54 protein-coding genes and 1 riboswitch (2 of these 55 only partly in view) are annotated in these 55,743 nt (G+C 64.2%); of the genes, 25 read left to right on the top strand and 29 right to left on the bottom strand.

The genetic code is table 11. The features are described from left to right. Together HBH1_RS09085 and HBH1_RS09080 are read left to right on the top strand one after the other, a co-directional pair. Positions 1 to 448, top strand: partial view of a sensor histidine kinase gene (locus tag HBH1_RS09085; RefSeq protein WP_102662478.1) — the final stretch only. 944 nt of this gene lie to the left of the window's left edge; only the last 448 of its 1,392 coding nucleotides appear in the window; its start codon lies off the left edge, out of view; it ends in the stop codon at positions 446 to 448. Between the two features lie 68 nt (positions 449 to 516). Then, positions 517 to 1,077, top strand: coding sequence for a cytochrome b (locus HBH1_RS09080; RefSeq protein ID WP_102662477.1), 561 nt, complete (start codon positions 517 to 519; stop codon positions 1,075 to 1,077). A gap of 111 nt (positions 1,078 to 1,188) precedes the next feature. On the opposite strand, the gene HBH1_RS09075 is transcribed toward HBH1_RS09080, so the two are convergent. Continuing rightward, on the bottom strand, positions 1,189 to 2,115 hold the full coding sequence (locus HBH1_RS09075; protein ID WP_006462229.1) for a LysR family transcriptional regulator: 927 nt from the start codon (positions 2,113 to 2,115) through the stop codon (positions 1,189 to 1,191). Between the two features lie 447 nt (positions 2,116 to 2,562). Between HBH1_RS09075 and HBH1_RS09070 the strand changes: the two genes are divergently transcribed. The 7 genes from HBH1_RS09070 (at position 2,563) to HBH1_RS09040 (ending at position 9,699) form a co-directional block, all read left to right on the top strand. Beyond that, complete coding sequence (locus tag HBH1_RS09070) at positions 2,563 to 3,681, top strand: porin (protein WP_182991974.1); 1,119 nt, start codon at positions 2,563 to 2,565, stop codon at positions 3,679 to 3,681. A gap of 81 nt (positions 3,682 to 3,762) precedes the next feature. Next, positions 3,763 to 4,815: an ABC transporter substrate-binding protein gene (locus HBH1_RS09065; protein WP_102662475.1), complete on the top strand. Its 1,053-nt coding sequence runs from the start codon at positions 3,763 to 3,765 to the stop codon at positions 4,813 to 4,815. 95 nt (positions 4,816 to 4,910) lie between these two features. Further along, entirely contained in the window at positions 4,911 to 5,771 is an 861-nt protein-coding gene (locus HBH1_RS09060) for an ABC transporter permease (protein WP_102662600.1), read from the top strand. Then, positions 5,768 to 6,547 (top strand): ABC transporter permease, encoded by a 780-nt coding sequence (locus HBH1_RS09055; protein WP_102662474.1) that lies wholly within the window; start codon positions 5,768 to 5,770, stop codon positions 6,545 to 6,547. Before HBH1_RS09060 ends, HBH1_RS09055 begins: the two co-directional genes overlap by 4 nt. 12 nt (positions 6,548 to 6,559) lie before the next feature. Continuing rightward, entirely contained in the window at positions 6,560 to 7,573 is a 1,014-nt protein-coding gene (locus HBH1_RS09050; RefSeq protein WP_102662473.1) for an ABC transporter ATP-binding protein, read from the top strand. A gap of 32 nt (positions 7,574 to 7,605) precedes the next feature. Beyond that, the gene (locus tag HBH1_RS09045; RefSeq protein WP_102662472.1) at positions 7,606 to 8,574 is read left to right on the top strand and encodes a nucleoside hydrolase; all 969 of its coding nucleotides are present in this window, start codon (positions 7,606 to 7,608) and stop codon (positions 8,572 to 8,574) included. 51 nt (positions 8,575 to 8,625) lie between these two features. Beyond that, a complete protein-coding gene (locus HBH1_RS09040; protein ID WP_102662471.1) occupies positions 8,626 to 9,699 on the top strand; it encodes an adenosine deaminase family protein in 1,074 nt (357 codons plus the stop codon). Positions 9,700 to 9,714: 15 nt separating this feature from the next. Here the strand turns inward: HBH1_RS09040 and HBH1_RS09035 are convergent, their stop codons facing one another. After that, positions 9,715 to 11,418: a methyl-accepting chemotaxis protein gene (locus HBH1_RS09035; protein ID WP_102662470.1), complete on the bottom strand. Its 1,704-nt coding sequence runs from the start codon at positions 11,416 to 11,418 to the stop codon at positions 9,715 to 9,717. A 302-nt stretch (positions 11,419 to 11,720) separates the two neighbouring features. On the opposite strand from HBH1_RS09035, the gene HBH1_RS09030 reads away from it, so the two are divergent. Beyond that, positions 11,721 to 12,959 carry a multidrug effflux MFS transporter gene (locus HBH1_RS09030; protein WP_102662469.1) on the top strand — a complete coding sequence of 413 codons (1,239 nt, stop codon included), beginning with the start codon at positions 11,721 to 11,723 and terminating at the stop codon, positions 12,957 to 12,959. 152 nt (positions 12,960 to 13,111) lie between these two features. Beyond that, a complete protein-coding gene (locus tag HBH1_RS09025; protein ID WP_102662468.1) occupies positions 13,112 to 13,309 on the top strand; it encodes a hypothetical protein in 198 nt (65 codons plus the stop codon). A 66-nt stretch (positions 13,310 to 13,375) separates the two neighbouring features. Here the strand turns inward: HBH1_RS09025 and HBH1_RS09020 are convergent, their stop codons facing one another. Further along, complete coding sequence (locus HBH1_RS09020; RefSeq protein ID WP_102662467.1) at positions 13,376 to 15,814, bottom strand: DNA polymerase II; 2,439 nt, start codon at positions 15,812 to 15,814, stop codon at positions 13,376 to 13,378. A gap of 255 nt (positions 15,815 to 16,069) precedes the next feature. Here HBH1_RS09020 and HBH1_RS09015 point away from each other — a divergent pair, with 255 nt between their 5' ends. Then, the gene (locus HBH1_RS09015; protein WP_102662466.1) at positions 16,070 to 16,822 is read left to right on the top strand and encodes a lysozyme inhibitor LprI family protein; all 753 of its coding nucleotides are present in this window, start codon (positions 16,070 to 16,072) and stop codon (positions 16,820 to 16,822) included. 49 nt (positions 16,823 to 16,871) lie between these two features. Here the strand turns inward: HBH1_RS09015 and HBH1_RS09010 are convergent, their stop codons facing one another. From HBH1_RS09010 to HBH1_RS08995, 4 genes are all read right to left on the bottom strand, one after another. Next, positions 16,872 to 18,173: an MFS transporter gene (locus HBH1_RS09010; protein WP_102662465.1), complete on the bottom strand. Its 1,302-nt coding sequence runs from the start codon at positions 18,171 to 18,173 to the stop codon at positions 16,872 to 16,874. Between the two features lie 67 nt (positions 18,174 to 18,240). Then, positions 18,241 to 19,470 (bottom strand): tricarballylate utilization 4Fe-4S protein TcuB, encoded by a 1,230-nt coding sequence (tcuB, locus tag HBH1_RS09005; RefSeq protein WP_102662464.1) that lies wholly within the window; start codon positions 19,468 to 19,470, stop codon positions 18,241 to 18,243. Next, positions 19,457 to 20,866, bottom strand: a complete 1,410-nt coding sequence (gene tcuA / locus HBH1_RS09000) for an FAD-dependent tricarballylate dehydrogenase TcuA (protein WP_102662463.1) — start codon at positions 20,864 to 20,866, stop codon at positions 19,457 to 19,459. The genes tcuB and tcuA overlap by 14 nt, the downstream gene beginning before the upstream one ends. A gap of 86 nt (positions 20,867 to 20,952) precedes the next feature. Further along, entirely contained in the window at positions 20,953 to 21,894 is a 942-nt protein-coding gene (locus HBH1_RS08995) for a LysR family transcriptional regulator (RefSeq protein ID WP_006462245.1), read from the bottom strand. A gap of 237 nt (positions 21,895 to 22,131) precedes the next feature. Between HBH1_RS08995 and HBH1_RS08990 the strand changes: the two genes are divergently transcribed. Then, positions 22,132 to 22,353, top strand: a complete 222-nt coding sequence (locus HBH1_RS08990; protein WP_233207570.1) for a hypothetical protein — start codon at positions 22,132 to 22,134, stop codon at positions 22,351 to 22,353. A 27-nt stretch (positions 22,354 to 22,380) separates the two neighbouring features. On the opposite strand, the gene HBH1_RS08985 is transcribed toward HBH1_RS08990, so the two are convergent. Then, positions 22,381 to 23,787: an aminotransferase-like domain-containing protein gene (locus HBH1_RS08985; RefSeq protein WP_102662461.1), complete on the bottom strand. Its 1,407-nt coding sequence runs from the start codon at positions 23,785 to 23,787 to the stop codon at positions 22,381 to 22,383. Between the two features lie 235 nt (positions 23,788 to 24,022). Next, positions 24,023 to 24,769, bottom strand: a complete 747-nt coding sequence (locus HBH1_RS08980) for an SDR family oxidoreductase (RefSeq protein WP_102662460.1) — start codon at positions 24,767 to 24,769, stop codon at positions 24,023 to 24,025. A gap of 104 nt (positions 24,770 to 24,873) precedes the next feature. Here HBH1_RS08980 and HBH1_RS08975 point away from each other — a divergent pair, with 104 nt between their 5' ends. Continuing rightward, positions 24,874 to 25,800: an AraC family transcriptional regulator gene (locus HBH1_RS08975; protein WP_102662459.1), complete on the top strand. Its 927-nt coding sequence runs from the start codon at positions 24,874 to 24,876 to the stop codon at positions 25,798 to 25,800. A 32-nt stretch (positions 25,801 to 25,832) separates the two neighbouring features. Here HBH1_RS08975 and HBH1_RS08970 read toward each other — a convergent pair whose 3' ends face one another. After that, the gene (locus tag HBH1_RS08970) at positions 25,833 to 26,465 is read right to left on the bottom strand and encodes a GntR family transcriptional regulator (RefSeq protein WP_102662458.1); all 633 of its coding nucleotides are present in this window, start codon (positions 26,463 to 26,465) and stop codon (positions 25,833 to 25,835) included. A 115-nt stretch (positions 26,466 to 26,580) separates the two neighbouring features. Here HBH1_RS08970 and bioB point away from each other — a divergent pair, with 115 nt between their 5' ends. The 5 genes from bioB to bioD are packed head-to-tail and all read left to right on the top strand — an operon-like array spanning position 26,581 to position 31,990. Next, positions 26,581 to 27,597, top strand: a complete 1,017-nt coding sequence (bioB, locus tag HBH1_RS08965) for a biotin synthase BioB (protein WP_102662457.1) — start codon at positions 26,581 to 26,583, stop codon at positions 27,595 to 27,597. Next, on the top strand, positions 27,597 to 28,775 hold the full coding sequence (locus HBH1_RS08960; protein ID WP_102662456.1) for a cytochrome P450: 1,179 nt from the start codon (positions 27,597 to 27,599) through the stop codon (positions 28,773 to 28,775). The genes bioB and HBH1_RS08960 overlap by 1 nt, the downstream gene beginning before the upstream one ends. 10 nt (positions 28,776 to 28,785) lie before the next feature. After that, positions 28,786 to 29,949 (top strand): 8-amino-7-oxononanoate synthase, encoded by a 1,164-nt coding sequence (bioF, locus tag HBH1_RS08955; protein ID WP_102662455.1) that lies wholly within the window; start codon positions 28,786 to 28,788, stop codon positions 29,947 to 29,949. Then, positions 29,946 to 31,313, top strand: coding sequence for an adenosylmethionine--8-amino-7-oxononanoate transaminase (bioA, locus tag HBH1_RS08950; RefSeq protein WP_102662454.1), 1,368 nt, complete (start codon positions 29,946 to 29,948; stop codon positions 31,311 to 31,313). Before bioF ends, bioA begins: the two co-directional genes overlap by 4 nt. Next, positions 31,310 to 31,990, top strand: coding sequence for a dethiobiotin synthase (gene bioD / locus HBH1_RS08945; RefSeq protein WP_102662453.1), 681 nt, complete (start codon positions 31,310 to 31,312; stop codon positions 31,988 to 31,990). The genes bioA and bioD overlap by 4 nt, the downstream gene beginning before the upstream one ends. Here the strand turns inward: bioD and HBH1_RS08940 are convergent. The 13 genes from HBH1_RS08940 to cyoA form a co-directional block, all read right to left on the bottom strand. Then, a complete protein-coding gene (locus HBH1_RS08940) occupies positions 31,968 to 32,576 on the bottom strand; it encodes a DUF6988 family protein (RefSeq protein ID WP_102662452.1) in 609 nt (202 codons plus the stop codon). The two genes, bioD and HBH1_RS08940, sit on opposite strands and share 23 nt — an antisense overlap. Positions 32,577 to 32,635: 59 nt before the next feature. Next, positions 32,636 to 34,276, bottom strand: a complete 1,641-nt coding sequence (locus HBH1_RS08935; RefSeq protein ID WP_102662451.1) for a histidine kinase famiy protein — start codon at positions 34,274 to 34,276, stop codon at positions 32,636 to 32,638. A 159-nt stretch (positions 34,277 to 34,435) separates the two neighbouring features. Next, positions 34,436 to 35,137, bottom strand: coding sequence for an ABC transporter ATP-binding protein (locus HBH1_RS08930; protein WP_102662450.1), 702 nt, complete (start codon positions 35,135 to 35,137; stop codon positions 34,436 to 34,438). Further along, positions 35,134 to 35,910, bottom strand: a complete 777-nt coding sequence (locus tag HBH1_RS08925; protein WP_102662449.1) for an ABC transporter ATP-binding protein — start codon at positions 35,908 to 35,910, stop codon at positions 35,134 to 35,136. The genes HBH1_RS08930 and HBH1_RS08925 overlap by 4 nt, the downstream gene beginning before the upstream one ends. Then, the gene (locus HBH1_RS08920; RefSeq protein WP_102662448.1) at positions 35,907 to 37,793 is read right to left on the bottom strand and encodes an ABC transporter permease; all 1,887 of its coding nucleotides are present in this window, start codon (positions 37,791 to 37,793) and stop codon (positions 35,907 to 35,909) included. The genes HBH1_RS08925 and HBH1_RS08920 overlap by 4 nt, the downstream gene beginning before the upstream one ends. 43 nt (positions 37,794 to 37,836) lie before the next feature. Then, on the bottom strand, positions 37,837 to 39,036 hold the full coding sequence (locus tag HBH1_RS08915) for an ABC transporter substrate-binding protein (protein ID WP_369878606.1): 1,200 nt from the start codon (positions 39,034 to 39,036) through the stop codon (positions 37,837 to 37,839). A gap of 130 nt (positions 39,037 to 39,166) precedes the next feature. After that, positions 39,167 to 39,703 carry a response regulator transcription factor gene (locus HBH1_RS08910; RefSeq protein ID WP_102662599.1) on the bottom strand — a complete coding sequence of 179 codons (537 nt, stop codon included), beginning with the start codon at positions 39,701 to 39,703 and terminating at the stop codon, positions 39,167 to 39,169. Between the two features lie 142 nt (positions 39,704 to 39,845). Beyond that, positions 39,846 to 41,228, bottom strand: a complete 1,383-nt coding sequence (locus HBH1_RS08905; protein ID WP_102662446.1) for an ATP-binding protein — start codon at positions 41,226 to 41,228, stop codon at positions 39,846 to 39,848. A gap of 5 nt (positions 41,229 to 41,233) precedes the next feature. Next, positions 41,234 to 42,079 carry an SURF1 family protein gene (locus HBH1_RS08900; RefSeq protein WP_102662445.1) on the bottom strand — a complete coding sequence of 282 codons (846 nt, stop codon included), beginning with the start codon at positions 42,077 to 42,079 and terminating at the stop codon, positions 41,234 to 41,236. Continuing rightward, entirely contained in the window at positions 42,076 to 42,552 is a 477-nt protein-coding gene (gene cyoD / locus HBH1_RS08895; protein ID WP_102662444.1) for a cytochrome o ubiquinol oxidase subunit IV, read from the bottom strand. Before cyoD ends, HBH1_RS08900 begins: the two co-directional genes overlap by 4 nt. Next, on the bottom strand, positions 42,549 to 43,175 hold the full coding sequence (gene cyoC / locus HBH1_RS08890; RefSeq protein WP_006462266.1) for a cytochrome o ubiquinol oxidase subunit III: 627 nt from the start codon (positions 43,173 to 43,175) through the stop codon (positions 42,549 to 42,551). The genes cyoD and cyoC overlap by 4 nt, the downstream gene beginning before the upstream one ends. After that, positions 43,168 to 45,171 carry a cytochrome o ubiquinol oxidase subunit I gene (gene cyoB, locus HBH1_RS08885; protein WP_006462267.1) on the bottom strand — a complete coding sequence of 668 codons (2,004 nt, stop codon included), beginning with the start codon at positions 45,169 to 45,171 and terminating at the stop codon, positions 43,168 to 43,170. Before cyoB ends, cyoC begins: the two co-directional genes overlap by 8 nt. A gap of 76 nt (positions 45,172 to 45,247) precedes the next feature. Beyond that, a complete protein-coding gene (cyoA, locus tag HBH1_RS08880; protein ID WP_102662443.1) occupies positions 45,248 to 46,180 on the bottom strand; it encodes a ubiquinol oxidase subunit II in 933 nt (310 codons plus the stop codon). Between the two features lie 161 nt (positions 46,181 to 46,341). Here cyoA and HBH1_RS08875 point away from each other — a divergent pair, with 161 nt between their 5' ends. Next, complete coding sequence (locus HBH1_RS08875) at positions 46,342 to 47,685, top strand: MFS transporter (protein WP_102662442.1); 1,344 nt, start codon at positions 46,342 to 46,344, stop codon at positions 47,683 to 47,685. Positions 47,686 to 47,787: 102 nt separating this feature from the next. Here HBH1_RS08875 and HBH1_RS08870 read toward each other — a convergent pair whose 3' ends face one another. Then, on the bottom strand, positions 47,788 to 48,945 hold the full coding sequence (locus HBH1_RS08870; RefSeq protein ID WP_102662598.1) for a zinc-binding metallopeptidase family protein: 1,158 nt from the start codon (positions 48,943 to 48,945) through the stop codon (positions 47,788 to 47,790). 162 nt (positions 48,946 to 49,107) lie between these two features. Here HBH1_RS08870 and HBH1_RS08865 point away from each other — a divergent pair, with 162 nt between their 5' ends. Beyond that, a complete protein-coding gene (locus HBH1_RS08865; protein WP_102662441.1) occupies positions 49,108 to 49,404 on the top strand; it encodes a YciI-like protein in 297 nt (98 codons plus the stop codon). Positions 49,405 to 49,488: 84 nt separating this feature from the next. Next, positions 49,489 to 49,562: riboswitch (Fluoride riboswitch) on the top strand. Positions 49,563 to 49,654: 92 nt separating this feature from the next. Continuing rightward, positions 49,655 to 50,959: a voltage-gated chloride channel family protein gene (locus HBH1_RS08860; RefSeq protein ID WP_102662440.1), complete on the top strand. Its 1,305-nt coding sequence runs from the start codon at positions 49,655 to 49,657 to the stop codon at positions 50,957 to 50,959. 65 nt (positions 50,960 to 51,024) lie between these two features. Here HBH1_RS08860 and HBH1_RS08855 read toward each other — a convergent pair whose 3' ends face one another. The 4 genes from HBH1_RS08855 to HBH1_RS08840 form a co-directional block, all read right to left on the bottom strand. Then, positions 51,025 to 51,330 (bottom strand): hypothetical protein, encoded by a 306-nt coding sequence (locus HBH1_RS08855; protein ID WP_102662439.1) that lies wholly within the window; start codon positions 51,328 to 51,330, stop codon positions 51,025 to 51,027. Positions 51,331 to 51,780: 450 nt separating this feature from the next. Further along, on the bottom strand, positions 51,781 to 52,323 hold the full coding sequence (locus tag HBH1_RS08850; RefSeq protein WP_102662438.1) for a P-loop NTPase family protein: 543 nt from the start codon (positions 52,321 to 52,323) through the stop codon (positions 51,781 to 51,783). Between the two features lie 115 nt (positions 52,324 to 52,438). Further along, entirely contained in the window at positions 52,439 to 52,765 is a 327-nt protein-coding gene (locus HBH1_RS08845; RefSeq protein WP_102662437.1) for a helix-turn-helix domain-containing protein, read from the bottom strand. Then, the gene (locus HBH1_RS08840) at positions 52,749 to 53,003 is read right to left on the bottom strand and encodes a type II toxin-antitoxin system RelE family toxin (protein ID WP_102662436.1); all 255 of its coding nucleotides are present in this window, start codon (positions 53,001 to 53,003) and stop codon (positions 52,749 to 52,751) included. Before HBH1_RS08840 ends, HBH1_RS08845 begins: the two co-directional genes overlap by 17 nt. 241 nt (positions 53,004 to 53,244) lie before the next feature. Here HBH1_RS08840 and HBH1_RS08835 point away from each other — a divergent pair, with 241 nt between their 5' ends. Beyond that, entirely contained in the window at positions 53,245 to 54,111 is an 867-nt protein-coding gene (locus HBH1_RS08835; protein ID WP_102662435.1) for a PPC domain-containing DNA-binding protein, read from the top strand. Positions 54,112 to 54,183: 72 nt separating this feature from the next. On the opposite strand, the gene HBH1_RS08830 is transcribed toward HBH1_RS08835, so the two are convergent. Next, the gene (locus HBH1_RS08830; protein WP_102662434.1) at positions 54,184 to 54,477 is read right to left on the bottom strand and encodes a BrnA antitoxin family protein; all 294 of its coding nucleotides are present in this window, start codon (positions 54,475 to 54,477) and stop codon (positions 54,184 to 54,186) included. 265 nt (positions 54,478 to 54,742) lie between these two features. Between HBH1_RS08830 and HBH1_RS08825 the strand changes: the two genes are divergently transcribed. Both HBH1_RS08825 and HBH1_RS08820 read left to right on the top strand, forming a co-directional pair. Then, positions 54,743 to 55,609, top strand: coding sequence for a DUF1444 domain-containing protein (locus HBH1_RS08825; RefSeq protein ID WP_146012835.1), 867 nt, complete (start codon positions 54,743 to 54,745; stop codon positions 55,607 to 55,609). 80 nt (positions 55,610 to 55,689) lie between these two features. Next, a protein-coding gene (locus HBH1_RS08820; RefSeq protein ID WP_102662432.1) for a hypothetical protein crosses the window boundary here: on the top strand, positions 55,690 to 55,743 show its 5' end (the start). The gene runs 534 nt beyond the window's last position; the window shows 54 of its 588 coding nt (coding positions 1–54); it begins with the start codon at positions 55,690 to 55,692; the stop codon falls past the right edge of the window.

Raw genomic sequence — 55,743 nt, 5'->3', positions numbered from 1 at the left:
CCTGTTGCCGCTGGCGCAACAGAAGGATATCGATCTGGGCGTCGATGGCAGCCTGGAGGTCGAGGTCTGCTCCAACCCGCTGGAACTGGGCTTGCTGTTGAACAACCTGATCGACAATGCGGTGCGCTACACCCCGCCCGGCGGGCGCGTCAGCATCGCTGTTGCAGGCGCGGCCGCCACCCAGGGAGGTCAGGTGCGCCTGGAAATCAGCGACACCGGCCCGGGCATCGCTGCCGAGCAGCGGGAGCGGGTGTTCGAACCTTTCTATCGCATCGACCCGGCGGCGGCGCCCGGCTCCGGGCTGGGACTTGCCATCGTGCAATCACTCGCAGCGCGCCTGGACATCGCCTTGTGGCTGGAGCACGCCGAGGCGTCCACCGGCCGCGGCCTGAGGGTGATCCTGGAGATTCCTGCCGCCGAGAAGTCTGCTGATCACCCGATTTCTTGAGCCAGGCTAATGCCGGTCTAAGTTTCCGGCTTTACTATTCCGGTTTCGCCAGCCAAGGAGTAGCCAGCATGAACCAACCGTCCGACACCCTGCAACGAACGCGCTATCATCCGCTCTCGGCCGCGCTGCACTGGCTGATGTTCCTGCTCTTCGTGGTGGCGCTGGCCACCATCGAATACCGCGACGATGTTCCCAAGGGCGATCCCCTGCGCGACCTGCTGCGCACGGTGCACATGCACGCCGGCCAGCTTGTGCTGATCCTGGTGGTGGTGCGCCTGATCGCCCGCAAGATGCTGGGCGTGCCGCCCGAACTGCCCTTGCCCCGCTTGCAACGTCTGGGGGCGCATGCGGTACACCTGCTGTTGTACGTGGTGATGATCGGCCTGCCCATTACCGGCATCCTCTTCACCCAGGCCGGTGGCCGCGAGGTGGTGTTCTTCGGCAGCACACTGCCGGTGATCCTGGCCAAGGACATGGCCTTGCGCGGGCCGATCAAGGAAGTCCATGAATTCATGGGCAATGCCGTCTATTTCCTGGTGGGCCTGCATGTGCTGGGCGCGCTGTGGCACCAGTTCTTCGATCGCATGCCCATCCTGCAGCGCATGTCGCTGCGGTCTTCCGGCAAATAGACCACCCTTTAAATGAAACGCCGTCCGGTGCATTCAGTACCAGACGGCGTTTTTTCATGGCGGCAACGACATGTTGTGCGCACCGTCAAAACTACCCAGCCGAGCCAGGCTTCAGAACCAGTGATTGGCCTGCTTCAGGTCACTGCGCAGTTCACGGAAGCAATGGTCGGTCCAGTCGCTGCGACTGATCTCGTTGCGCCGCATGAGCACGATCTTGCGCTTCAAGGTCGGTTGCCGCAGCGGTGCCACGTGCAGGCTGTCGTCGCGCAGGTAGGTGGTGTAGAGGCTGGGCATGATGCCGATGGCAATGCCGGCCCGCACCACTCCGTACAGCGATTCGCTGTGCACCACCTGATAGCGGCGCGAGGACGCCAGTCCGTGCTGCATCAGCGCTGCCGAGGCGAATTCCCACACGCTGCCCTGGGTGAACAGCACGATCTCTTCCCCGGCCATCTGCCGCCACTGCACTTCCTTGGCCCCGGCCAGGGCATGGTGGCGGGAGACGATCAGGACCAGCTCATCCTCGAACAGGGTCACCGTTTCCAGTGTCTGGGAAGACAGCGAATCGGGGGGCTTGATACCCACGCAGAAGTCCAGCTTGCCTGAGTGCAAGGCGTCCAGCAGGGCGTCGTTGGGCATGTCCTGTAGCAGGATTTCCACATGCTCGTCGTGCGCCTGGTTGTAACGGGCGATCACCGCCGCCGTCAGCGTGACCGCCGAGGGGATGGCGCCGACCCGGATGCGGTGCCGTCCGGTGCCGATGGCATGCTCGATATCGTCGAAGATATTGCTGGCCGTATTGAGCAGGTGACGCGCATATTCCAGCACCACAGCACCTTGCGCGGTGAGGCTGATCTGGTGCGTGGTGCGGTCGAAAAGCCGCGTCCCAAGCTGGTTTTCGAGCTGCTTGATGGACGCCGACAGGGCTGGCTGGGTCACCGCGAGCGCATCGGCGGCGCGGCTGAAACTGTTGGTGTCGGCCAGCGTGACCAGCGCCTGCAGGTGACGAAGGGTGACTTTCTGATTCAATTTGATCATGGCATTGCCAAAAAGACAGGGCAGGAAAACCGTCTCGGTTATAAATCCAGTTTATGAAATTATAAATATAAACAAATTATATTATTTAAGGACTTGTCCTATCCTCCACACCGTTCGCAGTACTAGAACTCAGTTCATAAATAGGCGGGAGATGCGTTCTTCCCAGAAAGGGTGCTGGCAAGGCGCGCGACGCGTCGTGTGGCGGTGCCACACGCAAGGAGCGCAACGCGGCCAGCGCCCTTTCTGGGAAGAACCCGCAGGGAGCGGCCCGTTTGGGCGAATTGCTGCGTTACGAACTTGGGTCAAGACGCCCAGTCTTGACCCAAGTTCGCGCCTTGCACTTCATCCCAAACGGGACTCGCTCGCACTCCCGCCTATTTATGAACTGAGTTCTATCCATCAAGAGCGGTCGCAAGACCACCATCAAGACTCACCACAGGGGCAGGAATGAAAAAACACTGGATGATCGGCGCACTGGCTATTCCGGCAGCGCTGGCAGGCGCACAGGCGCAGGCACAAAGCAAGGTCGAGATCTACGGCCTGATTTCGGGTGGCGTGGGCTACCTCAGCAATCAGGGCGGACCGCACAATCTGGAGGCGCTGTCCGGCACCAACCAGAACCCGCGCATCGGTTTCCGCGGCCAGGAAGACCTGGGCGGCGGCAACAAGGCCATCTTCAACCTGGAAAACGGCTTCAACATGATGACCGGCGGCACCGCCCAGAACGGGCGCCTGTTCGGTCGCCAGTCATGGGTCGGCCTGTCCTCCAACAGCATGGGCACCGTCACCCTGGGCCGTCAGTATGAAGCCGTCAAGGACTACCTCGGCCCCGTGGTCATCGCCAGCAACGGCGTACACATCGGCGACAACGACAACGGCTACAACAACCTGCGCGTGCAGAATTCGGTCAAGTACGTCAGCCCCTATTTCAACGACTTCAACGTCACCGCCGTCTATGGCTTTGGCGAAGCGGCCGGCGACGCCGCCGTGAACCGCGTCATGAGCATCGGCTCCGGCTACAAGGGCGGCAACTTCCGCTGGGCCGTGGCCTACACCCAGATGGACCAGCCCAACAGCAGCAAGAGCCCGGACGGCGCCATGGGCAACGACTACGCCAGCTCGCTGCTGATCTTCAACAAGAGCGCGGTCAACAGCTCGGCTGGCGTGCGCCGCCAGCGCATCGCCGGTACCGGCGGCTTCTACATTGTGGGCAATACCGATTTCGGCGCGATGTACAGCAACGTCAAGTATGAATACCTGGACAACACCAAGTTGACCCTGCAGAACGTGGACATCAACCTGGTGCACCACTACACGCCGCAACTGAACCTGGGCGCGTCCTACTTCTATACCACCGGCAAGTACGACACCATCAACACCAACCCCAAGTGGCACCAGGTCAACTTCCAGGCTGACTACTTCCTGTCCAAGCGCACCGACGTGGCCATCACCTACAGCTACCAGATGGCCGCTGGCGATGCCACCAAGGCCACCATCTTCGGCTTCCCGTCCTCCAGCGACAAGAAGCAGGCGGTGCTGATGCTGGGCGTGCGTCACGTCTTCTGATCGTTCTCCCCAGGCCTGGCCGCCGGCTCCCTCGGCGGTCGGGCCTACAATACAAGTCTTTTGTCGGTTTCAAGGATAGTCATGTTGAACAAAGCCCCCTTCACCCGTGCTTCGGCCGCCCTGGTCACTGCCGGCCTCGGCCTGTCCCTGCTGAGCGCGCCGGTCCACGCGGAAAAGCGCACCCTGGTGCTGTCGGCCTACCCGATTTCGCAGCCATTGTTCAACAAGCTGGTCTATGCACCGTTCAAGGAAAAATGCGGCTGCGAGATCGTGGTCGAGACCGGCAACAATGCCGACCGCATCGCCAAGCTGGATGCCCGCCGCAACAACCCGGTGGTGGACCTGGTGCTGTTGTCGGACTTCGGCATGCTGGAAGCCGCCCGCAAGGGCCTGGTACAGCCGCTGGACTACAGCCAGCTGAAGAACTACAGCCAGATCTATCCCTTCGCCCGCAATCCCATCGGTGGCAACTACGCCGTGGGTTACACCATCTACTCGGTGGGTCTGGTCTATCGCAGCGACAAGACCGCCGCACCCAAGTCCTGGAAGGACCTCTGGAATCCCGAACTGAAGGGCCGCATCGCCCTGCCGGATGTGAGCACCACACAGGGCCCGCTGGCGCTGCAGATGGCCGATCTGGCCTGGGGTGGCAAGGGCGGCGACTATGCCGCCGGCATGCAGAAGATCCTGTCCATCAAGAACAACGTGGTGACCTTCACCAAGAACAGCGCGCAGCTGTCCTCGCTGTTTGCCCAGGATGAAATCTGGGTCGCCCCGGTGGCGCGCTTCACCTGGTCGCAACTGATGAAGACCGGCATGCCGCTGAAGTGGGCCATCCCGGCCGAAGGCCAGGCCGCCGGCATGAATGTGATGGGCATCGTCGCCAAGTCCAGGAACGCCGACCTGGCCTATCAACTGATGGATTTCTGGCTGTCCAAGGACGTGCAGACCGCGCTGGCGATGGAACTGGTGGATTCGCCCGTGAACACCCAGGTGGTGCTGCCCAAGGACAAGGCCGAATTCAATACCTATGGCGGCGAACATATCGCCTCGCTCAAGTTCGTCAAGCCGGAAGACCTGCTCAAGCACCGCTCCGGCTGGCTGGAACAGCGGAACAAGGGCATCAGCAAGTAATTCATCTGACACGCCCGACGCCATCGTCGATGGCCGCTCTCCTGCGGGATGGCGGCCGTCGCTGTCGTTCATCTTCCTGACATCGTTTGCCCAACATGCTCGCCCAACCCAAAACCCGCCTCGGCCTGATGCTGGTCACGCCGGCGCTGATCTTCACCGTGGTCTGCTTCCTGCTGCCGGTGGTCGCCCTGTTGCTGGGCGCCTTCCGCACCGGCGGCCCGGACAGCCTGGACGGTGGCCCGCTGCAATGGAGCCTGGCCCGCTTCGCCGATTTCTTTGCCGAACCGCTGCACCTGCAGGTGCTGTGGCGCACCCTGCGCATCGCCGCCCTGGTCACCCTGTGCTCGGCCCTGCTGTGCTATCCCGCCGCGCAAGCCATCGTCCGGGTGGCGCCACGCTGGCGCGGACTGGTGCTGGGCATGATGATCCTGCCGCTGATGGTGTCGCCCATTGCGCGGACCTATGCCTGGATCGTGCTGTTCGGGCGCAATGGCGCGGTCAATGCCGTGCTGCTGCAACTGGGCCTGACCGATGAACCGCAACGCCTGCTCTTCACCGAGATGGCGGTGTTCGTGGGCTTGCTGCAGTTGCTGCTGCCGCTGATGCTGATGTCGCTGGTCAGCGCCATGGAAAACATCTCCGCCGATCTGGCGCTGGCGGCCTCCACCCTGGGTGCCAATGCCTGGCAGGTCTTCTCCCGCATCACCCTGCCGCTGACGCAGGAGGGCTTGATCGTGGGCGGCACGCTGGTATTCACCGGCAGCGTCACCGCCTATGTCACCCCGGCCTTGCTGGGTGGCCCCAAGGTCTTGATGCTGGAAACCCTGCTCTACCAGAAGGTCAGCGTGGAGAGCGACTTCGGCACCGCCAACGTGATCGCGGTGATCCTGGTGGCGATGACGCTGGCCGTCAACGCCGGATTGAAACGCATTGCCGCTCCCCGGAGGACGACATGAAACAAGGACTGTTCCCGCGCCTGGTGCTGTGGGCCGTGATGCTGTTCCTGCTGGGACCGTTCATCATCGTCTTCCTGGCCGGCTTCAGCGGCGGCGAGACGCTGGCCTTCCCGCCGCCCTCCTATTCGCTGCGCTGGATCGTGGCGGTGCTGCAGGCCGACGAATTCCGCCAGGCCTTCGGTACCAGCCTGGAAATCGGCCTGCTGGCGACCGTCATCGCCCTGCTGCTGGGCGTGCCGGTGGCCTATGCCATGTCACGCATGCCGCCGCCCGGCATGGCGGTGATCAAGCAGGTACTGACCTCGCCCCTGATCATCCCGGCCATGCTGGTGGGCCTGGGCCTGCTGCGCCATTTCGTGCTGGTGATCGACGCGCCGGTGTTCCTGGGTCTCTTGATCGGCCACGTCGGCCTGTTGACGCCCTATGCGGTACGGGTGGTCTATTCCAGCCTGGCCAACCTGCGCGTGGACATCGAGGAAGCCGCCATCACCCTGGGTGCCACCCGCGCCCAGACCTTCCGCCTGGTGGTCTTGCCCAATATCCGGGGCGCCGTGATCGCGGCCTTCTTCCTGGCCTTCGTGACCTCCTTCAACCAGGTGCCGGTGTCGCTGTTCCTGACCGGACCTGGCATCAGCACCCTGCCCATCGAGATGCTGGGCCACATGGAAAACAGCTTCGATCCCTCCATCGCCGCGCTGTCCACGCTGCTGGTGCTGTTCACCATGGCCTTCGTGCTGATCACCGAAAAGGTGCTGGGCATTTCCAAATACATGTGATGTGAGAACGTGATGAGTTACCTGACACTGCAGCAAGTCGCCCTCGGTTATGGCAACGCCAAGACCGCCGTGCAAGGGCTGGACCTGGACGTGGCCCGGGGCGAGCTGATTTCCCTGCTCGGCCCCAGCGGCTGCGGCAAGACCACCACCATGCGCGCCATCGCCGGCCTGATCGAGCTGCGCGCCGGCAGCATCACGCTGGACGGACGCGACATCAGCCGTCTGCCGCCCAACAAGCGCGACATCGGACTGGTATTCCAGTCCTATGCCCTGTTCCCGCACCTGAACGTGTTCGACAACGTGGCCTTCGGCCTGCGCCTGCGCAAGGTACCCGCGGCCGAACTGCGCCAGCGGGTGGAGAAGGTGATTGCCGCGGTCGGCCTGGCCGGCTTCGAGGCGCGCCTGCCGGCGCAGATGTCGGGCGGCCAGCAGCAGCGCGTGGCGCTGGCACGGGCCATCGTGATCGAACCCAAGCTGCTGTTGCTGGACGAACCGCTGTCCAACCTCGACGCCAAGCTGCGCGTGCAGATGCGCGCCGAGCTGCGCCGCATCCAGCGTGAGCTGGGCATCACCATGCTCTACGTCACCCACGACCAGGATGAAGCGCTGGCAATGTCGGACCGCATCGTGGTCATGAACGGCGGCAAGATCGAGCAACTGGATACGCCGGAACGCCTCTTCAATGCCCCGCGTACCCGCTTCGTCGCCAATTTCATGGGATTCGAAAACCTGTTCGACTACCGCGACGGCGCCCTCCACGGCCCGCAGGGCAGCCTGCCCTGCCCCGGCCTGCCCGCTGGTACCGCCTGCGCCGGCTGGCGCGTGCAGCAGGTCCAGGTCGGCAGCGGCGGCTACCAGGGCCGCGTGCTGTCACGGGGCTTCCTGGGTGAATCGGTGGAATATCTCTTGCAGACTGCTCTGGGCGAAGTGCGCGGCATGGCCCCGGCCGCCCAGGCACTAGCCCGTGAAGGCGACGACGTGGCCTTCCACCTGCCGTGCGAACAGGCCCTGACGCTGCCCGCCTGAGCAGGCCCCTACCCTCCAAGGAAAACAAGAACATGCACAAGATCTGGCTTGATACCGACCCCGGCTTCGACGACTGGCTGGCCATGCTGATGCTGTCGGCCAATCTCGATGTGAACTGGCTGGGCGTGTCGGTGGTGGCGGGTAACGCGCCGCTGGCGACCACCTACGACAATGCGCTGCGCATCAAGCAGCACTACCAGCTGGATGTGCCGGTCTATGCCGGCTGCGAGAAGCCGCTGGCCGGCAGCATCGAGACCGCGCAATCCATCCTCGGCCAGGCCGGCATGGCCACCACCGGTGACGCCTTGCCGCAGGTCGATATCGCCGAACTCGAAGCGCGCCAGTCTCAGCAACTGCAGCGCTCGCCGCTGCCGCACGCGGTGGATGCCATGATCGAGGCGATCCGCCTGCACGCGGGCGAGATCACGCTCATGTGCATCGCGCCGCTGACCAATGTGGCCATCGCCCTGCAGCGTGCGCCCGAGATCGCCACCATGGTCAAGGAAATCATCCTCATGGGGGGCTCGGCCGACCAGGGCAATCACACGGCGGCCGCCGAATTCAACATCTTTGCCGACCCCGAGGCGGCCGATGTGGTGTTCCAGTCGGGCATCCCCTTGCGCATGTTCGGGCTGAACCTGTGCCGCCAGTTGCTGGTCACCGCCGACGAGGTGCAGCAGGTGCGCGCCCTGGGTACACCCCGCGCCCGCTGGCTGGCCGGCTACTTCGATGCCTATCTGCGCATCCGCAGTCCGGATGGCTCGGTGCCCATGCCGATGTACGACCCGGCGGTGGCGATCTGGCTCAAGCGTCCGGAACTGTTCAGCTTCCGCTCGGCGCGGGTGGATATCGAACTGCAGGGCCGGCTCACGCGCGGCATGACGGTGTGCGAATTCCGCGTCCCCCGTCGCGCCCCGGCCAATACCGAGGTCGCCATGACCGTCGACGGCCCGCGTGCCATGCAATGCATGATGCAGGAGCTGCTGGGCACGCTGTCCTGAAGACGCCCCCCGCCACTCCTCCCTGAACCGATCTTCCGCGATGTTTCGTCTATGAGTTTTAACGACCCCACCGATACCGGCCCGCTGACGCTCGAACAATTCGTGCGCGCCCTGCCCAAGGTCGAATTGCATTGCCATCTGTTCGGCGCGGTGCGCCGCCAGACCTTCAGCGAACTTTCCGCGCGCGCCGGCCATCCGGTCTCGGCCGAAGAGATCGAAGCCTTCTACACGCGCGGCGAAAAGCCGGTCGGCGTGCTGCGCGTGCTGCGCGCCCTCGATGCCGTGCTGATCCGGCAGCCCGACGACCTCTACCGCATCACCTACGAATACCTGCAGGATGCCTGGCAACACGGTGTGGCCTACAGCGAATTCTTCTGGAACCCGACCGGCACGGTGCGGGTCTCGGGCATCGCCTATGACGCCGCACAAGACGCCATCGTGCGCGCCATCGTGGATGCAGAACGGGACATCGGCATCATCGGCCGCCTGATCCCCAGCATCGACCGCGAAGCCAGCCCCGACGAGGCCCTGACCATGGTGCAGTGGATGCTGCAGCATCCGGCGCCGCAGGTGGTGGGCATCGGCATGGACTACCGCGAGAACGACCGTCCGCCCGAGCTGTTCAAGGCCGCCTACCGCCTGGCGCGCGAAGCCGGCCTCAAGACCACCGCGCATGCCGGCGAATTCGGCATGCCCTGGAACAACGTGGCCACCGCCATCGACCTGCTGCAGGTGGACCGCGTCGACCACGGCTATACCATCGTCGACAATCCGGCCCTGCTGCAGCGCTGCATCGAACGCGGCCTGATCTTTACCGTGGTGCCGACCAATTCCTATTACCTGCGCACGCTGCCGCCACAACGCTGGGCGCAGGACCATCCGATCCGCCAGATGCTGGCCGCCGGCCTGCGCCTGCACCCCAACACCGACGATCCGACCCTGCATCTGGTCACGCCCACCGGCGCCTGGCTGATGATGCTGCAGCTGGGCGCCGACATCGATGCCCTGCGCGGCTTCATGCTCAACGGCCTGGATGCCGCCTGGATGGCACCGGCCCTGCGCGAGCGCTGGCGCCTGGAGTGGCCGGTGCGCTTCGATGCCTTGCGCGCACGCCTGGTCAGCTGAGCTTGTGAACAGGCCCTAATCCACCAGCAGCAGCGGGATTTCCTCGTCGAAGTTGGGCAAGAGCTTGAATTCCCCGACCAGCTGCGCCAGCCGGTCGGCCTGTTCCTGCATTGAATCGGAGGCCGACGAGGTCTGCTCGACCAGGGTGGCGTTCTGCTGAGTGACGTCGTCAAGCTGCTTGACCGCCATCGAGATCTGCTGCAGTCCGCTGGACTGCTCCACACTCGCACTGGCGATATCGCCCATCAGGTCGTTGACCCGCTGCACGCTCTCGACCACGTCCGCCATGGTCTGGCCGGCTTTCTTGACCAGCAGGTTGCCGCTCTCCACCTTGTCCACCGAATTGTCGATCAATAGCTTGATCTCCTTGGCAGCGGCTGCCGCACGTTGCGCCAGGTTGCGCACCTCGCCGGCCACGACCGCGAAGCCGCGTCCCTGGGTACCGGCCCGGGCCGCCTCCACCGCCGCATTGAGCGCCAGGATGTTGGTCTGGAAGGCAATCCCATCGATCACCGTGATGATCTCCACGATGCGGTGCGAAGAATCCTTGATCGAGGCCATCGTCGTCACCACCTCGGCCACCACCGACCCTGCCTCGCGCGCCACCTGCGAGGCGGTACCGGCCAGCTGGCTGGCGCGCTGGGCATTGCCGGCGTTGCGCTGCACGTTGGCATTCATCTGCTCCATCGAGGCTGCCGTCTCTTCCAGCGAACCGGCCTGCTCTTCGGTGCGCGAGGACAGATCCTGGGAACCCGAGGCGACCTGGGCCGCCGATACGCGGATCGAGTCGGCCCCCTCGCGCACCTGCCGCACGATGCAGGTGAGCCCGTCGCGCATTTCCTTCAAGGCGTAGAGCAGCATGCGGGTCTCTCCCTTGTAGCCGACATCGATCGGCGCCGTCAGGTCTCCGTGGGAAACGCGCCGGGCGACCTCCACGGCCCCCGCCAGTGGCCCGGCGATGGCCTTGTACACCACCAGCAAGGTCCCGCCCAGCACCAGCAGGCTGGTGCCGATGAGCAGGTAGACCATCCGCGTCATGCGGTCTGCGACTTCCTGGGCTTCTTGCACCTGGCCGGCCGTCCTCTGGTCCAGCATGGCGAAGAACTCGTCGACCGGGTGCATGATCCGGGCCTTGTTCTGGTGGTAGCTCGCGTCATGCATCATCTGCCGAGCCTGTTCCAGTTCGTTGCGGTTGGCACTGGCACCGGCGGCGCGCTGCGCCTTGACCATCTCCATGGCACGGGTCTCGATCTGGACCAGGGTATCGGAAATGTTCTTGGCCTCGGTCAGCTTGCTCAGCTCGGCGGCGGTGAAGCCATTCTCGCGCATGAGATCGGTGAGCGCTGCGCTGACATTGCTGTCCGGACGCGGCGCACGCCCCTCGGCATCGACGAAGTCCCAGTAGATGCGCTCGTAGTGCTGCGGACGTGCTCGCCTGCCGTCGCGGATGTCCAGCACCGCCTGGTAGTGCTGGGCGTAGACCGGATCGCCGGTGACCACGTAGGTGCGCGCCAGCCGGGTCAGGTCGTCCGAGCTCTGGCGCAGCTCGGCGGCCAGCAGAAAGGAGCTGAAACGCTGCTCATTGGCCCGGTTCAGGGCCATGTTGGCGTTTTCCTCCTCATAGGCTGCCAGCACGATGAGTGCCATCAGCATGGCAATCACCGTCACCAGCGCGATAAAGATCTGCCGGATCGAAAACCGGCGAAAGATGAAATTCACGATAGCTCCCTCCCCCAAGGAATTGACAGCCGCCGCCGCGCCACCTGGCGGGGCAGGCAGGCTGGTTTGCGGTCGGCAGACGATACGTCCGTGGGAACGAGGGGAGTCGAATATCGAAAGTTTACTGCTCTCGTCTCGAATTATTTCTACAAGATGATGTTTTACAGGCATCAGAACTTGCCATTCTGCTCTGGCCAATAATGAAACTTTAGGCGGCCCTCCCGCCCGAGCTGAGCCGCTGCCAGCAGAAAACTGCATCAAGGTTCACAATAGCGGTCTTTGTCTACGCAGCATCCCCCTTCATGAGCTCTTCTGCCAAGCCGTCTCCGAACCACCCGCGCTTCCTGCTGTTCCTGATCTGCGCCTTTGCCTCGGCCGGCCAGCTGGCCATCGACCTGTACGTGCCGGCGCTGCCGGAGATGGCGATCGACTACGCCACTTCGGCCCAGGCCATCCAGACCAGCGTGACCGGCTACCTGATCGCCTATGCCTTCGGACAGCTGGTGTTCGGGCCGCTGGCCGACGCCTTCGGCCGCAAACGCATCCTGGCCCTGGGGCTGGGCCTGTTCACGCTGGGCTGTGTCCTGACCCTGGTGGCGCCCAACCTGGAAACCTTCGTCGCCGCCCGCATCCTGCAGGGCTTCGGCATCGCCGCCACCAACCTGCTGGCCAAGGCCATCATCACCGACTCCTTCGCCGGCCAGGCGCTGGTGCATGCCTACACCTACATGGCCATTGCCTGGGGCCTGGCGCCCATCGTCGCCCCGGTGATCGGCGCACACCTGCAGGAAGCCTTCGGCTGGCGCTCCTGCCTGGTGTTCCTGCTGATCTACTCCTTCGCCATGTGGGCCATCCTGTGGCGTTACCGGGAGACGCTGGCCCAGCCGGTGCACCTGCACCCCAGGACCTTGTTCAGGAACGCCCGCATGGTGCTGGCCAGCCCGGTGTTCCAGAGCTGCTTCCTGGCCCAGGGCCTGTGCTACAGCATCCTGCTGGTGTTCAACATCGTCGGCCCTTTCATGGTGCAGAACACCCTGCATCAACCACCGACCTTCTTCGGCTACATGGCGCTGGCCATCGGCATGATGTATTTCCTGGGCGGCATTTCCAATCGCATCCAGCATCGCCGCCTGCCCAGTGCCGAAGCGCGCCTGCGCATCGGTGCGCGGGTCATGGCCGGTGCCGCCTTCGTCATGCTGGCGCTGGCCCTGACCGTGGGCCTGCAGGTGTGGACGCTGATCACACCGGTGCTGGTGATGGGCTTCTGCGCCGGCGCCATGTATCCCACGCTGATGGCCAAGGGCAATTCGATCTTCCCGCATATCGCCGGGCTGACCAGTGCCATCCTCGGCTTTGCGCTGCTGCTGGTGTCCTCGGGGATGATGGGGCTGGCCGGCTTCGTGTCCATCCATAGCCTGACGCCGCTGGCGGTGTTCTTCTGCATCGTCAGCCTGACCGTGATCCTGATGGTGTCCAAGCTGTTGCAACATCTGCAAGTGCCGCCTGCCGCCGCCATGGCGCAACCGGGTCCGGGGCGCTGATAGGGTCATGACGGGGCGCTGACGGAGCGTCGGCAGATTGTGGGCACAGTTGCCGTTGCAGCGACACACATCAGAAAAACCCTGATATCCGCCACCGACGTCCCGGCATACGATGAGGCCATCGACACTGAATGACTCCCCAAGGAGGACCTATGGCCATCATCGACACCCTGCTTCACTACGGTAGCTATCTCGCGGCTTTCTATGCGTTCTATGTGCTCGCGGGCATGCTGGCCTTCGGTCTGTTCCTGCGCCACAAGCTGTACCAGAAGCCGCGTCGCCAGCCGGTGCCGCTGCGCGTCCAGTACGACCCGCGCTCGGGACGAGAATCGGATTCGCGCCTGCACTGACCAGTGCAAGCGCAGGCAAGCAGGGCCGGATTCATCGGATCCGGCCCTTTTTCATTCTGCGGCACTTCAGAACAATTCCTGCTGGGGTGAGGTCACAGCCGCAAAGCTGTCGTCCACGAAGACCAGGATGGCATCGGCCACCGGGGCCAGCTGGCGCTCCAGGTAGTGCCCATGATCGATGGCGGCACTGCGCTTTTCCAGCGGTTCCGGGCCGGCCGTGGTCATGACGTAGTTGATCCAGCCGCCTTGCTGGTATTGCAGGGGCCGCCCGTCCTGCTGGTTGACCTGGTCGGCCATGCGCGCCGCCCGCACGTGTGGCGGCACGTTCTTTTCGTAATGGTCCAGCTGGCGCCGCAGGCGCTTGCGGTAGACCAGCAGTTCGTCCAGCCGGCCGGCGAACAGGTCGGCGACATAGCCGACGATGTAGTCGCGATAGGGTTCACCCCGGAAGATGCGCAGATACAGCTCTTGCTGGAAGCGCTGCGCCAGCGGCGACCAGTCGGTGCGTACCGTTTCCAGCCCCTTGTAGGTCACCTTGTCCTGGCCGTCGGCGCTGCGGACATAGCCGGCATAGCGCTTTTTGCTGCCGGTATCGGCGCCCCGCACGTTGGGCATCAGAAAACGCTGGTAATGCACCTCGTACTGCAGTTCCAGCGCGCTCTTGAGGCCGTACTCATCGGCCAGGTGCTGGCGCCACCAGTCGTTGATGCGGCCGGTCAGGCGCAGGCCGATCTGGCGCGCCTGTTCGTCGTCGTGGGCGCGACGCAGCCAGACGAAGGTCGAATCGGTATCACCATAGATGACCTCGAAGCCCTCTTCCTCGATCAGTTCACGCGTGCGATGCATGATTTCATGCCCGCGCCGGGTGATGGACGATGCCAGCCGCGAATCGAAGAAGCGGCACACCGTCGAACCCAGCACCCCGTAGAAGGAGTTCATGATGATCTTCAGCGCCTGCTGCAAGGGCTTGTTGCCCTGTGCCTTGGCGGCTTCCCGGGCTTGCCACAGCTGCTCGATGATGGCCGGCAGGCTGTGGCTGCGCCGTGAGAAGCGCCCGCCGTTGAAACCAGGCACGGTCTGCTCTTCCGGCTCGTTGAGGGTGCCGTCGACCAGCCCCACCGGGTCGATCAGGAAGCTGCGGATGATGCTCGGATACAGGCTCTTGTAGTCCAGCACGATCACCGAGTCATACAGCCCCGAGCGCGAATCCATGACGAAGCCGCCCGGACTGGCCAGCGGCTCGGCATCGCCCAGGTTGGGCGCCACATAGCCCTTGCGGTGCATGTGCGGCAGGTAGAGATGGGTGAACGCCGCCACCGAACCGCCGCTGCGGTCGGCCTGCAGGCCGGTGACGCTGGCGCGCTCCAGCAGGAAGGACAGGATCTCGGTGTGCGCGAAGATGCGCGTGACCAGCTCGCAATCCTTGAGGTTGTAGGTGGCCAGGGCCAGCTTGTCCTCGGCGAACATGCGGTCGATCTCGTCCATGCGCTGGTAGGGGGTGGCAATCGCCTTGCCCTCTCCCAGCAGGGTCTGCGCTACGTTTTCCAGACTGAAGGACGGAAAATTCCAGAATGCCGAACGCAGGCTTTCGATGCCGTCGATCACCAGCCGCCCCGGGGCCGATACCAGCAGGTGGTTGGCACGCAGGCCGTGTTCGCGCCATTCCAGGGCCCGTCCGGCCCGCCCCAGGCGCAGCGGAACCCGATATTTGTCGGCCTGTTTCTGCAACACGTTGAGGTCGAACTGGATCAGGTTCCAGCCGATCAGGGCATCCGGATCATGGCGCGCCATCCAGTCGTTGAGGGCTTCGATCAGCGCGGCACGGCTGTAGCAGAACTGCAGCGCAAAACCGGCCTCGGCCGCCTTGGCGACCGCCTCGCCTGACTGCCCGGCGGCTCCGCTGTCCGGCTCCAGCACATAGACGCTGCGCTGGCCGCAGCCTTCGATGGCGATGCTGTAGAGCTCGCCCTGCCAACTGGTTTCGATATCCAGCGAAGCCAGCTTCAGCGGCGGGCGGTAGCCCGGCAAGGCGCGGACACGGGCCTCGACCAGCACCCCCTGGCCATCGTCGACGCCCTGGAAAGCCAGCGGCGCGTTGATGAAACGCTCCATCAAGTAGCGCTCGGGCGGCCGGATATCGGCTTCATAGACGGGGATGCCGGCAGCGACCAGCGCCTTTTCGATCTTCAGCAGCTTGCGGTAATGGCGACCATACAGGCCCATCACCGGCCGTTGGCTATAGTCCTTGAGTCGTTCCAGCGGACGCAACTGCATGCCGCGCTCGCCGGCGATCAGGGTGTCTACCCGTTCGGCCTCGGCCTGCGGCACGAAGGCCACCGCCTCCTGCGGCGGCAGGCGCAGGCATTGCGGGCCATTGTCGGTGGCCAGCCACAGCTCGATCTCGACGCCCGCCGGCGTGTCGCGCCAGTGACGGCTCAGGATGAAGCCGGCGCGTTCGCCTGGGCGCAATTGCGATTGCGGGGGGTTGTCCTCTGTGCCTGTCACCGGTCTGCTGCGTGCTGGTTGTGTGCTGGTTGTGTGCCTTGCGCGGATCGCGCAAATGGCATGAAGACCGCGATTCTACTGCCATGTGACACGGCCTGCGCGGGCAGGCAGCACGATGAATGTGAAGACAAACCCAACACGCTTTTTCAGTTGCAAAGATTTTGGAAATTTTCCCTGTCTTCTCCGCGTTTTGCGTCGGGGCGCGCAATGCGAAGCTGGCGCCCGTCATTCGCTCGCAATACGGATAGTCTCGCCATGAACAAGCTCTCCCATCTCGCTTTGCCAGCACTGCCGGCCCTGCTGGCGCTCCTGGTCGCCTCCGGCAGCTTGGCCGCCAGCTTCGATTGCGGCAAGGCGGCTTCCCGCAACGAAAAGACCATCTGTGGCGATGCCCAGCTATCGGCCCTGGATGACGCCCTGGGCCGGGCCTTCCGCCAGGCCCGCGACATGGCCCCCGACAAGCGCGCCTTTCGCGCCGCCAGTGATGCGCAATGGCGCTGGCGCGAGCAGCACTGCAGTGACCGCGCCTGCCTGCTGGACTGGTACCGCCGGCGTCAGGCTGAACTGTCCGCTGCCGCAGACCAGGCCGATATCAGCGACCAGGATAAAGCCGCCGTACCGGTGCCACTCCCCCAAGCGTTGCGGCTGGGGCTGAATGCCCGCCAGATCGACGGCCTGGCGCCGGCCGGCAGCATGCCGTGGCCGCATTACACGCGCGTCGAACGCGGCACGTACTTCTATCGCGACCCCGATGCCGACGACTCACAGCAACTGGTGAGCGTGCGCTATTACGGCGTGGAACACGGGCAGACCATCCTGGAGGCGGTGCGCGGCCAGACCGTGCTGCGCTACACCTGCAGCAGCGACTGCCGCTACATCGCGCAGCTGGTGCTGCCGGGCGATGTCGAGAAGGACAGCGTCATCCTCGCCAACGACCATCGCTCCCTGCCCTCACTGATCGTCGGCGATGCGCTCAACGGTTTGCTGGTGCCGGCTACGGTGCGCTGAATGCATTGAAAGCGCTGAACGCCCGGAAACGGCAGATGCCGGGCAGCGCTCAGCCTGCCCGCGACGCGGCTGCCCGCACCGCAACGGCCTGCCCACGATAGAGGATCAGCGTAGCCGACAGGCCGCAGACGGCGGCGAAGGTCAGCCAGTAGCCGGGCGCAGCCTTGTCGCCGGTGAGTTCGATCAACCAGGTGGAGATGGCCGGGGTGAAGCCGCCGAATACGGCGGTGGCCAGGCTGAAGGCCAGCGAGAAGCCGGCCACGCGGATCTGCTCCGGCATGATCTCGGTCAGTGCCGACACCATGGCGCCGTTGTACATGCCGAAGAAGAACGACAGCCACAGCAGCACCAGCAGCATGCGTTCCACACTGGGTGCGGCGGCCAGCCAGGATAGTGCGGGATAGGCGGTCAGGATCGCCAGCACGGTGATGCTCAGCAGCACCGGGCGCCGCCCGATACGGTCGGACACCATGCCGCCGATGGGCAGCCAGAAGAAATTCGACAGCCCCACTAGCAGGGTCACCACCAGGCTGGCCTGCGTCGAGAGCTTGAGTACCGACTTGCCGAAGGTCGGCGTGTAGACGGTGATCAGGTAGAAAGTGGTGGTCGTCATGGCCACCAGCAGCATGCCGGCGATCACGGTCTTCCAGTTCGCCAGCATGGTGCGATAGACCTCGCCCAGGGCTGGACGATGGGCGCGTGCCTTGAAGGCTTCGGTCTCCTGCAGGGAACGACGCAGCAGGAAGATGAACGGCACGATCAGGCAGCCCACGAAGAAAGGAATGCGCCAGCCCCAGGCGGCGATCTGCGTTGCATCCAGCCAGAGATTGAGGGCATAGCCCATGAGCGCGGCCATGACGATGGCGATCTGCTGGCTGGCCGACTGCCAGGCAGTGTAAAAGCCCTTGCGGCCGGGCGTGGCCATCTCGGCCAGGTAGACCGATACCCCGCCCAGTTCGGCCCCGGCCGAGAAACCCTGCAGCAGACGTCCGATCAGGACCAGCAGCGGCGCCAGCAGGCCGATACTGGCGTACCCCGGCACGCAGGCGATCAGGATGGTGCCGCTGGCCATGATGGAAAGCGTCACGATCAGGCCCTTGCGCCGGCCCACTTCGTCGATATAGGCGCCCAGCACGATGGCACCCAGTGGCCGCATCAGGAAACCGGCACCGAATACGGCGAAGGTCAGCATCAGCGAAGCGAAATCGCTGCTGGTGGGGAAGAAGACCTTGGAAATGTGGGTCGCGTAGAAGCCGAACAGGAAGAAATCGAACTGCTCCAGGAAATTGCCGCTGGTCACGCGCAGGACGGCGCCTGCGCGCGAACCGCGCGTCTCGGGTTGGGTGCTCATGCTGAAAGTCTCCTTGCTGTTGTGTTCATGAAAAACCGGGTGGGCCGGCGTGCTGGCCGGCCCGGGATCAGGCCGCTCCGGGGTCGTGCCGCAGGGGCTGCCGCTTCTCGATGGCGGACTTGAGCAATGCGGCACTGCGATAGATACCGTGGGCGAACTTGCCGTAAGGCAGGGTCAGGAACAGGGCCATCACGCAGCCCAGGTGCAGGGCCAGCAGCGCCGCCATGGCAGCGCTGTCACGCCAGGCCAGCAGCGCCAGACCGGTGGCACTGACCAGCAGCAGCAGGACGATGAAGCCGCGATCCATGGGCCGCTGGCGACGGTCGCCCTGCTCCGGATGCCGCCGCAGGTTCAACCACAGCAGACCGGCGGGGCCGACCAGCAGGCCGATGCCGCCCGCCGTGCCCAGCAGTACCGGCAGGCTCAGCACGGGGTATGGCGCCTCCAGCCCCAGCAGGTAGTGGTACAGGGTCGCCACCGAGGTGGCCGCCAGGCACAGCATGAAACCGTAGAAGGTGAAGTGATGGAAGCGTCGGCGCATGAGCGTGTAGCCGTCATCGGACTCGTTGCAGCCCTCTCCGTGGCCGCCATCCAGATAGCGCAGGGCCAGCACGTCGCGGGTGGCCTCGGCCGCCGCTGCACTGCCCGGGGCACCGGCCGTGCCGTCCGTGATATCACGCCAGAAGCGCCTCACGCCCATACCCAGCGCCAGCACCGCCAGGGCGAACACCACACCGAACATGCGCGCCAGCTGCCCATGCGGGAATACCGCATAGAAATTGCCGCCTGCCGGGCTGCTGGCCAGCGTGCCGTTGACCGCCAGGGCCAGCAACAGGAACAAGGCCAGGCTGCCCGCCAAGGCCAGGGCCAGGGTCAGGCCATTGCGCCGGTACAGTGCGCCGGCGGCGGCCGGCCAGGCATAGCTGGAATAGGTGTCCAGTCGTACCCGCGCCATGGCCTTGGGAACGTTGACCGCGAATTCATGGGGCGGCGCGTACTGGCAGGCGTGATAGCAGGCGCCACAGTTGTGGCACAGGTTGGCCAGGTAATGGACATCGGCCTTGGCAAACTCCAGGCGGCGTGTCATGGCCGGGAACACCGCGCAGAACCCTTCGCAATAGCGGCAGGCATTGCAGATCTGCATCTGCCGGGCCACTTCGGCCTCGTCGGCGTTCATGGCCGGCGCCGCCTTGACAGGCAGGATGGGAATGATGCGGGCCCCGCCCGGGGCAACGCTGGCAGAACCGGCCTGCGCGTCGCGGCGGGCGGCATCGGCCAGGGCTTCAAGCTGCTGCATGGGAAACTCCGGAAGATCGGGTGGCGAACTGGGCGGCCTGCACTCCGGCGATGCGCCCGAAGGCGGTGCCGATGGACATGCCCACACCGGCCGTATAGCCCTTGCCGAGCACGTTGCCGGCCATCATTTCGCCTGCCACGAAGAGGTTGTCGCTGGGCCTGCCGGCAAAATGCACCTGGGCTTTGTCGTTCACTTTCAAACCGAGGTAGGTGAATGTCACGCCAGGTCGCAGGGCATAGCCGTAGAACGGCGCCCGCTCCAGCGGCCGCGCCCAGTGGGTCTTGGGGGGCTGCAGTCCGTCGGTATGGCAGTCGTCCAGCACGGTGTGGTCGAACCTTCCCTGGCGGCAGGCGGCGTTGTAGTCGCGCACGGTCTGTTCGAACTGTGCCGGCGGTAGCCCCAGCTGGCGTGCCAGGTCGGCCAGGGTCTCGGCCTTCTCGCCGGGGAACACCGGTGGCATGAAGTGTCCGATGGCCCGACTGTCGATGATGGAATAGGCGACCTGGCCCGGCTGTTGCGCCACCAGGCGGCCCCAGATGGCGTAGCGCTTGGGCCAGAAATCCTCGCCCTCGTCGTAGAAGCGCCGGCCGTCGCGATTGACCACCACGCCCAGCGAGACGCAGTCGATACGGGTGCAGATGCCGCCGTCATAGAGCGGTGCGCGGGCATCGATGGCCACCATGTGGGCCTGGGTGGGATCGCCGATGCTGTCGGCGCCAGCCTCGATCATGTAGCGCAAGAGCTCGCCACGGTTGAAGCGGGTGCCGCGGATCAGGAAATTGTCGGCCGGCCATTCGCCGCGCTCGTTCTGGCCCCAGGCCTGGCGCAACCATTCGCGATTGGATTCGAAGCCGCCAGCGGCCAGCACGCAGGTGCGGGCGGTGAAGCGCTGCCTGCCACTGCGGGCAGCGACGAAGCGCGTGCCATCCAGTTCGATGGCGTCCACCGGGGTCTCGTAGCGGATCTCCACGCCCAGGGCCTCGGCACTGCGGTAGTAGGCATTGACCAGCGCCTTGCCGCCGCCCATGAAGAAGGCATTGGTACGCGCCACGTGCAGCGCGCCCGACAGCGGCGGCTGGAAATGCACTCCATGCTTGCGCATCCAGGGCCGGCAGGTGGCCGAGGCGCGGATGGTCAGCCGCGCCAGGTGTTCGTCGGTGAGGCCGCCGGTGACCTTCAGCAGATCCTGCCAGTATTCCTCTTCCGGATAGGCCTCCACCAGCACGTCCTGCGGTGCGTCGTGCATGCAGCGCAGGTTGCGGGTGTGTTGTGAGTTGCCCCCGCGCCAGGCGCGGGGCGCCGATTCCAGCAGCATGACCGAGGCGCCGGCCTCGCGTGCCATCAGGGCCGCGCACAGGGCAGCGTTGCCACCGCCAATAACCAGAACGTCCAACATCGCCGTCCCCTCCTTGTGATATGTCCAGGGAGGCGACTATAGGCAGCCTGCCGGTGCGCCGCTATCGGCGCGCCGGCAAGGAGTGTTCAGTTTTCGTGAAGACCGGTGCCGCGCAGGGTAGCACCGGGCCAGCGGCCCTGCCCCACCTGGGTACGCGCCACCTCGGCCAGCAGCACGCGGGCGGCCAGCCCGGCGGGAGACAGTTCGTCATCGGAGACGCTGACGATCAGGTTGGGACGGGAGGCATCGCCATCGGCCACCGGCACGCTGGCCAGGTCGGCATTCTCGGCCCGGGCCAGGACCGCACCAGGCTGGATGGTGGCCCCCATGCCGGCGCGCACGGCGTCCATCAACATCGGCAGGCCATCCACCTCAAGGACGATATTGGGGGTGTAGCCCGCATGGCGGAAGGCCGAATCCAGCAGCGAGCGCAGCCCATGCTTGCGGGTCGGCAGGATCAGGGGCAGATCCCCCAGCTTGCCCAGGCGCGCCTGACGCGCAACGGGCATGCCGGCCAGCGCGGGGGCGCCGATCACGAACAGCCGCTCATCCAGCAGGGGCAGTACGCTCCAGCGTTGCGCCGGTTCCTCCTGGAACAGGATGGCCAGGTCGATCTGGCGCGCGCCCAGCATGGCGCCAAGGTGACCGGACAGGCTTTCCACCATGCGCAGACGCACCTCCGGATAGCGTTCGTGCATGGCCTGCATGAAGGCCAGCCCCATCACCCCCGCCGTACTGGAGGCCATCCCCACGCTGACATGCCCGGACAGGCGCGCCTGTCGCGCCGCCAGGGCGGCATCGTCAATGTGGCGCAGTGCCAGCTGGGCCTGCTTCAGAAAGGCGATGCCCGCTGCGGTCGGCACCACGCCGGTGGAGGTGCGCTGCAGCAGACGGGTGGCCAGCTCGGTCTCCAGGCGGGTGATCTGCTGGCTCAGGGCCGATGTGACCATGCCCAGCTCCAGGGCGGCTTTGCCGATACTGCCGTGTTCGACGATGCTGGCGAAATAGCGGAGCTGGCGGATTTCCATGGTGGCGAAGGAAGGTGGCGGAGGTGGCGGAGGTAGCGAAGCTAGCAAACAAGGCGACAATTCAGCGCGCATGATGCCATAGCTCTTGTCCTACAACCGATTGCGCAGGCGGACGACATCCAGCCGCCGATCTGCGCGGCATACTTCGGCAAACTGCTGCTGTTGAGTTGACCGCCCCGCCCTGGCGGCGGAGTCAGGCACCTCAGGCAGCTCAGACACCTCATTGCCCTGGTGAGAATGACGATGAAGAAAATCGAGTTCGACGGTTATCTGCTGGTCTATCAGGCCGACGACAGCGAAGGCCGCTGGAAAGGCTCCTACGCGATCCTGAAGGATCGCACCGAGATCAGCCGCGGCTCCTTGCCGCTGGCGGCGCACTCCGAAGATGAGGCTGCTTTCGAGATCCTGGCAGCAGCGCGTCGCCATACGGGCATGTCCCCGGCGATCTTGACTCACTAGCGCCGGACTAGCGACTCACTCCCCTCGCTACACCACCACTTCCCGCATACTGCGGCGGCGGGTCAGCTCGCTCAGGCGGCGCAAGGCATTGACCAGTTCGAAGCGGCTGCGCGAGCGTCCCAGCGAGATGCGGATATGCGCCGCACCGCCTCTTCCCGAACCTTGGCCCGACGAACCTGGCTCCACCTCGAAACTGCTGTGCGAGACCACGTTCAGGCCGGCCTGGCCGGCCCTGATGACGAACTCCTGGCCACTCCAGTGGGCCGGCAGTGCCTGCCACAGATGAATCCCGCCCGACCCGGCCAGTCCGGGATCTCCCAGCGTACGCAGGGCCAGCTCCTGGCGGGCCCAGGCTTCGTTGCGGATGCCTTCGAGCAAGGAGGTGGCCGTGCCATCGTGCACCCACTGCGTCGAGAGCGCAGTCATCAGCGGGGTCGACATCAGCACGAAGGAACGCAGCGCCCCCAGCACCTCTTCCTGCTCCTGGCCCTCGGGCATCACCACATAGGCCGTGCGCAGCCCCGGCAACAGGCATTTGGACAAGGTCGAGACATGGAACACATGCCGTGGCGCATAGTAGGCCAGCGGCCGGGGCGGCTGGGCGGCGAAGCGCCAGTAGGGATCGTCCTCGATGATGCGCAGGTCCAGCCGGGTCGCCACGGCCGCGATCTCGGCCCGGCGCGTGGCCGGCATGGTATGGGTGGTGGGGTTCTGCAGGGTCGGGTTGAGATAGACCACCCGCGCCTGGTGCTTGCGTGCGAGCGTCACCAGCAGGTCCGGCCGCATGCCCTCGCCATCCACACCCACCGCCACCACCCGGCGACCCAGCTGGGCCGCTGCTGTCAGCAGTCCCGGGTAGGCCAGCGGTTCGGCCAGTATCACCTCACCCGGGCGGGTCTGCGACAACAGCAAGGCGGCCAGCGCCGATTGCGCCCCGGGGCAGACCAGCACCCGGCTTTCGTCGATCCGGCCCAAAGGCTCCTGCAACCACATCGCGCCGGCAGCGCGGTCGGCACTGCTGCCGCCGCCCAGGTGATAGGTCATGAGCAGGTCGGCGTCGCTATGGATCAGGACCTGCGAGACACCCTGGCGCAGCAGATCGTCCAAGTCGATGCCGGCAGGCGGGGGCGGAATGTTCATCGACAGGTCCAGCACCTGGCTCAGGTCCACCTTGGGAGCGGCCACGAAGCTGCCGGCCGCGCCCCGCGCTTCGAGCAGGTGGCGTCGCCGCGCCTCGGTATAGGCGCGGGTGACGGTCGTGAGGTCCACGTCCAGACGATCTGCCAATTGGCGCTGCGGGGGCAGACGGTCGCCGGGCTTTAAGCGGTCGTCGGAAATGGCCTGTTCCATGAAGCCCACGATCTGCAGATAACGTGGGCCACCATTGGCTGCAAAGCTGCCGACCCAGTCCTGCGGACGTGCGGATTTTTTCATGGAGCGAACCAACGTGAAGAAGGGTAAGAAGGAAAGAGGCAGGCCAACGTGACCATGCCGATATTAGTATTGATTTAATTGGAACACAAATCCATACATCACCACCCTACCCCAACTTTCACTTCTTCCGCTCGTCAGAGCTATTTTTCGGCCACCCTGCGCCGATTGGTTTCCTCGACTCGCTCCATGCGTCCGCCGATGTCTGGAATCCCATTGCAGGAGACCCGGACATTATTCACACCGCTGTCGCCGCCCATTCCCGGGCATCTTCCCCGGCCGGAATACGCATCGGGGCGCCCGGATCGGTGGCCGCCTGCCACACCGCCTCGGCCACGTCGCTGGCATGGGTGACCTGGGTGTTGGCCTGGAAGTTGGCAAACACCTGGGCCGCCAGCGCGCCATAGGCGTCGGGGATGGTGCCCTCCATGCGCGGCCGGGCATTTTCCGCAAACCGGGTGGACGGGGCGCGGCCGGGCAGGACCAGGCGCGCCTGTACGCCCACACTGGCCAGTTCGAGCGCCATCGATTCGGTAAAGGCATTGACGGCGGCCTTGCTGGCCGTATAGACCGCCAGCAAGGGCAAGGATCGCAAGGTCACCGAGGACGTGACGTTGATCACCACCCCCTGGGCGCGCTCGCGCATCTGGGGGATGAAGGCCTGGCACATGGCGATGCTGCCCAGGGTATTGGTCTCGAAGATCTCCCGCACCTGCGCCGGTGCCTGGGCTTCCACGGCGGCCAGGGCGCCGATGCCGGCATTGTTGACCAGCACGTCGACCGGGCCGGCCTGCGCGACCACGGCGCGGATGCTGGCCTCATCGGTGACGTCCAGCGGCAGGATGCGCAATCTGGACGAGGCCGGCAGCAGGTCCTGGCGCGGACTGCGCATGGTAGCGACCACGTTCCAGTCGCGGTCGAGGAAGTAACGTGCGATTTCCAGGCCGAAGCCGGAGGAACAGCCGGTGATGAGGATGGTTTTCATGATGGACTCCTTTGCATGGATGGGAACGACAGGACGAAGAATAGGCGCAGCACACCGGACTTGCTACAATCCAAAGTCCATCATTCATTTGCCATCGTCCAGACATGTCCGATTCCATCGATCCCTTGGCCGAGGTCGTCACCCTGCTGCAACCGGCCGCGCGCTATACCAAGTACGTACAAGCGGCAGGCGGCTGGCGGGTGCGGCGTTCGCGTTCCGATCTGGCCTTCTATTGCACCGTTATCGAGGGAAGTTGCCGCATCTTGCGCGACGATGGCAAGGATATCGTCCTGGAAGCGGGCGATTTCGTGCTGGCGCCGGCGCTGGAGGGTTTTACGCTGTCCAGCATGCAGGACAGCGACACCGCCGTGCTGAACGAAGACAATCCACCGCCCCGCCTGCCCGATGGCCGCTATCACCTCGGCCGCCTGGACCTGGCGCCGGAAGTGCAACTGGTGGTGGGTCATTGCGTCTTCGACTCGCCCGATACGCCGCTGCTGCTGTCGCTGCTACCCGATCTGGTGGTGGTGCGCGCCCATGCGCGCCTGAGCACGCTGGTCCAGCTGGTGGGCGAGGAATTCCGCGCCGCCCGGCCGGCGCGGGAGATGGTGCTGGCACGCCTGCTGGAAGTGCTGCTGATCGAGGCCTTGCGTTCGACCACCGAGGCCGGTGCGGCGCCCACGCCGGGCCTGCTGCGCGGGCTGGCCGATGCCCGCCTGGCGCAGGCGATCCGTGCCCTGCATGCGCGGCCGGCGGAGAACTGGAACGTGGTCATGCTGGCACGGGAGGCGGCCTTGTCGCGCTCGTCCTTCTTCGAACGCTTTCGGCGCGAGGTGGGACTGGCGCCGATGGAATACCTGCTGGCCTGGCGCATGGCGCTGGCCAAGCGCCTGCTGCTGCGGGCCGACGCCGGCATGGCGGAGGTGGCGCAGCAGGTGGGCTATAGCTCGGCCTCCACCTTCAGCGTGGCCTTCACGCGCCATGTGGGCGTGCCGCCGTCGCAGTTCAGCCTGTCCGGCCTGCCGGGCTAGCGCACCTGGCTGACCCGGCTGACCCGACTCGACTAGGCCGCCACGAAGCCGACCCGTTCCATCGTGCCGATATGCATGCTCAGCAATTGCACGGCGCGATCGGTCTTCTTGCCTTTGAGGGCGTCGATGATGAGCATGTGATCGTGATCCGAACGCGGCTGCCAGCCACGCTTGAAGCCGGTCGAGAACAGGTAGCGCGAATTGGTCAGCTGCAGCTGCTTCAACACCGCCAGCAGGCGCGGCATGCCGCATTCGCTGGAGAGGATGTCGTGGAACAGGTTGTTGGCGGCATCCCACTCCACCAGCGAGGCCGCCCGCGCACAATCGTCCTGCGCCTGCTCCAGCCGGGCGATGTGTTCACTGGTGAATTTGCGTACGCCATGGCGTAGCGCCAGGATCTCCAGGGCACCGCGCATCTCTGCATTTTCCTTCACCGCTGCGCGATCCACCATGCTCACCCGTACCCCGCGACGGGGCAAGGTGAGCAGCAATCCTTCTGCTTCCAGCTGACGAAAGGCCTCGCGCACGGGCACGTGGCTGGACTGGAATTCCTGCGCCACGTGATCCTGCCGGAGGGCCGCCCCGCCTGCGATTTCGCCGCGAATGATGCGCGTGCGCAAGACCTCGGCGATGCGGGCGACGGTACTGCCTGGATCATTTTTCATACGGCCAAAGTATAGATAATCTATTAAAAAAGAAATTGTTAAAGGAAATTGGACGAAGATAGAATCCGCCGGAACGAAATTCTAAGCCTTTTTACTCACGAACCGGATTTTATCGATGAGCCAATGCCCTTCCTCCGCCGCCGTCCCGGCCAGCGCTCCCCTGCACTTCCTGCCGCCGCAGACCAGCGTCCCGGCGTCCAACCCGGCGGTTGAACGTTTGTTCGAACTGCCCTTCCTGGATCTGCTGTTCCAGGCGCAGAGCGTGCATCGCCAGCACCACCCGGCCAACCAGGTGCAGCTGTCCAGCCTGCTGTCGATCAAGACCGGTGGCTGCGCCGAGGATTGCGGTTATTGCTCGCAGTCGGCGCATCACAAGGACGCGGGTGTGCCGGCCGGCAAGCTGATGGCGGTGGACGAGGTGGTGCAGGCCGCCCGCGCCGCTCGCGAGCAGGGTGCCACGCGCTTCTGCATGGGCGCGGCCTGGCGCAATCCCAAGGAGCGCGACATGGCGGCGCTGACCAGCATGGTCAGCGAGGTGCGCGCCCTCGGCCTGGAAACCTGCATGACCCTGGGCATGCTGGAGCAGGCGCAGGCCGAGGCCCTGAAGGAGGCCGGTCTGGACTACTACAACCACAATCTGGATACCGCTCCCGATTTCTACGGGCAGGTCATCTCCACCCGCAGCTACCAGGACCGGCTCGATACCCTGCAGCGGGTGCAGCAGGCGGGCCTGCAAGTCTGCTGCGGCGGCATCATCGGCATGGGCGAAACGCGCGCCCAGCGCGCCGGCCTGATCGCACAGCTGGCGCGCCTGCCGGTGCCACCGCAATCGGTGCCGATCAACCATCTGGTGCCGATTGCCGGCACGCCCCTGGAGGACGTGCCGCCGCTGGATGAATTCGAATTCGTACGGACCGTGGCGGTGGCGCGCATCGCTCTGCCGCACGCGGTGATCCGCCTGTCGGCCGGACGCGAGAGCATGAGCGAGGCCACCCAGGCGCTGTGCTTTGCGGCCGGCGCCAATTCCATCTTCCTCGGGGCCAGGTTGCTGACCACGGCCAATGCGCCGGTGTCGTCCGACCTGGACCTGTTGTCCCGGCTGGGTCTGCAGGCCGCCCCGGCGACGGCCTGATGAGCGTGCAATGGAGCGCCGCGCATTGCGGTGGTGCCTGGCTCATCAGCGATTACGAGGCGGTGGCGGCGGGCTTGCGCGATCCGCGCCTGTCGGTGCGACGCGGGGCGCGCTGGATCAACAGTGGCCTGGGTGGGCTGGGTGCGCCGGGTAGATTGGACCCGGCGCCGGCCGAACTGCAAGCACTACGCCGTTTCAAGCGACTCTTTTCGCGCTCGGTGCTGTTGCTCGACGGCCGCGCCCATCGACGCCTGCGTGGCGTGCTCAACCCGGGTTTCAAGCCGACCGACCTGGAAGCACAACGGCCTGCCATCACGCGCATTGCCGGTCAGTTGATCGATGCCATCGTGGCCGATCCGCTGGCGCCGCAGGGTTTCGATTTCGTCAGCCGTTTCGCCCGGCCACTGCCGGCGCTGGCCATCGCCGGCCTGATGGGATTGCCGGACCGTGTGCCAGCGGCCTTCATCGACTGGGCTGCTGATCTGGCCGCCTTCATCGGCAGCCCCACGCCGGATGCGGGCCAGACCCTGGCGGCCCAGGCGGCGATGGCAGCCCTGTGCGACCTCTTTACCGAAGTCGTGAAAGATGCCGACACCCTGCCGCCCGACAGCCTGGTCGCGCGCCTGCTGCAGGCGCAGCGGGAACAACGGATCAACCGCAACGAAATGCTGGCGCAGTGCTGCACCCTGCTCTTTGCCGGCTACGAGACCACCCGCAATCTGCTGGGCAATGGCTTGCTGGCACTGCTGCAGCATCCTGCGCAATGGACGGCGCTCAAGGCAGATCCCACCCTGCTGCGTACGGCCTTGCGCGAGATGCTGCGCTACGACAGTCCGGTGCAATACACCGGGCGCCGTGTGCTGACCGATCTGCAGGTAGCGGGCCGGACGCTGCGACAGGGTGAACTGGTGATCCTGCATATCGGGCAGGCCAATCATGATGGACGCCGCTTCACCGGGCCGCAGCACTTCGACATCCGGCGCGATGAAGGCATGCACCTGTCCTTCGGCCAGGGGCCGCATGTCTGCCTGGGTGCGGCACTGACCCTGCTGGAGGCGGAAATCGCCTTCACCGCGCTGATGCAACGCCTGCCCACCCTGGCACTGTCGGCCACCCCACCCCGGCGGCGGCAGCATGCCGCCTACAGCGCGCTGGATCGCCTGCCGCTGGTGTTCTGAAAGACTTCTCATGCATGATTTTTCCGATGAGCTGGCCCACCTGGCCAGCCAGAGCCTGCTGCGCACGCGGCGCGTGGTGGATGGTCCGCAAGGGCCGCTGCTGATGGTAGAAGGACGGCAGATGCTGTCCTTCTGCAGCAATGACTACCTGGGTCTGGCCAGGCATCCCGAGATCGTGGCCGCCGGTATCGCGGGCTTGCAGCAATACGGCATGGGGGCTGGCGCGTCAGCTCTCATCAGCGGCCACAGTACGGCCCACGAGAAGCTGGAGGAAGAACTGGCACGCTTCGTCGGACTGCCGGCGGCGCTGTCCTTTTCGAGTGGCTACATGGCCAACCTGGGTGTGATCGGCGCACTGGTGGGGACCGGCGATACGGTGGTGGTGGACAGGCTGGCGCATGCGTCGCTGATCGATGGCGCCCGTTTGTCCGGGGCCAGCCTGAAGGTGTTTCCCCACAACGATGTGGCGCGGCTGGCGCAGGTGCTGGCGCGCTGCCCCGTCGGACGCAGGCTGGTGGTGACCGATGCGGTCTTCAGCATGGACGGCGACCTGGCGCCGCTGGCCGAACTGGCCGCCGTGTGCGCGCAGCACGATGCCTGGCTGCTGGTAGATGACGCCCACGGCCTGGGTGTACTCGGCCCGCACGGCGGCGGCAGCCTGGCGCAGGCCGAAGTGCGCTCGCCCCATGTGCTTTGCATGGGAACGCTGGGCAAGGCGGCCGGCGTGGCGGGCGCCTTTGTCGCGGGCGAGGCGTCGCTGATTGCATGGATCACGCAGCGCGCACGCACCTACATGTTCACTACCGCCCATCCGCCGGCCCTGGCGGTGGCCACCTCGGCCAGCCTGGCCCTGATGGCCCGGGACGACTGGCGGCGCGAACGTCTGCGCGAACTGGCCGCGCAATTGCGGCAGGGGCTGGCCGGCTTGCCGTGGGCGCTGCTGCCCTCTTCCACTGCGATCCAGCCCCTGATCGTCGGTGACAACGCGGCGGCCCGTGCACTGGCCGCCGCGCTGCGCGATCGCGGCATCTGGGTGCCGGCGATCTGCCCACCCACCGTGCCCAAGGGCAGCGCGCGCCTGCGCATCAGCCTGTCGGCCGTGCATACGCCCGAACAGGTCGACCAACTGACCGCCGCCTTGCAGTCCCTGGCCGAGGAAGGAGCCCACGCATGAAGCCGCATGACTCCCTGGCCGCCCGCAGCCTGCGCAGCGTCTGGCATCCCTGCACGCAGATGCGCCGTCACGAAAGCACGCCCCCCACCGCCATCGACCGCGCCCAGGGTGCGTGGCTGGTCGATACCGGGGGCCGGCGCTATCTGGACGCGATCAGTTCGTGGTGGGTCAACCTGTTCGGCCATGCCAACCCACGCATCAATGCCGCCCTGGTCGATCAGCTGGGGCGCCTGGAACATGCGATGCTGGCCGGCTTCACCCATGAGCCGGTGGTGCGCTTGTCCGAACGCCTGGGCGCACTGACCGGACAGGCGCTGGGACATTGCTTCTACGCCTCCGATGGCGCCTCGGCGGTGGAGATCGCGCTGAAGATGAGCGTGCATGCCTGGCGCAACGCGGGCCAGACCGGCAAGAACGAATTCATCTGCATCGCCGGCGGCTATCACGGCGAGACCGTGGGGGCGCTGGGCGTGACGGATACCCCATTGTTCCGCGCCTCCTACGAAGCCTTGCTGCGGCCGGCGCACGTGGCCCGTTCACCCGATGCGCGCCAGGCCCGCGATGGCGAAAGCGCCGCCGATGTCGCCCGGCAGGCGCTGGCCGATATGGAAAGACTGCTGCAACAGGGCGAGGGACGCATCGCTGCCGTCATCGTGGAACCGCTGGTGCAATGCGCAGCCGGCATGGCCATGCATGAGCCGGCCTATGTGCGCGGTCTGAGCGGCCTGTGCGACACCTATGGCGCGCACCTGATCGCCGATGAAATCGCGGTCGGCTGCGGCCGTACCGGCAGCTTCTTCGCCTGCGAGCAGGCCGGTATCTGGCCGGACCTGCTGTGCCTGTCCAAGGGCATCAGCGGCGGCTACCTGCCGCTGTCGCTGGTGATGTCCAGCGAGGTGATCTACCAGGCCTTTTACGATGACGATGTGCGTCGCGGCTTCCTGCATTCGCACTCCTATACCGGCAATCCCCTGGCCTGCCGTGCCGCGCTGGAGACCCTGGCGATCTTCGAGGATGAACAGGTCCTGCAGCGCAACCGCGACTTCGCCCCGGTGCTGGCGGCAGGTCTGGCCCCGCTGGCACAGGATCGCCGGGTGCGCCACGTGCGCCAGCGCGGCCTGATCTGGGCCTGTGATGCCGTGCTTGACGGTGTCGATGGCCTTGATGCGGCTCAGGCGGCCAGCCATCGATTTTCGCGCCGGCTGGCGGCACAGGCGGCACAGCGCGAACTGCTGGTGCGGCCGATCGGCGCCAGCGTCTATGTGATGCCGCCCTACATCCTCGATGCCGACCAGGCGCAGTGGCTGGGCGAACGCCTGCATGCCGCCTTCGATGCCACCTTTGCCGAGATGCGGGGAGCATGATGGGACGCAGCTATTTCGTCACCGGCACCGATACCGGCGTGGGCAAGACCTTGGTGGCATCGGCCCTGATCCATCTGCATGCGGCGCGGGGCGCGCGTTCTGGCGGCATGAAGCCGGTGGCCTCAGGTGCCTTCCTGCAGGCTGGGCAGTGGTGCAACGAGGATGTGCTGGCCTTGCAGGCCGCCGCCAACGTGGCACTGCCGGCGGTGCTGGTGAACCCGTACCTGTTTCGCCGGGCGACCGCACCTCATATCGCCGCAGCCGAAGAAGGACGGCGCATCGATCTCGACCATCTGGCGCAATGTCATACGCAGCTGATGCAGGCCTGCGATGTGCTGATCGTGGAAGGGGCCGGCGGCTTCGTGGTGCCGCTGGATGAACGCCACAACAGCGATGATCTGGTGGCCAGGCTGGGGCTACCGGTGGTGCTGGTGGTAGGAATTCGCCTGGGCTGCATCAATCATGCACTGCTCACGTGCCAGGCGGTGCGGGCGCGGGGGCTGCCGCTGGTCGGCTGGGTCGCCAACCTGATCGATGGGCGGGAAGATCAGGCCGAGGCCATGATCGAGAGCCTGGCGCAGCGCCTGCCGGCACCGCTGCTGGGCTGCCTGCCCTGGTCACCCGGGATGAACGCAGCGCAGGCGGCGGCACGGCTTACTTGGCCAGATCCAGCCTGACCGGTGCTGCCTCGCCACTGCGCGGTGCGGTGAAATGCTTGTCGTGGATGGTGCGGAAACTGGCCAGGCCCAGTTCAGCGATGGAATTGGACAGTTCCAGCAGTTCGATGACGGCCTCTTCGGCATACATGGCATCAACCTCATTGGCGTTGAGCCAGTGGCGGATGCGACGCTCGCCGGAAAACACGAAGTCACTCAGGCGCGCCCAGTGATCGCGCAGGAGCGCTGCCTCCGGCCCGTCGCTGCCGGCCAGCACGCCATCGACCTGCGCCACCAGCTGGCGCATGGTCTTGCCGCTGCCGTCGGCGAGGAAGCGCCCGAGTTCCTCTTCGCTGGCGCAATACCACAGCCACAGGGCATTGAAGGCGGTCTCGATCTGGTGACCGATGAGTGCGAAGGCCGAGGCGTGCACCGGCATGTCATCGCGCAGCAGCAGGATGATGCCGCAGTGATGTTGTTGTGCCACCGTCAGGCAGCCGATGGCAGCGCAGGCGCGGCGGTCCGGCGGCAGCGGTTGGCCGTTGAAATCGGCGGAAATGCGGTAGGCCAGGGACTGCGCCCTGGCCAACAGGTGATCCAATTGCATGGACGGCTCCCTTTGTTCGGGCAGAGCGGGCAGAGGCGGACGGCTTGTTGTTATTGTTTTCAGCTCACGCCAGTGGCGCCGTCGAGGACAATGCGGATCTTGCGGGCCAGCTCATCATGACGATACGGTTTGTCGAGGACGGGGAATTCTCCGTCGGCTCCATGCCGTTCTATCGATTCGCTGGCGTAACCGGTAGTCAATAAAATTTTGAGCGAAGGTAACATGCGCCGCGCCTCCCGCGCCAGTACCACGCCATTCATGTGCCCCGGCATGATCAGGTCGGTGAAGAGCAGATCGACCGGCTCGCCGGCACGGATCAACTGCAGCGCTTCGTTGGCGGAATTGACCATGCGCACCCGATAGCCCAGGCTTTCCAGCATGTCCTGGGCCAGTTCGGCGACCTCGATTCTATCGTCAACCACCAGGATGTGCTCGTGACCACCCTGGCTCTGGGTGCGGTTGTCGTACTCGAAGCTGCCCCCGACCTGGTCCTGCGTGGCCGGGAAGTAGATCGCTACCGTCGTGCCACCCTGCGGCCCCGAGGAAATCCGTACCGAACCACCCGATTGCTTGACGAAGCCATACACCATGGACAGGCCCAGCCCGGTCCCCTTGCCTTCGTCCTTGGTGGTGAAGAAGGGGTCCATCACGCGCGGCAGGATGTCGGGCGGAATGCCGGGGCCATCGTCGACCACGGCCAGGCAGACATAGAGGCCCGGCTTCAAGCCCAGTTGCAAGGCACGTTCATCGCCGCTCAGGTCTTCATTGCTGGTCTGGATGCGCAATGTTCCCTTGCCGGACATGGCGTCCCGCGCATTGATGAGAATGTTCAGCAGCGCCACCTCCATCTGGGTCGGGTCGAGACGGCAATTCCAGAGGCCAGGCGCCAGTGCGGTGCGTACATGGATATCACCCCCCAGGGTACGCTGCACCAGATCGGTAAAACCCTCGGTCAGCGAGTTGAGGTTGATGGTGCGCCCCTCCAGTCGTTGCTTGCGGGCGAAGGCCAGCAACTGCTGCGTCAGCATGGCGGCCTTGCCGGAAGCCTTGCGGATACTGTCGGTACTGCGCGCCACGCGGCCCAGATCCGGCACCGGACTACGCAGGGCCAGGTTGATGATGTCCAGGTAGCCACTGATGACCTGCAGCAGGTTGTTGAAGTCGTGCGCGATACCGCCGGTCAACTGGCCCAGTGCTTCCATCTTGCGCGCCTGGCCCAGGGCCTGTTCGGCGTCACGGCGGCGGCTGATGTCCAGTTGCGAGCTGAAGAAGTATTTCAGTTCGCCATGCTGATCATAGACGGGCGAAATGAAGAGCGCATTCCAGAAGGTGGAACCGTTCTTGCGATAGTTCAGCAACTCGGTGGCGATCTCACGCCGTTCGAGCACGGCTTCGCGCACCTGCGCCACCACCGCGCGATCGGTTTCCGGGCCTTGCAGGAAACGGCAGTTCTTGCCGATCACATCGGCCCGGCTGTAGCCGGTCATGTTGATGAAGGCATTGTTGACGAAGATGATGGGGTTATCCGGCTGGTTCGGGTCGGACACGATCATCGGCATGCGCGTCATTTCGACGGCGGCAAAAAAGATATCGTTGGCGTCATCGCCTACCGCGACCTTGGCGTGGTCGTTACGTAATCCTGCATCGTTGTAGTCGTCGGCAGGCCAATGCACCGGAGGGCGCTTGGCTAGTGTGGGCATTGTGTTCTTCTCCGTATGGGTGGGCTCGGTTGCAGCGTGGCAAGCAAAGGCGAGCTGAAACAAGCTGTTTTCAGGAGTTTGGACACAGGCAGGCTCAACGGTTCCCCCGCAATTGCAACAAGCGCGACGGTGCTTTGTTACATCCTTTTGAAGCCCTTGCTAGAGGCCGGACTGCTGCTGATGAGCTTGCACCTGTTGCGGTGTGCCGTGATGGAGGATACGGCCCTGATCGAGCAGGTAGGCACGGTCGCTGACCAGGCTGGCGAAGTGGGTATTCTGTTCGCACAGCAACACCGACATGCCGCGTTCCTTGAGCCGGATGATCATGGTCGCCATCTGCTCCACGATGAGCGGCGCCACCCCTTCGGAAGGTTCGTCCAGCAGCAGCAGGTGGGGATTGCCCATCAAGGTGCGGGCGATGGTCAGCATCTGCTGCTCGCCACCGCTCATGCGGCCACCCGGGCGTTCAGGCATGGCGCCCAGGTTGGGAAAGAGGTCGAACACCGCCTGCGCTGTCCAGACCGGCGCACCGGCACGCGGTGGCTGGCGCCCTGCTTCCAGGTTCTGCAGCACGCTCAGTTCGGTGAAGATACGGCGGTCCTCCGGGACGAAACCCAGGCCCAGCCGCGCACGTTGATACGGTGCCAGGCGGGTGAGATCGCGACCACCGAAACTGACCTTGCCACGCATCCCCTCCAGCAGCCCCATCACGGCCTTGAGGGTGGTGGATTTGCCGGCGCCATTGCGGCCCATCAGGGCCACTACTTCGCCCCGGCCCACCTTCAGGCTGACATCGAAGAGGATATGGGCGCGCGCGTAGAAGGCGTTCAGGGCCGCGACCTGCAGCAAGGCTGCGCTCATGCCGGGCTCCCCATATTGGCCTCACCGAAGCTGGCGCCGCTGCCGAAGTAGGCCTCGCGCACGCGGGCATCGCGCCGCACCGACTCGGGTTCACCCTGGGCGATCAACTGGCCACGTGCCAGCACGATGATGCGGTCGGCAAAGGCGAAGACCACGTCCATGCTGTGTTCGGTGAACAGGACCGAGAGCCCGCGCTCGCTGACCAGGCGCCGCGTCAGGGCCATCAATTGCTGGCGCTCGCGGGGCGCCATGCCGGCGGTGGGTTCGTCCATCAACAGCAGCCGTGGTGCGTTGGACAGGGCCATGGCCAGCTCCACCCGCTTGATGTCGCCATAGGCCAGTACCCCGCAGGCACGGCGCGCCTGCGCTGCCATGCCGACCTGCTCCAGCAGCGCCATGGCTTCGTCACGCAGGCAGGAAGCCGCAGGACGCCACCAGCGCCACAACTGACGCCGGTGCGAGAGCAAGGCGGCCTGGACGTTTTCCAGCACGGTCATGGAGCCGAAGGCGGCCGATACCTGGAAGGTGCGGGCCACGCCGCGCTGCCAGATGTGGCGCGCCGGCATGCCGGCGATGTCCTTGCCCGCCAGCAGCACGGCGCCGGCGTCCGGGCGCAACTGGCCGTTGATCAGGTTGAAGCAGGTGGACTTGCCCGCGCCATTGGGGCCGATCAGGGCCAGCATCTGGCCGGCCGGGAGTTCGAAAGACACATCATCCAGCGCGGCCACGCCGCCGAAGGTCTTGGACAGGTGTTGCACGTGCAGCAGGCTCATGCGCCCTCCCCCCGTCCGCGCCAGCCGCGCAAGGCACCCACGATCCCGCCCGGGAAGAGCAGGACCAGCAACAGGATCACCCCGCCCAGCAAGGCGCGCCAGTAATCGGTCTCGCGTGCCACCAGGTCCTGCAGCCAGACGAACAGCGAAGCGCCGAGCAAGGGTCCGAGCAGGCTCTGCACGCCGCCCAGCAGCACCATCACCAGCCCATCGACCGAGCGTCCCACGCTGGCCACCTCGGGAGAAATGCTGCCCTTGGAAAACGCGAACAGGACACCGGCCAGGCCGCAGAACAGACCCGCCACGGCAAAGCCGCCCCACTGCAGGGCGCGCACATCCATGCCCAGCGCCTCGGCCCGCACCGGGGCGTCGCGGGCGGCGCGCAGGGCCAGGCCGAACGGCGCCTGCACCACGCGTCGCAACAGGTACACGCCCAGCGCGGCGCAGGCCAGCGCCAGGTAGTAATACGCCACGGGGGAAGCCAGCGCCTCGCCCGGGCGCAGACCGACCAGGCCATTGCTGCCGCCGGTCAGGTCATCCCACTGGAAGATGCCGGCCCAAACGATCTGCGCAAAGGCCAGCGTGAGCATGGCCAGGTACACGCCAGACAGGCGCACACAGAACCAGCCGAACAACAGGGCGGCCAGCATCGCCGTCAGCGCGCCGCTGAGCATCGCCAGCGGCAGCGGCCACTGCAGGCGCAGCGAGACCAGCGCGGCGGCATAGGCACCCAGGCCGAAATAGGCGGCATGACCGAAGGACACCATACCGCCCGGTCCCATCAGGAAATGCAGACTGGCGGCGAACAGCACGGCGATCAGGATTTCCACCATCAGTACCGGCAGATAGGGGAAGCGCCCCGCCAACAGCGGCAGGGCCAGCAGCAACAGCAGCGATGCCAGCCCGGCCAGGCGCGCAACGCGCCCGCCTGCTTCCAGCGGCGTGGCATGGGCCGCCGCCACGCGCACCGCTGCCAGCGGCTTGCCGAACAGACCCCAGGGGCGCAGCACGAGGATCACGGCCATCACCAGAAATTCGACCACCAGCGTCAGCGGCGAGAGGGAGAGGTCGATGCCGAAGACGGAGACGTTGCCCACGGCGATACAGAGTGCCTTGACTTCGGCGATCAGCACGGCGGCCGCGAAAGCGCCGCCGATGGAGCCCATGCCACCGACCACCACCACCACGAAGGCGTTGCCGATGGTGTCCAGGTCCAGGGCCAGGTTGGCCGGCATGCGCGGCCCTTGCAGCGCGCCACCAAGGCCGGCCAGGAAGCAGCCCAGGGCGAATACGGCGGTAAACAGCCAGGCCTGGTTCACGCCCAGTGCGCCCAGCATTTCACGGTCCTGGGTGGCGGCGCGGATCAATGTGCCCCAGCGGGTGCGGTTGAGCAGCAGCCACAGCAGCGCCAGCACCAGCGGGCCGATGAAGATCAGCAGCAGGTCGTATTGCGGCAGGCGCCGTCCCAGCAGTGGCACGGCCCCGCCCAGGCCCGGGGCACGCGGGCCGAACAGGTCTTCCGGGCCCCAGTACCAGAGGGCGGCGTCCTTGATCACCAGCACCAGCGCAAAGGTGGCCAGCAGCTGGAACAGCTCGGGCGCGCGATAGATCCGCCGCAGCACCACGACCTCCACCAGCGCGCCGAGTGCTGCCACGATCAGGGCCGACAACAGGACGGCGCCCCAGAAGCCGAGTGCGCTCGCGCCCAGCCGTTCCACCAGGCTATAGGCCAGGTACAGGCCCAGCATGTAGAACGAACCATGGGCGAAGTTGACGATGCGGGTGACGCCGAAGATCAGCGACAGGCCGACGGCCACCAGGAACAGCGCGGAGGCATCGGCCAGGCCATTGACCATCTGCACGGTGAGACTGGCCAGGGTCATGGCGTCACGCGCTCGCCGGAAAGGAAGATCACCACGACGACACTCAATCGGCCGGGCGCAGTTTCCTGACCTCGTCGTCGGGCAATTGCAGGCTGGCGCCGTCAACGTAGCTGAAGCTGGTCATGATGCCCTTGCCATCCTTGATGCCGGTGCGACCGACGAAGGCGCCCAGGGTGGACTGGTGGTCCTGCGGGCGATAGACGATGCTGGCCACCGGCGTGTCGACCTTCAGGCCGGAGAAGGCGGCGGCGAGCTTGTCGGCATCGGTGCTGCCGGCCTTCCTGATGCCGGCCGCGATCGACATCAGGGCGCTGTAGCCGACCAGTGAGCCGTTACGGGGGTAGTCATTGAATTTCTTGCGGTAGGCCTCGACGAACTTCTTGTGCTCGGGCGTATTGATCGCATACCAGGGGTAGCCGGTGACGATCCAGTTCTGCGGGGCTTCGTTCTTCAGCGGGTCCAGGTATTCCGGCTCGCCGGTCAACAATGACACCACTTCCACATGATCGAACAGGCCGCGGGTATTGCCTTCCCGCACGAATTTGCCGAGGTCGGCCGCGAACAGTGCGTTGAAGATGGCATCGGGCTTGGCGTCCGCCAGGGCCTGGGTCACTGCACCGGCATCGATCTTGCCCAGCGGCGGCGCCTGTTCGACCACGAACTCCACATCGGGCTGGGCCTGCTTCATGAGGGTCTTGAAGCTGGCCACGGCCGACTGGCCGTATTCATAGTTGGGGTAGACGATGGCCCAGCGCTTCTTTTTCAGCTTGACGGCTTCCTTGACCACCGAGGCCACCAGCATGTAAGTGGAGGGGCGCAGACGGTAGGTGTACTTGTTGCCGTTCTGCCAGACGATCTTGTCGGTCAGCGGTTCGGCGGCGAGGAAGAATACCTTGTGCTGGCGGGCGTAATCGGTCAGCGCCAGGCCGGTGTTGGAGAGGAAGCCGCCAAACAGCAAGGCCACCCGTTCGCGGGCCATCAATTCCTCGGCCACCCGCACGGAGTCGCCGGGGTTGCCGTTGTCGTCGCGGGCGATCACTTCCAGCTTCTTGCCCAGCACGCCACCGGCGGCATTGACCTCATCGAGGGCCATTTCCCAGCCACGACGGTAGGGCTCCAGGAAGGCCGGTTGCGCCTTGTAGCTGTTGATCTCGCCGATCCTGATGGTCTCCTGGGCGCTGGCGGTGACGGTGGCACTGGCGCCGGCCAGGGACAGGATGGCGGCACTGGCCGCCCACAGGATGTTGCGCTGGAAGTCGAACTGGAAGTTGAACTGTTTCACGTCATTCCCTTTTGATGAGATGGCCTTGCCTAGGGCGCCATGATAACCACTGCTGCCCTGCTGCTTGAATGCTTGCTGATGCTTACTTGGCTTACTTGACCCGCTGCTTCTCCAGCTTGCGCGCCAGGGTACGGCGATGCATGCCAAGTCGGCGGGCGGTTTCGGAGATGTTGAAATCGGTCTCCACCAGCACCTCGTGGATGCGCTCCCATTCCAGGGTCTTGATGGAGGTGGCGCGGGCCGGCAATTCAAGCTCGGAGGAGCCGGCCACGTGGCCGAAGGCGGCTTCGATGTCGTCGGTATTGGAGGGCTTGGCGAGGTACTGGCAGGCGCCCAGCTTGATGGCTTCCACTGCCGTGGTGATGCTGGCAAATCCGGTGAGGACCACGATCAGCATGTTCTCGTCGTGGGCATGCAGCATCTGCACGCAGGCCAGGCCGGAGGCATTGCCACCGAGCTTCAGGTCGACCACGGCATAGCCGGGCTGGTGTTCCTTGAGATGAGCCGCCGCCTCTTCCTGGCTGGCGGCGAGCAATACGGTGTAGCCACGGCGCTCGAAGGAGCGCCCCAAGGTGCGTGCGAAGGCGGCATCGTCCTCGATGATCAGGAGCAGGCGATCAGCCGGCATGTACATTCCCTATTTCTTCTATCTGCTTTCCCAGGGCGCTATTGTATGTCGAGACGGCGCCCGGCATGGCAGCGAGCAAAAGAAAAAGGAATGATGGCAATCAAACGCCCGGTGGGCGCGGCTTGCGGCACATTGCGGCACATCAAGCGCCGGTCGGAAAATCCGGTGCCACACTGCCCGGCACAGCCTCGGGCGGGCTTTCCAGGCTGATGGCCGACAGCGGCAGCTCCAGCGTGACGCAGGCGCCACCACCACTGCGATGGCTGGCCCAGACCCGTCCGCCCAGCTTGCGCGCGACGTTGACCACGAAGAACAGACCCAGACCACGACCAGGCTTGCCCTTGGTCGACTGGTAGGGCTTGCCGATCTGGTTGATCATCCACTCCGGGAAGCCCGGCCCCTGGTCGGTCACTTCCATCAACAGCAGATCGCCCTCGCGCCTGACCTCCAGCGCCAGCCAGTGCGGCGAGACCTCGAAGGCATTGTCCAGTACGTTGCCCAACATCTGCTTGATGGCCGAATCGAAGGCCACCGGCACATCCTGCTCGATCAGGTTGCGGTACTGGAATACCTCCACCGGGCGCGTCTTGCGCCAGTCCTCGGCCACGCTGTCGAGGAAGGTGTTGAGGGTGGTCTTGATCGAGGATTCGCCACGGGCCTGACCCGCCGAGAGCAGCACGCCGCTGACGATGGATTTGCAGCGCTGCAGCTGGGCTTCCATTTCGGCGATGTCGTCCAGCATGTCCTGGCGTTGACTGATCTCGGGCATGCGTTTCCAGTCGCCGAGGATGACCGAGACGGTCGCCAGCGGCGTGCCCAGTTCATGGGCGGCGCCGGAGGCCAGCAAGCCCATGCGCACGATGTGATCTTCCTCGGCGGCACGCTGGCGCAGGTCAGCCAGCAGGGCGTCGCCGGCACGCAGGTTGCTGCTGATGCGGGTGATGAAGAACACCATCAGGCCGGCATTGAGCAGGAAGCAGATCAGGGTACCTTCCACATACAGGCTCAGCAGGCCGGCATTGTGGTCCGGCGGCAGCGCCAGCGGCTCGGAGAACAGCGCCAGTCCGGCCAGGCAGACCATGGTGACACCAACGATGGCCCAGCTCGACCAGGGCTTCAGGAGCACGGCCGAGAGGATGATCTGCATCAGGTAGAGGAAGGCGAAGGGATTGGTGATGCCGCCGCTCAGATAGAGCTGGAAGGTCAGCACCGCCACATCCACCAGCAAGGCCAGGAACAGTTCGGCGTTGGTGGCGATGCGCCGTTCATGCCAGCGCAGGTGGCTGGCGATGTTGAAGGCGATCAGGCAGGACAGCACCTCCAGCATGTGCGGCAGCGGCAGGTGCAGGTCGAACACCAGCACCACGAAGGCGATGGTGGACACCTGCCCCAGCACCGCCAGCCAGCGCAGCTGGATCAGCAGCAGCATGTTCTGGTGGCCGGCCGGGTTCTGCTCCCCCTGGCGCAGGCGCTGCCAGCGCTCGCGCAGGGTCTTGCGCTTGGCGAAGGTGTCGGCGGCGGTCATGCGTGTCAGCCCTTGGAGCGGGCGTCCTGGATGCGCTGGCGCCAGCGGCGCTCATCACGGATCACCCAGTAGCCTGCACCCAGCGACATCAGGGCCAGGGCATACCACGTCAGGGCGTAGACCAGGTGGCTGTTGTGGAAGGCGATGACGGTCAGGCCACCGACCGGTTTCTGCGCGTCCGGTGCCACGGCGGCGTTGGCTTCGGCCGAAGGCTTGTCGGCATCCACGAAGTACGGCGCCACACCCGACAGGCCACGCGCCTGGGCGATGGCCTTGACGTCGCGTGAATACCAGCGATTCTGGGCGGCGTCATTGCTGCGCAGGAAACCACCACCCTGCTCGCTCATGCGCAGTAGCCCGACTACTTGCGTGCTCTGCCCGGCCGGTGCGTCGGCCAGGCCATTGGCATCCAGCTTGAGCGGCGAGACGTTGACGAAGCCGCGATTGACCAGGACCAGCGTGCCATCGGCCAGCTGCAAGGGCGTCAGCAGCCACGCACCGCTGCCCAGGTCGGTGCTGGCCTGCACGGCCACGGTCTGGCTGTAGAGGTAGCGGCCGGACAGGCTTACGCGGCGATATTCGTCACGTTCGGCCGAGACCTGCGGCCATTCCTGGGGGCCAGGGGCGGCCACGGGTGCGGCATGCACGCGGGCATCGACCTTGGCGATCAGGTCCAGCTTCCATTGCAGGCGGTAGACCTGCCAGCTTCCCAGCGCGGCGAAGACCAGAAAGAAAAATCCCGCCAAAAGGGTCAGCAACAGCAGGCTGGCCTTTGTGCGGGATACCGGAGCGGCTTGCGCCGCTCCGCTTTCTTTGCCCTGCTTCACGCCTTGATTCGGCGTCGGGCTCATTTCGATTGGGCTGCGCCGTGTTGCATACCCTGCATGCCCTGCATCGATTGCGGGACAGTTTCGGTCGGCATGTTTTCCGGCGACATGGTCGGCATCATGTTGTGGTTCAGGTGATACATGACCCACAGCGAACCGGACAGGGTGATGACCACGATGACGATGGTGAAGATCATCGCCAGCATGTTCCAGCCGCCTTCGGACTTGCCGTTCATGTGCAGGAAGTACTTGATGTGCACCACGATCTGCACGGCCGCGAAGGCCAGCAGCACGATGCCCAGCGTGGCCGAGCTGGAGATGGACTTGTTCATCACCATCCAGAACGGGATCGCGGTCAGGATCACGGCCAGCACGAAGCCGGTGACGTAATCCTTCATCGTGCCGTGGGCGGCGTGGTCGCCATGACCATGACCGTGGCCATGGTCATCGTGCTGGCCCATCGGACGGGCCGGGTGTTCTTGGTGGCCGCGGCTCATGGCAGGACTCCCATCAGATAGACAAAGGTGAAGACACCGATCCAGACCACGTCCAGGAAGTGCCAGAACATCGACAGGCACATCAGGCGACGGCCGTTGGCTTCGGTCAGACCATGCTTGTTGATCTGGAACAGCAGCACGATCAGCCAGATGATGCCGAAGGTGACGTGCAGACCGTGGGTACCGACCAGGGCGAAGAACGAGGTCAGGAAACCGCTGCGGGTCGGGCCGGCGCCTTCGTGGATCAGGTGCAGGAACTCATACAGTTCGAAGTAGATGAAGCCGGCACCCAGCAGACCGGTGATGACCAGCCAGATGATGGTGTTCTGCTGCTTCTTGGCCTGCATGGCCAGCATGGCGAAACCGTAGGTGATCGACGACAGCAGCAGCAGCGCGGTGTTCAGCGCCACCAGCGGCAGGTCGAACAGCTCGGCGCCGGTCGGGCCGCCTGCGTAGTTGCGGCCGAGCACGGCATAGCACGCAAACAGGCAGGCGAAGATCAGGCAATCGCTCATCAGGTAGATCCAGAAGCCCAGCAGGGTGCCGTTCTCCGGATGGTGATGGCGGACGAAATAGCGCGAGCTAGGCGTCGCGTCGGCCGTGTGGTTGATTGCTTCAGACATGGCTATTCAACAGACGTGTGCGCTCTGCTTCGACACGGACGACTTCGTCGGCCGGGATGTAGTAGTCGCGGTTGTAATTAAAGGTGTGGATGATGGTCGCGGCAACCAGGACGACGAAGATTGCCACGGCCGGCAGCCACATGTGCCAGATCAGGGTGAAGCCCAGCACTGCCGACAGCGCAGCGATGATGAAGCCGGCACCGGTGTTCTTGGGCATGTGGATTTCCACGAAGTCACCCAGCGGACGCTGATACTTGTTCTTCTTCATGTCAGCCCAGGCGTCGTTGTCATGCACGACCGGGGTGAAGGCGAAGTTGTAGACAGGCGGCGGCGAGGAAGTCGACCATTCCAGGGTACGGGCATCCCACGGGTCGCCGGTGACGTCGGCCAGCTTCTTGCGATCGCGGATGGAGACGGCGATCTGCATGATGAAGGAACCGATGCCCAGGGCGATCAGGCCGGCACCCAGTGCAGCGACCACGAACCAGATCTGCAGCGACGGATCGTCGAAGTGGCTCATGCGACGGGTCACGCCCATCAGGCCCAGCACGTACAGCGGCATGAAGGCCAGGTAGAAGCCCACGAACCAGAACCAGAACGAGCACTTGCCCCAGAACTGGTTCAGCTTGAAGCCGAAGGCCTTCGGGAACCAGAAGTTGATGCCGGCGAACATGCCGAACACCACGCCACCGATGATGACGTTGTGGAAGTGGGCGATCAGGAACAGCGAGTTGTGCAGCACGAAGTCGGCCGGGGGAACGGCCAGCAGCACGCCGGTCATGCCACCGATGACGAAGGTGATCATGAAGCCGATGGTCCACAGCATCGGTACTTCGAAGCGGATGCGACCACGGTACATCGTGAAGAGCCAGTTGAAGATCTTGGCACCGGTCGGGATCGAGATGATCATCGTGGTGATGCCGAAGAACGAGTTCACGCTGGCGCCCGAACCCATGGTGAAGAAGTGGTGCAGCCACACCAGGTAGGACAGGATGGTGATCACCACGGTCGCATAGACCATGGAGGTGTAGCCGAACAGACGCTTGCCGCTGAAGGTCGAGACGATTTCAGAGAACACGCCGAAGGCCGGCAGCACCAGGATGTAGACCTCGGGGTGGCCCCAGATCCAGATCAGGTTCACGTACATCATGGCGTTGCCGCCCATGTCGTTGGTGAAGAAGTTGGTGCCGAAGACGCGGTCCAGCGACAGCATGGCCAGCACGGCGGTCAGCACCGGGAAGGCGGCCACGATCAAGACGTTGGTACAGAGCGAGGTCCAGGTGAAGACCGGCATCTTCATCATGTTCATGCCCGGGGCGCGCATCTTGACGATGGTCACCACCAGGTTGATGCCGGAAAGTAGTGTCCCTACCCCGGCCACCTGCAAGGCCCAGATGTAGTAGTCCACCCCCACGTCAGGGCTGTACAGGATGCCCGACAGCGGCGGGTAGGCCAGCCAGCCGGTGCGGGCGAATTCGCCCACGAACAGCGAGGCCATCACCAGCAGTGCGCCGAAGGTGGTCATCCAGAAGCTGAAGTTGTTCAGGAACGGGAAGGCCACGTCGCGCGCACCGATCTGCAGGGGCACGACGTAGTTCATCAGACCGGTCACCAGGGGCATGGCCACGAAGAAGATCATGATCACGCCGTGGGCGGTGAACACCTGGTCATAGTGGTGCGGCGGCAGGAAGCCGGCGTTGTCGCCGAAGGCGATGGCCTGCTGTGCGCGCATCATCACCGCATCGGCAAAGCCACGCAGCAGCATGACGATGGCCAGCACGATGTACATGATGCCGATGCGCTTGTGGTCGATACTGGTGAACCAGTCGCGCCACAGCATGCCCCACAGGCGATATTTGGTGAGCAGGCCCAGTACCACTATGCCGCCCAGCGCCACCATGGCGAAGGTACCGATCAGGATCGGCTCATGGTATGGAATCGCTTCCAGACTGAGGCGACCGAAGATCAGCTTTATCAGGTCAAAATTGTCAGACATCTTTACTTCCCGGGGAAAAAGGAAATTGGGGCGCAGCGGTGTTCTGCTGCGCTGATACGGCTACCAGGCAAGGAAATCATTCAGCCTTTTGCTGGCCCGGTTTCACGTTCAGGTCGGTGGCCATCATCTGGTCCATGCACACCGTGTTGGCAGCCACGCAGCGGTTCACGATGGCGTGGAACAGGTTCGGCTCGACGCTGCCGATCAGGCGGGCAGGATCGCGCTCGCTGGGCTGTTCCAGTTTCAGGTACTCGGCACGGTCCAGCTTGCCGGAGTCAGCCTTGGCCTTCTGCACCCAGGCGTCGAAGCCAGCCTGGTCCAGGCCGTGGAACTTGAAGCGCATGTGCGAGAAGCCGGCGCCGCTGTAGTTGGCGGAGAAGCCGTCGTATTCGCCGGCCTTGTTGATGACGGCGTGCAGCTTGGTTTCCATGCTCGGCATGGCGTAGATCTGGCCGGCCAATGCAGGGATGTAGAAGGAATTCATCACATTGGACGCAGTAATCTTGAACTGGATGGGAACATCCACCGGCGCGGCCAACTCATTGACAGTAGCGATGCCTTGTTCCGGATAGATGAACAGCCACTTCCAGTCCAGCGCCACCACTTCCACCACCAGCGGCTTGACCTGCGGAGCCAGCGGACGCTCGGCGTCGATACGCGAGAGCGGACGGTACGGGTCCAGGGTGTGGGTGGTGATCCAGGTCAACAGGCCCAGGGCGATGATGATCAGCAGGGGTGCGCCCCAGATGACCAGCTCCAGACGGGTCGAGTGATCCCAGTCCGGCTCGTAGGGAGCAGAAGTGTTGCTCTTGCGATAACGCCATGCGAACAGCAGCGTCAGGATGATCACCGGAACGATGATGAGCAACATCAAGGCGGTCGAGATGACGATCAGGCGCGCTTGCTGGTTAGCGATGTCGCCGGAAGGATTCATCACGACGGTGTTGCACCCAGCCAACAAAAGCGCAGGAAGCAGGAGCAATCCGCGACGAAGGATTTGAGAAACCATGAAGGAAAATTCCAGTCGTATGTATCAGAGCGTGGTAATGTAACGCCAATAAAGTGTGTTGGCGATTGGACGTTTTGTCCCACCCTGTCAGCTGCCACCTGCCAGGTTGGGATTAAGTAGTACGTACTGCGACTAAACCTCTAACAGTGGGAGACAAAGCCATGGCAAGCACCAGCATCCACAACAGTCAAGGTTCGGGTGAATTCAGACCGCAATCGGACCATCCTTCCACTTCCCACGACCACCCCAGGATCGAACCCGGTGAAATCGCCGTCGGCGTGGTCATCGGACGAGCGTCCGAATACTTCGATTTCTTCGTCTATGCGCTGGCTTCGGTGCTGGTGTTTCCGACCCTGTTCTTCCCCAATGATCCGAAACTGGAAGGCACGCTCTACTCCTTCGTGATCTTCTCCTTCGCCTTCCTGGCCCGCCCCATCGGGACCACGATCTTTATGGCGATTCAAAAGCACTACGGCCGAGAGGTGAAACTGACGCTGGCGTTGTTCATGCTCGGCTTTTCGACTGCGGGCATTGCCTTGTTACCAACTTTTGATCACATTGGCGTCTGGGCGATCATCTTGCTCTCGCTTTTACGAGTTGGTCAAGGCCTGGCGTTGGGTGGCGCGTGGGATGGCCTGCCTTCGTTGCTGGCGATGAACGCACCGGAGCACAAGCGTGGCTGGTACGCCGCACTGGGCCAGCTGGGCGCGCCGCTGGGGTTCGTGGTGGCAGCCAGCCTGTTCGCCTACATGCTCTCCAGCCTGACCACGGCCGATTTCCTCGAATGGGGCTGGCGTTATCCGTTCTACGTCGCCTTCGCCATCAACGTGGTCGCCCTGTTCTCGCGTCTGCGCCTGGTGTCGGCCCCGGAATACGCCAAGCTGCTCGATGAACGCGAGCTGGAACCGGCCGGCGTGGTCGAGCTGGCCACCACCCAGGGCCGCAACATCATCATCGGCGCCCTGGCCGCCCTGGCCAGCTATGCCCTGTTCCACCTGGTGACGGTGTTCCCGCTGTCGTGGATCAAGCTGTACTCGCTGCGTGAAGCCGCCGACTTCCTGGTCATCCAGATCTGGGGCGGCCTCATCATGGCGGTGGGCATCGTGGTGTCGGGCGTGGTGGCGGACCGCTTCGGCCGCCGCAACACGCTCGGTTCCATGGCCCTGCTGATCGCCATCCTCTCCGCCTTCGTCCCGACCTTGATGAATGGCGGCGAATCGGGCCAGAACACCTTCATCCTGATCGGCTTTGCCCTGCTCGGCTTGTCCTACGGCCAGGCAGCCGGCGCGGTGACCGCCAACTTCAAGACCCGCTATCGCTATACCGGCGCGGCCCTGACTTCAGATCTCGCCTGGTTGGTCGGCGCCGGTTTCGCACCGCTGGTGGCGCTGGGCTTGTCGGCCCACTTCGGCATGGCCTACGTGAGCTTCTACCTGCTCTCCGGCGCAGTAGGTTCGCTGGCTGCGCTGAGCCTGAACCGCGCACTCGAAGCCAGGGACGACTGAACCTGAACGCCAGGCCGCGTAAGTGGCCCGCACAAAGAAAAACCCGGAAGCTGCTTCCGGGTTTTTTTATGGCTGCGCGCCCGAAGGCCGCATGGCAAGGCACTATGCCGCCTGCTCCTGCACCGCAGCCATGCCCGCCTTCCGCTTTCCATTGACGACCTCATGAATGAAGCGCAGTTTTTCCAATACCGGCGTGGTCAGGGTGAAGGGATAGGAATCCGGCATCCCGATGCTGCGGTTCAGGCTGTTGAGCACATAGGTCAGCGCAAACCACTCCCGCGCCAGTTCATCGAATGAGCCCGCCGCCACTGGCGGCGCCTTGATCACCAGCTTCTGCTCGCCCTCATGACGCGGCCTCAGCTGCACGCCGCAGGCATAGGCCGTCTCCAGGGTATCGAACATGTGGAGATAATGCGCCCAGGTCTCGGCCCAGTCCTCCCAGGGATGGCTACTGGCGTAGGCGCTGACGAAATGTTGATCCCAGTCCGCGCGCGGACCGTTCTCGTAATGCGTTTTCAGCGCCTCGCCATAGTCCTGACGCTCGTCGCCGAACAGTTCCCGGAACGGCGCCAGCCACTCCGTGGGCGCGACCAGCCGGTCGAAATAATAATGGCCACTTTCATGCCGGAAATGCCCCAGCAGCGTGCGATAAGGCTCGGCCATCTGTTCCCGCGCCTGCTCCCGATAAGCGGGATCGGCCTCGGCGATGTTGATGGTGATGACACCGTCGGCATGCCCCGTCAGCACCCGTTCACCATGCGGCAGATCCTGCATGAACTCGAAGGCCAGCCCGGCCTCTTCATCCTCCATCTTCGGCACCGGCTGCAACTGCAAGGTCCACAGCGAATGCAGCAGGCGCCGCTTGGCCGTTTCCAGGCGGCTCCAGAGCACGCGATTATTGCCCTCCTCCAGATTGGGGATCACCCGCGTCAGGCGGCATGAGGCGCACAGCTCGTGGGGCTCGCGCTCGTCCAGCATCCAGTTGCAGATGTTTTCACGCCAGTAGTTCAGGCACTGCTTGAAGACCCGCCCTTCGTTCTCCGGCCTGACGCTGCGCCAGCGGCCGGGGCCAGGTTCGGCCACCGCCTCCGCTGCCTCCGCTGCCACCTCGCCATCCACCGGCTGTGCCGGCTCCAGCGGCGAAAAGCTGGCAATGGCCTGCAATTGCGGCTGATAACCCAGCATCCAGCCGCAATTCCCGCAGACCGTGTTCTCAAAAAAGACCTGCATTCCACAATTGTCGCAATGAAAGGTTTTCACCGGTGCTCCCCTGTTATTGGTCATGGCCACGACCGCACTGGTCGCGGTGGTCAGGCGTTTGAAGGGCAATTCGCCGATACGTTCCTGCAGCTTAAATGTTTGCCAAGTGCAGGCTTCTTCAGCGATGCTATCCACCTTTTCCACGCAGACCGGAGCCCCGTCATGCTTTACCTGCTCAGCTATGAATTCGTCGGCGATTACCTGGAACGCCGTACCGCCCTGCGCCCCGCCCACCTGGACCTATGCCGGCAAGCCGTGGCCCGCGGCGAAATGCTGGCCGGCGGCGCTGTCGGCAATCCCCCGTCCAGCGGCCTGTTGCTGTTCCAGGGTGCGGCCGGGCATGCCGAAACATTCGCCGCCGCCGATCCCTATGTCACCCAGGGCCTGGTCACGCGCTGGCAGGTGCAACCATGGACCGTGGTGGTCGGCATCCCGGAACTGGTGCCGAACCCGCTGTAAGCCCAGCAACAAGCGATAAGCGCCGCGAAACACATCAACTCCGGGTCACATTCTGTTGTCTACCGGATTCAATCTTGTTACCATCGTGGCCAAGGAGATGGCATTCCTCCTCAAACCGCCACCAACATCATGTTGGGGCTGATGATGCCTACAGTGACCTGGCGACCCAGGGCTGTAGGCGCGCACCTTCATCTTTCCTGCGCTTCCTGCGCTCCGTGTTTCCAGGCTGGTTCACTATAATCCTGGCAACATGAAACATTACAAATACCCCGAACAGCTCTACCTGCTGCCCTACATCGCCAAATGGTGCCTGATCGCCTGCCTGATCGCCGTACTGGCAGGCTCGGCCTCCGCCTTTTTCCTGTTCTCGCTGGAGTACGCCACGCAATGGCGCCAGGGTCATCCCTGGATCATCTGGCTGCTGCCCCTGGGTGGTTTTATCGTGGGCTGGCTCTATCTGCACACCGGCAAGCCGGTCGAAGCCGGCAACAACCTGCTCATCGATGAAATCCACGACCCCAAGAAGGTGATCCCCCTGCGCATGGCGCCACTGGTGTTGTTCGGCACCGTGATGTCGCACCTCTTCGGCGCCTCCGTCGGGCGCGAAGGAACCGCCGTGCAGATGGGTGGCGCGCTGGCCGACCAGCTCACCCACCTGCTGCGCCTGCGCACCGAAGATCGCCGTATCCTGCTCATGGCCGGCATCAGCGCCGGCTTCGCGTCCGTCTTCGGCACCCCGATGGCCGGCGCCATCTTCGGGCTGGAAGTGCTGGCCATCGGCCGCATGCGTTATGACGCCATCCTGCCCTGCTTCATCGCCGCCATCGCCGCCGACCAGGTGGGCCTGGCCTGGGGCGTGCATCACACCCACTACCTCATGAGCGGCAGCGCCCCCGTCGCCTTATGGAGCGTGGCCGCCGTGATCGCCGCTGGCGTGGTGTTCGGCCTGATCGGTATGGTCTTTGCCAACAGCACGCATCGCCTGTCAGCCTTCATGAAAAGCCGCATCGCCTATGCGCCGCTGCGCCCCTTCGTCGGTGGGCTGGTCGTGGCGCTGGGGGTGTGGGCCAGCGGCACCGATCGCTACATCGGCCTGGGCATTCCGGTGATCGTGGAAGCCTTCCAGCAGCCGCTGGCGCCCTGGGATTTCCTGGGCAAGATGGCCTTCACCGTCACCTCGCTGGGTACCGGCTTCAAGGGCGGCGAAGTCACGCCGCTGTTCTACATCGGCGCCACCCTCGGCAATGCCCTGGCACCGCTGCTGCACCTGCCCTTCTCGATGCTGGCCGGCATCGGCTTCGTGGCCGTCTTCGCGGGTGCGGCCAATACGCCGATTGCCTCTACCATCATGGCCATCGAATTGTTCGGCCCGGAAATCGGCCCGTTTGCGGCGCTGGCCTGCGTGGTCGCTTACCTGTTTTCCGGCCATACCGGCATCTACCACGCGCAACGGGTGGGCTGGGCCAAGCATGGCCTGCTGCCCAGGGGGTTGAAGATCGGAGAAGTCAGGGCCTACAGGGCGAAGAAATCGGCTGAGCCGACCAATGAAGGCTGATCGGCGAGACTGCGTTGCAAGTATTGGTGAGGGGGCAACGGAGTGCTGCCCCCTCGGATGTAGCGTTACAGCGGCTTCACCGTATTGGCCACGTCGATATCTTCTTCGGCGACCCTGGCCAGCATCTTGCTGGCGGTGATCGCCAGACGCAACAGAGTCCCCCGGTCTACTTCCGACAATAGCGGACGCTCGTCGACTGCCTCGATTTCACTGTGTTCGATCAGGGACAGCAACGTGGCAACACCTGTGCCGACATCCTGAGCATATTCAGCAAGAAGCTTCTTGCGCGACGGTGGAACCTCGGCGTTGTGCCAGGAAAAAGGCTGGAATGAGGGGGATTGGGATAACGCGGGCGAGTGAGGATTAAGCATATTGCCTCCTGGGGTGACGGGTATCACCCACCATTCCATCGCCAAATGGAGGTGGCGGGCACAAGACAAGGTTGGCGAACCGGCACACCCGCGCCGCCGGCATACCCGAAGGTATCCCTGCCAAGGCCCGCCATGGTCAAGACGTGCTCAGGCATCGGACATAAAAAAGCCGCCAAAAAAAGGCGGACGTCCGCGCTAGGTGTATTCGAGTCGCCAAACTCGATCCCATATTTTTTTGATGGGATGAGGGAGACTAGCAAGCATAAGAAGGTAACGTCAAGGCACAGCTGCAATTGCCACTCAGAAGTCCAATTGTTCCCTGGAGATACCCAAGGCGACTGCAATCCTTGAAATCGTAGATGTTCTCGGCCTCATGCCCTTGTATGTTGCACGGACTGGCGAGATGAGCTTAAGGGAACGTTTGGACGATTGGCCTTGAACGACGCAACATCAATCCGATGAGGCTGAATGTTCCGCCAGCGCTGCCAGAAATCGCCTGGCCTGCCTTGGCGTCCTGAACTCGCACCACTGCAGATGGGCGTATTGGGGATCGACACGCAGTCGTGAGAATTTTTCGCGGTTCTTTCCGAATGTTGTCCAGGCCCAAAGCAGGATGGAGTGACGCGAGAAAAATGCCATCCGCAGCGATTCACGATTGCCATGCGAGAGCTTGGTACGGAGCAATCCACGAGTGAGCGTGCGCCAAAGCAGCCGACGAAAAATCGTCCCTTGCCCATAGTTGAGCCAGACTATATGGGTGGCACTCGACCACAGTAACTCTCGCACCGCGCTGTAGTTGCCGTCGGCTACCCAGCAATCGCCCGCGATGGCCTCACGGACTGCACCTTCGAATTGAGCAGGTGGCACTGCCTGCCAGTCCGCCCCCCAATAATGCTGATCCAATTCGATATATGGGCACTTCGATGACTCCGCCAGCGCAGCGGCAAAGGTGGATTTGCCGGCACCGCTGGTGCCGATGACGATGTAACGCATGATGAACGTCCGAAAATTGACGGGATACGTAAGTGCTCACTAACGGATCGACGACCCGCCGCACGTCATAACATCGCAAGCGAGCTCGCCCGGACGCAAGTCATCCGAATGCCACTCAGAAGTCCAATTGTTCCCTGGTGATACCGAGGGCGACCGCAATCCTTGCGATCGTGGAGGCTCTGGGTCTTAGGCTCTTCTCATGCTTTGCATAAGTCGGCTGGCTGATGCCCATGCGTTGTGCCACGACATCCTGCGTCAACCCTAGATACTCGCGCCATGCACGTATCGGAGTGGTGCCGTCCACCGTCGCACCCACCACTTCATTGGGAATCAGATTGCGCTCCTTGCCGTAAAGGGACATGAATTCAGCGTAGGGCAACACGACGAAGGCCGGGTTGCCATCCGGGCCTTTGATCATTTGAATGTCAGTAGGTGCGTTCATCGCGTTTTCTCACTTCGTGGATTTCGACAATCCTGATCTCCACTGTCCAATCGAATAACACACGGTAGTGACCGACCCTGAGCCGAAAACCGTATTCATGGTTGATCAAGCTCTTGACATTCAGGCAGGCAGGCATGTGCGTCAATGCCTGGACGGCTTCGTAGATCGGTGATCGCACTTGAGGATCAAGCTTGCGAAGCTGCTTGGCGGCCTTTTGGGTCCAGGTGATCTGGTTCATGGGGACCGAATATAGCCAAATTATAACTTTTTAATGAAAAAAGCTATATTCAGGAAATAAATCTCGTCATTTTGCTTGCGGCAAAATTTGGAAATCAGCTCAGTCAAAGGGCATTCCGGTTAAAAACATTCACCAGCAATCCCACGCAGAACGCAGGATAATTCACCACACCAGCCGCCTACGAACCGGCTATCCGACGGCCCACCAAAGCCGCACCCAGACACCTTCCCCAGGAGACCGCATGCCCACCCCGCAAGCCTTCGCCCGTACCGTCCGCCATCCCGGCCCGCCTGACCCCGAACGCATCGTCAGCCTGGAAGGCCAGGCCATGCAGCTTGATTTCACCCTGGAGGCGGGCCTGAGCCTGCGCGACGCGATCAGCATCCCGCTCTCGCGCGCCGGGCTCGATGGCGGTACCGTGCGCTTTTCCAACCTGAAGATCGCCGCGCTGCACTTCCTCATGCCCGCGCTGGCGGTGGACGACCAGCATGCCGCCTTCTACAGCGCGCCGCATGCGATGGAAGAAGGCACCGTCATCGAATACGCCTGCGCCACCTATGGGCGCAAGGACGGCGAGCCCTTCGTGCATTGCCATGCCATCTGGCGTGGTCGCGATGGCCAGCGCCAGGGCGGCCACCTGATGATGGAAAAGACCATCGTCGGCCAAACCGCACCGGCCCAGGCCTGGGGTTTGCACGACGCCACCATGGCCACGCGCTACGATCCGGAAACCAATTTCACCCTCTTCTACCCCACCCGCCTATCGGACCAGGCCGTCGTCGCCACCGGCAAGCGCGTGGTGCTGGCCCGCATCCGGCCCGACCAGGACCTGACCCTGGCCGTCGAGCAGGCCTGCGCCGCCCACGACATGCGCAACGCCATCGTGCGCGGTAGCGTGGGCAGCATCATCGGCGCCGAGTTCGAGGACGGCCGCGTACTGGATGACCGCGCCACGGAAATCCTGATCCGTGCCGGGGAAGTGCGGGATGGCATCGGCCGCCTGGATATCGGCCTCGTCAATCCGCAAGGCCAGGTCTGTGAAGGGGTGCTGGCGCGGGGCTGCAATCCCGTGTTGATCTGCTTTGAGCTGGTGCTGGAGGAGCAGTGAAACAGGCAGAACGCATCAATCGTCTATCCGTTCAATGAGGACTGGCAGATCTGCTCCTGCGCAGATCTGCGATCAGGCCTTCAATGACTGATGTTGCACCAGCCATTCGCGCAGGGCGCCGTTTATCCGACTCTGCCAGCCGTCGCCACCACGCTTGAAGGCCTCGACGATGTCCTGATCAAAACGCATCGTCACCTGTATCTTGCTACCGCTGCCGGCCTGCCTGCCACGCCCCCTTGCCGGCCGCATGGCGGCCATTTGAGGGTCACTGAGCGGCTGCGCGTCCGGATCGGACTTAGCAGCTGCAGTGATGGCTGCATCTTCGGCTGCCGTGGGCAGGATGGTTCGTTTTTTAAGTGTTGGCATATCGTTCGATCTCGCTTCGGTTCGCTTCAGACAAGCTTCTAAGATATTAAAAAAATAATTGTAGCTACGTTAATTCCCGCGAAAACTTCGCCTGAAAGCAGAACGGCCACTATGTCGCTGTCACGGCCTGCCCCCTTCTCTGACTGCTTCCCCGGCTAGCGCGAGGGACCTCTTTACGCTAGAGTGCAGCGGGCTCACCAAGCGCTTGCCGCCGGGCAACTGCGGTGAGGATCAATGCATTCCAAAAAATATCCCAGGGGGTTGAATGGTTTTCCAAGGCATCCGCAAAATGAGGCTGGCATGGTTGTTTCTGTCCGCGCTGGCCTGCAGTTCGCTGCAGGCTGCACCAGTTCCGATGGACCAAAACGGCTTTACCGAATACATGGTGGCCAAGATGCGGCCCGAGGCTGGGGAAACGCCGGTGCAGATCAAGGAGCCGCTCGCCCTCACAGTGGGCTCTCTCCAGGTCAATCTCGGTCGCCTGTATGCCTTTTGCCAGCAATCGGTCTTGAACTGTGACGCCGAGGCAAGCAATTTTGCCAAGGCCATGGCCGACGCCCTCAAGGTGGCCAACGCGCCCATCGACAAAGATGCCGTTCGCCTCGTCATCCGGCCCACGGACTACGTCCAGAGCGTGGAACTGGCCTCCGCCAAGGCGGGATCGCCCACCCATCTCCAGTATCGGCCCCTGGTCGAAGGTCTGGTCGCCCTGGCCGTCCTGGACACCCCACGGTCCATCCGCACCCTGAGCGACAAGGACCTGGAGAAGCTTGGCCTGACCCAGGATCAACTGTTCGACCTGGGTGCCACCAATCTCCGCAAATTGCTCAAGCCGCTTTCCGAAGCGGCCACCCCTGCGGCCCCCGGAAAGTTGGGCCAGCTCGCCACTGATTTCTTTGAAACCAGCCGTGTTGCGCTCCATGACGACTGGAAGCCACTGGTGGATGCACAGGGCGGTGTCCTGCTGATCACCTTGCCGGCGGCTAACTACCTGTTATACGCGAGCGATGACAGTCCGCAGGCCATCGATGCCCTCCGGGCGGCAGGGCGCAAGGTCGCGCAGCAGTCGCCAGCGCCCTTGTCCTCTGCCGTGCTGCGTTGGACGCAGCAGCGCTGGGAACTGGTACGGTAAGCGCCTCTCGATCTATCTCGGATGCTGCGGTCCTGCTGGAGACAGGACCGCGCACAGACTTCTGCCATCAAGGATTCCAAATGAAATTGCCCCTGCTTGCCGGCGCACTGTGCTTTTGCGTCAGCGTGACCCAC

It is taken from the genome of Herbaspirillum sp. BH-1 (assembly GCF_002870055.1).
GTDB classification, from domain to species: domain Bacteria; phylum Pseudomonadota; class Gammaproteobacteria; order Burkholderiales; family Burkholderiaceae_D; genus Herbaspirillum; species Herbaspirillum frisingense.
This window is presented reverse-complemented; position numbering and strand designations above follow the sequence as displayed.

What these genes read in the sequence shown, in the direction of transcription:
- HBH1_RS09080 (WP_102662477.1), top strand. Translation starts at nt 517, where the DNA reads ATGAACCAACCGTCCGACACCCTGCAACGAACGCGCTATCATCCGCTC.
- HBH1_RS09075 (WP_006462229.1), bottom strand. Translation starts at nt 2,115, where the DNA reads ATGATCAAATTGAATCAGAAAGTCACCCTTCGTCACCTGCAGGCGCTG.
- HBH1_RS09070 (WP_182991974.1), top strand. Translation starts at nt 2,563, where the DNA reads ATGAAAAAACACTGGATGATCGGCGCACTGGCTATTCCGGCAGCGCTG.
- HBH1_RS09065 (WP_102662475.1), top strand. Translation starts at nt 3,763, where the DNA reads ATGTTGAACAAAGCCCCCTTCACCCGTGCTTCGGCCGCCCTGGTCACT.
- HBH1_RS09060 (WP_102662600.1), top strand. Translation starts at nt 4,911, where the DNA reads ATGCTCGCCCAACCCAAAACCCGCCTCGGCCTGATGCTGGTCACGCCG.
- HBH1_RS09055 (WP_102662474.1), top strand. Translation starts at nt 5,768, where the DNA reads ATGAAACAAGGACTGTTCCCGCGCCTGGTGCTGTGGGCCGTGATGCTG.
- HBH1_RS09050 (WP_102662473.1), top strand. Translation starts at nt 6,560, where the DNA reads ATGAGTTACCTGACACTGCAGCAAGTCGCCCTCGGTTATGGCAACGCC.
- HBH1_RS09045 (WP_102662472.1), top strand. Translation starts at nt 7,606, where the DNA reads ATGCACAAGATCTGGCTTGATACCGACCCCGGCTTCGACGACTGGCTG.
- HBH1_RS09040 (WP_102662471.1), top strand. Translation starts at nt 8,626, where the DNA reads ATGAGTTTTAACGACCCCACCGATACCGGCCCGCTGACGCTCGAACAA.
- HBH1_RS09030 (WP_102662469.1), top strand. Translation starts at nt 11,721, where the DNA reads ATGAGCTCTTCTGCCAAGCCGTCTCCGAACCACCCGCGCTTCCTGCTG.
- HBH1_RS09025 (WP_102662468.1), top strand. Translation starts at nt 13,112, where the DNA reads ATGGCCATCATCGACACCCTGCTTCACTACGGTAGCTATCTCGCGGCT.
- HBH1_RS09015 (WP_102662466.1), top strand. Translation starts at nt 16,070, where the DNA reads ATGAACAAGCTCTCCCATCTCGCTTTGCCAGCACTGCCGGCCCTGCTG.
- HBH1_RS09010 (WP_102662465.1), bottom strand. Translation starts at nt 18,173, where the DNA reads ATGAGCACCCAACCCGAGACGCGCGGTTCGCGCGCAGGCGCCGTCCTG.
- tcuB (WP_102662464.1), bottom strand. Translation starts at nt 19,470, where the DNA reads ATGCAGCAGCTTGAAGCCCTGGCCGATGCCGCCCGCCGCGACGCGCAG.
- tcuA (WP_102662463.1), bottom strand. Translation starts at nt 20,866, where the DNA reads ATGTTGGACGTTCTGGTTATTGGCGGTGGCAACGCTGCCCTGTGCGCG.
- HBH1_RS08995 (WP_006462245.1), bottom strand. Translation starts at nt 21,894, where the DNA reads ATGGAAATCCGCCAGCTCCGCTATTTCGCCAGCATCGTCGAACACGGC.
- HBH1_RS08990 (WP_233207570.1), top strand. Translation starts at nt 22,132, where the DNA reads ATGACGATGAAGAAAATCGAGTTCGACGGTTATCTGCTGGTCTATCAG.
- HBH1_RS08985 (WP_102662461.1), bottom strand. Translation starts at nt 23,787, where the DNA reads ATGAAAAAATCCGCACGTCCGCAGGACTGGGTCGGCAGCTTTGCAGCC.
- HBH1_RS08980 (WP_102662460.1), bottom strand. Translation starts at nt 24,769, where the DNA reads ATGAAAACCATCCTCATCACCGGCTGTTCCTCCGGCTTCGGCCTGGAA.
- HBH1_RS08975 (WP_102662459.1), top strand. Translation starts at nt 24,874, where the DNA reads ATGTCCGATTCCATCGATCCCTTGGCCGAGGTCGTCACCCTGCTGCAA.
- HBH1_RS08970 (WP_102662458.1), bottom strand. Translation starts at nt 26,465, where the DNA reads ATGAAAAATGATCCAGGCAGTACCGTCGCCCGCATCGCCGAGGTCTTG.
- bioB (WP_102662457.1), top strand. Translation starts at nt 26,581, where the DNA reads ATGAGCCAATGCCCTTCCTCCGCCGCCGTCCCGGCCAGCGCTCCCCTG.
- HBH1_RS08960 (WP_102662456.1), top strand. Translation starts at nt 27,597, where the DNA reads ATGAGCGTGCAATGGAGCGCCGCGCATTGCGGTGGTGCCTGGCTCATC.
- bioF (WP_102662455.1), top strand. Translation starts at nt 28,786, where the DNA reads ATGCATGATTTTTCCGATGAGCTGGCCCACCTGGCCAGCCAGAGCCTG.
- bioA (WP_102662454.1), top strand. Translation starts at nt 29,946, where the DNA reads ATGAAGCCGCATGACTCCCTGGCCGCCCGCAGCCTGCGCAGCGTCTGG.
- bioD (WP_102662453.1), top strand. Translation starts at nt 31,310, where the DNA reads ATGATGGGACGCAGCTATTTCGTCACCGGCACCGATACCGGCGTGGGC.
- HBH1_RS08940 (WP_102662452.1), bottom strand. Translation starts at nt 32,576, where the DNA reads ATGCAATTGGATCACCTGTTGGCCAGGGCGCAGTCCCTGGCCTACCGC.
- HBH1_RS08935 (WP_102662451.1), bottom strand. Translation starts at nt 34,276, where the DNA reads ATGCCCACACTAGCCAAGCGCCCTCCGGTGCATTGGCCTGCCGACGAC.
- HBH1_RS08930 (WP_102662450.1), bottom strand. Translation starts at nt 35,137, where the DNA reads ATGAGCGCAGCCTTGCTGCAGGTCGCGGCCCTGAACGCCTTCTACGCG.
- HBH1_RS08925 (WP_102662449.1), bottom strand. Translation starts at nt 35,910, where the DNA reads ATGAGCCTGCTGCACGTGCAACACCTGTCCAAGACCTTCGGCGGCGTG.
- HBH1_RS08920 (WP_102662448.1), bottom strand. Translation starts at nt 37,793, where the DNA reads ATGACCCTGGCCAGTCTCACCGTGCAGATGGTCAATGGCCTGGCCGAT.
- HBH1_RS08910 (WP_102662599.1), bottom strand. Translation starts at nt 39,703, where the DNA reads ATGCCGGCTGATCGCCTGCTCCTGATCATCGAGGACGATGCCGCCTTC.
- HBH1_RS08905 (WP_102662446.1), bottom strand. Translation starts at nt 41,228, where the DNA reads ATGACCGCCGCCGACACCTTCGCCAAGCGCAAGACCCTGCGCGAGCGC.
- HBH1_RS08900 (WP_102662445.1), bottom strand. Translation starts at nt 42,079, where the DNA reads ATGAGCCCGACGCCGAATCAAGGCGTGAAGCAGGGCAAAGAAAGCGGA.
- cyoD (WP_102662444.1), bottom strand. Translation starts at nt 42,552, where the DNA reads ATGAGCCGCGGCCACCAAGAACACCCGGCCCGTCCGATGGGCCAGCAC.
- cyoC (WP_006462266.1), bottom strand. Translation starts at nt 43,175, where the DNA reads ATGTCTGAAGCAATCAACCACACGGCCGACGCGACGCCTAGCTCGCGC.
- cyoB (WP_006462267.1), bottom strand. Translation starts at nt 45,171, where the DNA reads ATGTCTGACAATTTTGACCTGATAAAGCTGATCTTCGGTCGCCTCAGT.
- cyoA (WP_102662443.1), bottom strand. Translation starts at nt 46,180, where the DNA reads ATGGTTTCTCAAATCCTTCGTCGCGGATTGCTCCTGCTTCCTGCGCTT.
- HBH1_RS08875 (WP_102662442.1), top strand. Translation starts at nt 46,342, where the DNA reads ATGGCAAGCACCAGCATCCACAACAGTCAAGGTTCGGGTGAATTCAGA.
- HBH1_RS08865 (WP_102662441.1), top strand. Translation starts at nt 49,108, where the DNA reads ATGCTTTACCTGCTCAGCTATGAATTCGTCGGCGATTACCTGGAACGC.
- HBH1_RS08860 (WP_102662440.1), top strand. Translation starts at nt 49,655, where the DNA reads ATGAAACATTACAAATACCCCGAACAGCTCTACCTGCTGCCCTACATC.
- HBH1_RS08855 (WP_102662439.1), bottom strand. Translation starts at nt 51,330, where the DNA reads ATGCTTAATCCTCACTCGCCCGCGTTATCCCAATCCCCCTCATTCCAG.
- HBH1_RS08850 (WP_102662438.1), bottom strand. Translation starts at nt 52,323, where the DNA reads ATGCGTTACATCGTCATCGGCACCAGCGGTGCCGGCAAATCCACCTTT.
- HBH1_RS08845 (WP_102662437.1), bottom strand. Translation starts at nt 52,765, where the DNA reads ATGAACGCACCTACTGACATTCAAATGATCAAAGGCCCGGATGGCAAC.
- HBH1_RS08840 (WP_102662436.1), bottom strand. Translation starts at nt 53,003, where the DNA reads ATGAACCAGATCACCTGGACCCAAAAGGCCGCCAAGCAGCTTCGCAAG.
- HBH1_RS08835 (WP_102662435.1), top strand. Translation starts at nt 53,245, where the DNA reads ATGCCCACCCCGCAAGCCTTCGCCCGTACCGTCCGCCATCCCGGCCCG.
- HBH1_RS08830 (WP_102662434.1), bottom strand. Translation starts at nt 54,477, where the DNA reads ATGCCAACACTTAAAAAACGAACCATCCTGCCCACGGCAGCCGAAGAT.
- HBH1_RS08825 (WP_146012835.1), top strand. Translation starts at nt 54,743, where the DNA reads ATGGTTTTCCAAGGCATCCGCAAAATGAGGCTGGCATGGTTGTTTCTG.